General features: G+C 42.9%; 52 protein-coding genes and 1 tRNA gene (1 of these 53 running past the window's edge). 16 read left to right on the plus strand and 37 right to left on the minus strand.

Going from position 1 to position 57,671, the window contains the following annotated elements; genetic code table 11:
* The coding region (locus tag KAH81_04815; protein MCK5832977.1) for an integrase core domain-containing protein at window positions 1-371 on the plus strand (371 nt) is incomplete at its 5' end.
* A gap of 44 nt (window positions 372-415) precedes the next feature.
* Here the strand turns inward: KAH81_04815 and rlmN are convergent.
* The 9 genes from rlmN to KAH81_04860 form a co-directional block, all read right to left on the minus strand.
* Window positions 416-1,483, minus strand: a complete 1,068-nt coding sequence (gene rlmN, locus KAH81_04820; GenBank protein MCK5832978.1) for a 23S rRNA (adenine(2503)-C(2))-methyltransferase RlmN — start codon at window positions 1,481-1,483, stop codon at window positions 416-418.
* A complete protein-coding gene (locus tag KAH81_04825; protein MCK5832979.1) occupies window positions 1,446-3,506 on the minus strand; it encodes a CPBP family intramembrane metalloprotease in 2,061 nt (686 codons plus the stop codon). Before KAH81_04825 ends, rlmN begins: the two co-directional genes overlap by 38 nt.
* Window positions 3,503-4,261, minus strand: coding sequence for an ATP-binding cassette domain-containing protein (locus tag KAH81_04830; GenBank protein MCK5832980.1), 759 nt, complete (start codon window positions 4,259-4,261; stop codon window positions 3,503-3,505). The genes KAH81_04825 and KAH81_04830 overlap by 4 nt, the downstream gene beginning before the upstream one ends.
* A gap of 42 nt (window positions 4,262-4,303) precedes the next feature.
* On the minus strand, window positions 4,304-4,600 hold the full coding sequence (locus KAH81_04835; protein ID MCK5832981.1) for a hypothetical protein: 297 nt from the start codon (window positions 4,598-4,600) through the stop codon (window positions 4,304-4,306).
* 236 nt (window positions 4,601-4,836) lie between these two features.
* On the minus strand, window positions 4,837-7,200 hold the full coding sequence (gene bamA, locus KAH81_04840; GenBank protein ID MCK5832982.1) for an outer membrane protein assembly factor BamA: 2,364 nt from the start codon (window positions 7,198-7,200) through the stop codon (window positions 4,837-4,839).
* A 4-nt stretch (window positions 7,201-7,204) separates the two neighbouring features.
* Window positions 7,205-7,522, minus strand: a complete 318-nt coding sequence (gene rplU / locus KAH81_04845) for a 50S ribosomal protein L21 (protein MCK5832983.1) — start codon at window positions 7,520-7,522, stop codon at window positions 7,205-7,207.
* 240 nt (window positions 7,523-7,762) lie between these two features.
* Window positions 7,763-8,197, minus strand: coding sequence for a hypothetical protein (locus KAH81_04850; GenBank protein MCK5832984.1), 435 nt, complete (start codon window positions 8,195-8,197; stop codon window positions 7,763-7,765).
* Between the two features lie 6 nt (window positions 8,198-8,203).
* Complete coding sequence (locus KAH81_04855) at window positions 8,204-8,845, minus strand: DUF3047 domain-containing protein (protein MCK5832985.1); 642 nt, start codon at window positions 8,843-8,845, stop codon at window positions 8,204-8,206.
* A gap of 120 nt (window positions 8,846-8,965) precedes the next feature.
* Window positions 8,966-9,715 (minus strand): 5'-methylthioadenosine/adenosylhomocysteine nucleosidase, encoded by a 750-nt coding sequence (locus KAH81_04860; protein ID MCK5832986.1) that lies wholly within the window; start codon window positions 9,713-9,715, stop codon window positions 8,966-8,968.
* A 398-nt stretch (window positions 9,716-10,113) separates the two neighbouring features.
* Here KAH81_04860 and KAH81_04865 point away from each other — a divergent pair, with 398 nt between their 5' ends.
* The 7 genes from KAH81_04865 to KAH81_04895 all read left to right on the plus strand — a co-directional run bounded on the left by KAH81_04865 (window position 10,114) and on the right by KAH81_04895 (window position 15,413).
* Window positions 10,114-11,010: a flippase-like domain-containing protein gene (locus KAH81_04865; protein MCK5832987.1), complete on the plus strand. Its 897-nt coding sequence runs from the start codon at window positions 10,114-10,116 to the stop codon at window positions 11,008-11,010.
* A 198-nt stretch (window positions 11,011-11,208) separates the two neighbouring features.
* Window positions 11,209-12,156: a hypothetical protein gene (locus KAH81_04870; protein MCK5832988.1), complete on the plus strand. Its 948-nt coding sequence runs from the start codon at window positions 11,209-11,211 to the stop codon at window positions 12,154-12,156.
* A 109-nt stretch (window positions 12,157-12,265) separates the two neighbouring features.
* Window positions 12,266-12,625: a dihydroneopterin aldolase gene (gene folB / locus KAH81_04875; protein MCK5832989.1), complete on the plus strand. Its 360-nt coding sequence runs from the start codon at window positions 12,266-12,268 to the stop codon at window positions 12,623-12,625.
* The gene (folK, locus tag KAH81_04880) at window positions 12,622-13,131 is read left to right on the plus strand and encodes a 2-amino-4-hydroxy-6-hydroxymethyldihydropteridine diphosphokinase (protein MCK5832990.1); all 510 of its coding nucleotides are present in this window, start codon (window positions 12,622-12,624) and stop codon (window positions 13,129-13,131) included. Before folB ends, folK begins: the two co-directional genes overlap by 4 nt.
* Window positions 13,110-13,754 carry a deoxynucleoside kinase gene (locus KAH81_04885; protein MCK5832991.1) on the plus strand — a complete coding sequence of 215 codons (645 nt, stop codon included), beginning with the start codon at window positions 13,110-13,112 and terminating at the stop codon, window positions 13,752-13,754. The genes folK and KAH81_04885 overlap by 22 nt, the downstream gene beginning before the upstream one ends.
* Window positions 13,755-13,758: 4 nt before the next feature.
* On the plus strand, window positions 13,759-14,556 hold the full coding sequence (gene panB, locus KAH81_04890) for a 3-methyl-2-oxobutanoate hydroxymethyltransferase (protein MCK5832992.1): 798 nt from the start codon (window positions 13,759-13,761) through the stop codon (window positions 14,554-14,556).
* Between the two features lie 5 nt (window positions 14,557-14,561).
* Window positions 14,562-15,413 (plus strand): pantoate--beta-alanine ligase, encoded by an 852-nt coding sequence (locus KAH81_04895; protein ID MCK5832993.1) that lies wholly within the window; start codon window positions 14,562-14,564, stop codon window positions 15,411-15,413.
* 2 nt (window positions 15,414-15,415) lie between these two features.
* Here the strand turns inward: KAH81_04895 and KAH81_04900 are convergent, their stop codons facing one another.
* The 5 genes from KAH81_04900 to KAH81_04920 all read right to left on the minus strand — a co-directional run bounded on the left by KAH81_04900 (window position 15,416) and on the right by KAH81_04920 (window position 18,304).
* Complete coding sequence (locus KAH81_04900; protein MCK5832994.1) at window positions 15,416-16,228, minus strand: DUF2520 domain-containing protein; 813 nt, start codon at window positions 16,226-16,228, stop codon at window positions 15,416-15,418.
* Between the two features lie 5 nt (window positions 16,229-16,233).
* Complete coding sequence (locus tag KAH81_04905) at window positions 16,234-16,908, minus strand: YggS family pyridoxal phosphate-dependent enzyme (GenBank protein MCK5832995.1); 675 nt, start codon at window positions 16,906-16,908, stop codon at window positions 16,234-16,236.
* A 2-nt stretch (window positions 16,909-16,910) separates the two neighbouring features.
* Window positions 16,911-17,330 carry an archease gene (locus tag KAH81_04910; GenBank protein ID MCK5832996.1) on the minus strand — a complete coding sequence of 140 codons (420 nt, stop codon included), beginning with the start codon at window positions 17,328-17,330 and terminating at the stop codon, window positions 16,911-16,913.
* Complete coding sequence (gene mazG / locus KAH81_04915) at window positions 17,331-18,119, minus strand: nucleoside triphosphate pyrophosphohydrolase (protein ID MCK5832997.1); 789 nt, start codon at window positions 18,117-18,119, stop codon at window positions 17,331-17,333.
* Window positions 18,120-18,230: 111 nt separating this feature from the next.
* Window positions 18,231-18,304 (minus strand) — tRNA-Met (locus KAH81_04920).
* 505 nt (window positions 18,305-18,809) lie between these two features.
* Here KAH81_04920 and KAH81_04925 point away from each other — a divergent pair.
* Window positions 18,810-20,267, plus strand: a complete 1,458-nt coding sequence (locus KAH81_04925; GenBank protein MCK5832998.1) for a glutamate--tRNA ligase — start codon at window positions 18,810-18,812, stop codon at window positions 20,265-20,267.
* Window positions 20,268-20,430: 163 nt separating this feature from the next.
* On the opposite strand, the gene KAH81_04930 is transcribed toward KAH81_04925, so the two are convergent.
* Window positions 20,431-21,663 carry a glycosyltransferase family 4 protein gene (locus tag KAH81_04930; protein MCK5832999.1) on the minus strand — a complete coding sequence of 411 codons (1,233 nt, stop codon included), beginning with the start codon at window positions 21,661-21,663 and terminating at the stop codon, window positions 20,431-20,433.
* A 606-nt stretch (window positions 21,664-22,269) separates the two neighbouring features.
* Here KAH81_04930 and KAH81_04935 point away from each other — a divergent pair.
* The 4 genes from KAH81_04935 to KAH81_04950 all read left to right on the plus strand — a co-directional run bounded on the left by KAH81_04935 (window position 22,270) and on the right by KAH81_04950 (window position 27,065).
* Complete coding sequence (locus tag KAH81_04935; GenBank protein MCK5833000.1) at window positions 22,270-23,973, plus strand: glutamine--tRNA ligase/YqeY domain fusion protein; 1,704 nt, start codon at window positions 22,270-22,272, stop codon at window positions 23,971-23,973.
* A 53-nt stretch (window positions 23,974-24,026) separates the two neighbouring features.
* Entirely contained in the window at window positions 24,027-24,437 is a 411-nt protein-coding gene (locus KAH81_04940; GenBank protein ID MCK5833001.1) for an energy transducer TonB, read from the plus strand.
* Between the two features lie 183 nt (window positions 24,438-24,620).
* The gene (locus KAH81_04945; protein ID MCK5833002.1) at window positions 24,621-25,832 is read left to right on the plus strand and encodes an acetate kinase; all 1,212 of its coding nucleotides are present in this window, start codon (window positions 24,621-24,623) and stop codon (window positions 25,830-25,832) included.
* Window positions 25,833-25,862: 30 nt separating this feature from the next.
* On the plus strand, window positions 25,863-27,065 hold the full coding sequence (locus KAH81_04950; protein ID MCK5833003.1) for a hypothetical protein: 1,203 nt from the start codon (window positions 25,863-25,865) through the stop codon (window positions 27,063-27,065).
* A gap of 269 nt (window positions 27,066-27,334) precedes the next feature.
* On the opposite strand, the gene KAH81_04955 is transcribed toward KAH81_04950, so the two are convergent.
* From KAH81_04955 to rseP, 5 genes are all read right to left on the minus strand, one after another.
* Window positions 27,335-29,269, minus strand: a complete 1,935-nt coding sequence (locus KAH81_04955) for a hypothetical protein (GenBank protein MCK5833004.1) — start codon at window positions 29,267-29,269, stop codon at window positions 27,335-27,337.
* A gap of 10 nt (window positions 29,270-29,279) precedes the next feature.
* Entirely contained in the window at window positions 29,280-32,243 is a 2,964-nt protein-coding gene (locus tag KAH81_04960) for a tetratricopeptide repeat protein (protein ID MCK5833005.1), read from the minus strand.
* Between the two features lie 26 nt (window positions 32,244-32,269).
* Window positions 32,270-32,656: a hypothetical protein gene (locus KAH81_04965; GenBank protein ID MCK5833006.1), complete on the minus strand. Its 387-nt coding sequence runs from the start codon at window positions 32,654-32,656 to the stop codon at window positions 32,270-32,272.
* A gap of 70 nt (window positions 32,657-32,726) precedes the next feature.
* Window positions 32,727-34,127: a sigma-54-dependent Fis family transcriptional regulator gene (locus KAH81_04970; GenBank protein MCK5833007.1), complete on the minus strand. Its 1,401-nt coding sequence runs from the start codon at window positions 34,125-34,127 to the stop codon at window positions 32,727-32,729.
* Window positions 34,127-35,185, minus strand: a complete 1,059-nt coding sequence (gene rseP / locus KAH81_04975; protein ID MCK5833008.1) for an RIP metalloprotease RseP — start codon at window positions 35,183-35,185, stop codon at window positions 34,127-34,129. Before rseP ends, KAH81_04970 begins: the two co-directional genes overlap by 1 nt.
* Before the next feature lie 82 nt (window positions 35,186-35,267).
* Here rseP and KAH81_04980 point away from each other — a divergent pair, with 82 nt between their 5' ends.
* Window positions 35,268-36,038, plus strand: a complete 771-nt coding sequence (locus KAH81_04980) for a hypothetical protein (GenBank protein MCK5833009.1) — start codon at window positions 35,268-35,270, stop codon at window positions 36,036-36,038.
* A gap of 189 nt (window positions 36,039-36,227) precedes the next feature.
* Here KAH81_04980 and KAH81_04985 read toward each other — a convergent pair whose 3' ends face one another.
* The 8 genes from KAH81_04985 to KAH81_05020 form a co-directional block, all read right to left on the minus strand.
* Window positions 36,228-39,320, minus strand: a complete 3,093-nt coding sequence (locus KAH81_04985) for a S8 family serine peptidase (GenBank protein ID MCK5833010.1) — start codon at window positions 39,318-39,320, stop codon at window positions 36,228-36,230.
* Between the two features lie 229 nt (window positions 39,321-39,549).
* Window positions 39,550-40,908: a GWxTD domain-containing protein gene (locus tag KAH81_04990; GenBank protein MCK5833011.1), complete on the minus strand. Its 1,359-nt coding sequence runs from the start codon at window positions 40,906-40,908 to the stop codon at window positions 39,550-39,552.
* On the minus strand, window positions 40,905-41,396 hold the full coding sequence (locus tag KAH81_04995) for a GWxTD domain-containing protein (protein ID MCK5833012.1): 492 nt from the start codon (window positions 41,394-41,396) through the stop codon (window positions 40,905-40,907). The genes KAH81_04990 and KAH81_04995 overlap by 4 nt, the downstream gene beginning before the upstream one ends.
* A gap of 721 nt (window positions 41,397-42,117) precedes the next feature.
* Entirely contained in the window at window positions 42,118-43,026 is a 909-nt protein-coding gene (xerD, locus tag KAH81_05000; GenBank protein MCK5833013.1) for a site-specific tyrosine recombinase XerD, read from the minus strand.
* Entirely contained in the window at window positions 43,027-43,953 is a 927-nt protein-coding gene (locus KAH81_05005) for a sugar kinase (protein MCK5833014.1), read from the minus strand.
* A gap of 35 nt (window positions 43,954-43,988) precedes the next feature.
* Window positions 43,989-46,355 carry a phenylalanine--tRNA ligase subunit beta gene (locus KAH81_05010; protein MCK5833015.1) on the minus strand — a complete coding sequence of 789 codons (2,367 nt, stop codon included), beginning with the start codon at window positions 46,353-46,355 and terminating at the stop codon, window positions 43,989-43,991.
* 207 nt (window positions 46,356-46,562) lie between these two features.
* A complete protein-coding gene (locus KAH81_05015; protein MCK5833016.1) occupies window positions 46,563-47,015 on the minus strand; it encodes a hypothetical protein in 453 nt (150 codons plus the stop codon).
* Window positions 47,005-47,445: a cytidine/deoxycytidylate deaminase family protein gene (locus tag KAH81_05020; GenBank protein ID MCK5833017.1), complete on the minus strand. Its 441-nt coding sequence runs from the start codon at window positions 47,443-47,445 to the stop codon at window positions 47,005-47,007. Before KAH81_05020 ends, KAH81_05015 begins: the two co-directional genes overlap by 11 nt.
* A 111-nt stretch (window positions 47,446-47,556) precedes the next feature.
* Between KAH81_05020 and KAH81_05025 the strand changes: the two genes are divergently transcribed.
* Window positions 47,557-47,730 carry a hypothetical protein gene (locus tag KAH81_05025; protein ID MCK5833018.1) on the plus strand — a complete coding sequence of 58 codons (174 nt, stop codon included), beginning with the start codon at window positions 47,557-47,559 and terminating at the stop codon, window positions 47,728-47,730.
* Here KAH81_05025 and KAH81_05030 read toward each other — a convergent pair.
* The 5 genes from KAH81_05030 to KAH81_05050 all read right to left on the minus strand — a co-directional run bounded on the left by KAH81_05030 (window position 47,727) and on the right by KAH81_05050 (window position 52,061).
* A complete protein-coding gene (locus KAH81_05030; protein ID MCK5833019.1) occupies window positions 47,727-48,722 on the minus strand; it encodes an aspartate-semialdehyde dehydrogenase in 996 nt (331 codons plus the stop codon). The genes KAH81_05025 and KAH81_05030 overlap by 4 nt on opposite strands.
* A complete protein-coding gene (locus KAH81_05035; protein MCK5833020.1) occupies window positions 48,719-49,909 on the minus strand; it encodes an aspartate kinase in 1,191 nt (396 codons plus the stop codon). Before KAH81_05035 ends, KAH81_05030 begins: the two co-directional genes overlap by 4 nt.
* A gap of 2 nt (window positions 49,910-49,911) precedes the next feature.
* Window positions 49,912-50,217, minus strand: a complete 306-nt coding sequence (locus KAH81_05040; protein MCK5833021.1) for a hypothetical protein — start codon at window positions 50,215-50,217, stop codon at window positions 49,912-49,914.
* A 174-nt stretch (window positions 50,218-50,391) separates the two neighbouring features.
* The gene (locus KAH81_05045; protein ID MCK5833022.1) at window positions 50,392-51,468 is read right to left on the minus strand and encodes an aminopeptidase P family protein; all 1,077 of its coding nucleotides are present in this window, start codon (window positions 51,466-51,468) and stop codon (window positions 50,392-50,394) included.
* Between the two features lie 2 nt (window positions 51,469-51,470).
* Window positions 51,471-52,061, minus strand: a complete 591-nt coding sequence (locus KAH81_05050; GenBank protein MCK5833023.1) for a flavodoxin family protein — start codon at window positions 52,059-52,061, stop codon at window positions 51,471-51,473.
* A gap of 20 nt (window positions 52,062-52,081) precedes the next feature.
* Here KAH81_05050 and murJ point away from each other — a divergent pair, with 20 nt between their 5' ends.
* A complete protein-coding gene (gene murJ / locus KAH81_05055) occupies window positions 52,082-53,683 on the plus strand; it encodes a murein biosynthesis integral membrane protein MurJ (protein MCK5833024.1) in 1,602 nt (533 codons plus the stop codon).
* 8 nt (window positions 53,684-53,691) lie between these two features.
* Here murJ and nfi read toward each other — a convergent pair whose 3' ends face one another.
* The 4 genes in view from nfi to KAH81_05075 are tightly spaced (each overlapping or abutting the next) and all read right to left on the minus strand, a layout consistent with a single transcriptional unit that may run on beyond the window.
* Window positions 53,692-54,381 (minus strand): deoxyribonuclease V, encoded by a 690-nt coding sequence (nfi, locus tag KAH81_05060; protein ID MCK5833025.1) that lies wholly within the window; start codon window positions 54,379-54,381, stop codon window positions 53,692-53,694.
* Window positions 54,359-54,859, minus strand: a complete 501-nt coding sequence (locus KAH81_05065; GenBank protein ID MCK5833026.1) for a Mut7-C RNAse domain-containing protein — start codon at window positions 54,857-54,859, stop codon at window positions 54,359-54,361. Before KAH81_05065 ends, nfi begins: the two co-directional genes overlap by 23 nt.
* Entirely contained in the window at window positions 54,859-56,730 is a 1,872-nt protein-coding gene (locus tag KAH81_05070) for a BamA/TamA family outer membrane protein (protein ID MCK5833027.1), read from the minus strand. The genes KAH81_05065 and KAH81_05070 overlap by 1 nt, the downstream gene beginning before the upstream one ends.
* Window positions 56,718-57,671, minus strand: partial view of a translocation/assembly module TamB gene (locus KAH81_05075; protein MCK5833028.1) — the final stretch only. Its footprint extends 2,559 nt past the window's final position; 954 of the gene's 3,513 nt are visible here — the last part of the coding sequence; the start codon falls outside the window, past its right edge — the gene reads right to left on this strand; its stop codon occupies window positions 56,718-56,720. Before KAH81_05075 ends, KAH81_05070 begins: the two co-directional genes overlap by 13 nt.

Raw genomic sequence — 57,671 nt, forward strand, 5'->3', positions numbered from 1 at the left:
CGGCAAAAAAGTTTCTCGAACAGGTCGTGGACGAGTGTGCTTATACCGCAGAACTGTATTACACCGACAATGGCAGAGAATACAAAGGAAACCCAAATCATCACGAGTTTATGTTGACATGCAAAGAACATAAGATAGAACAAGGGTTTACGCGGGTAAGAACGCCCAGGACAAACGGAAAAGCCGAAAGAGTTATACGAACAATTATGGAGCAATGGCATTATAAAATCAGATTCAACTCATCCGCACACAGAATCAATGAACTCAAGCGTTATCTCAACTATTATAACTCGGTCAAACCACATAAAGGTATCGGGGGGTTTACTCCAATGGAAAAACTAATCGAGTATTTTTATCCCGATAAACTGTAAATAACGCTGGTGATTCTAACATATTAAGGGTAAATATGCTTGTTTTATATATTCGATTTTGTTGCCGCAAGTTGACCGCATGCCGCCGAAATCTTCTGGCCTTTACTCTGTCGTAAAGTCGCAGTGAGACCAGCGGAACAGAGATAAGAAAGAAATTTTTCCACAGAGGTATTGGTTGGAGTAGAAAAACCGAGACCCGGAACTTCGTTGTAACGAATCAAGTTGATTTTGCAGGGCAGGTCAAAAAGTAATTCGGCTAATCTATCCGCGTGGCTAAGGCTGTCATTAACGTCTTTTAAAAGGACATACTCGACTGTGAACCAACGCGCGGTCATGTTGGCATATTGCGACGCAGCAAGAAGAATATCCCTTATCGGTGAAATTTTAGAGGCCTTGGGCATCAAGTGTGAGCGTAGTTTATCGTCGGGGGCATTCAGAGAAATGGCGAGTTTGGGTTTCATCCCGGATTGCAGTAATTCATCGATCTTATCAGGAATACCCACTGTGGAAAGAGTCACTCTACGGTGCCCAAGAGCAATTGCATTGTCGTCGGAAAAAATATCTAAAGCTTTAATAACCTCATCGAGGTTTTGAAGCGGTTCGCCCATGCCCATAAGGACAACATTAGATAGTTTAATACCAAGTTCTTCTTCCAAGCTCAAAAACTGCCCGACAATTTCTCCTGATGTAAGGTTGCGTTTAAAACCAAGCTTGCCGGTGGCACAAAAACGACAAGTCATTTTACACCCGACTTGTGTGGAAAGACAGGCTGTATTACGCTCCTCGGCAGGGATATGGACTGCCTCAATTAAGGTGTTATCATTCAATGTGAAAAGGAGTTTCGTGGCACCATCGCTGGAAGTTATCTTCTCGGCAATTTTCAGCCTTCCAATAGAAAAGTTCTCGGCAAGCCTTGCTCTCAAAGGGATTGGCATATCTGTCATAGGCTCGAAATCGCGAAAACGGTGCCGATATATCCATTTAAGCAATTGCTTGGCGCGGAAAGGCTTTTCGCCTAGAGAGGCGAAAAGGTCCTCAAGTTGTGGGCGGGCCAAACCAAGGAGGTCAATTCTTTCAGGAATAGTTATGTTGATTGGATATACTTTCTCCATGTGGATGAAGTCCTTTGTCCTTTTTAATAATAAGCGCAAAACACAGCGTAAAAATGGCTATAGCAATAATAATCAACCAGATAGGAGCGAGTTGTTCGCCGGAGAAATATCTTTCGCAAATAGATTCACCATAGATACTAGCTAAAAAAGCGCACGAATTATTGATTACATGAGCTCCCATGCCATAGAAGATCGAACCGCGACGGAAGACCATTATACCATAAACAATACCGAGAAGAGAAGCAGGTATCAGCCTGAATGGATCGAGATGGAATGCTCCAAATAGCACGCCAGCAATGACTATACCCAAAATCGGTCCCCATTTTCTTGTGAGACCATCGAGAATGTAACCCCTAAAAAGGATTTCCTCGCATATCGCAGGAATAACGGCCAAAACCGCTAATCCACCCACAATGCCAAGGGAGGCTATGTCGTTGAGCATGCCCTCGAATTGTTGGAGATAATCCGGAGAGATGGGCGAGATCATATTTGATAACACTTGAAATTGTGTTATCAATACGAAACCGGCGATACCGAGTGGTATAGTAAGAAATATCCTCGGTAAATTGGGGTTTTTAATGCGGAATGTTTCTTTAATGTTAAGATTGAGCCTTCTTGCAAGAAGATAAGCCGGTGCACTCACCAATAAGACTTCAGTTATTAAAAGTCCTGCGACAATATCCCTCATTTGAACTGGTGTGCCGACCCACCATAGCAAAGCCACTGCAACAGCAAATAGGAAAAAGGCGTCGCTTGCTCCAGCATGGTTTTTTTTTGTTTTAAGAGATTTATTACTGGCAAAAGCCCTCGATAATGGTGAACCACCGGATTCAGAAAGCAAGGCCTCCTCATTTGAGATTATCGACGATGCCCATTTTAGGGCTAGAATTGCAAAGATCGCAGTCGAAATCCAAACTATGGCGAAGTTGATTATGCCAACTGAACCGACCATAAGCTGTTTAATTAGAAGCGAAACGTTTAACACTGGGACAAAGGCCAGCCCGGTATTGAGTTCGAGACCGGGAAGAAGCGCAGCCATCGCAGGAAGTTCTGCAGCGATCAGCAACGGAGTGAGGTAGCCTTGAGCCTCTTTGTAGCTTTTAGCTGAAGACGATATAGCTAGGAAAGCGGCGGAAAAAAGCGCTGCAAGAGGAATTAGTTGTATTAAAATAAGCGCAAGCGTTCCTGGAGCAAGCGAAAGGGAGAGAAAATTTGAGAGTTCGCCACCCATAGCATCAATGCCAACGCTCATAGTCAGACCCATGGAAACGAGATTAAGAAGGGCATTGACAAAGGCCATTATAAGCACGGTTAAATATTTCCCGATGACGATTTCCATTCTTCCTGCCGGTGAAACCAGAAGGGTTTCAAGGGTGCCACGCTCTTTTTCTCCGGCCACCATATCGATACTTGAATAATATGCCCCGGATATAACCATGAGAACCAGTATCATGGCGAGCACGCGCCCGAAGACCATTCCTCCCATTTTTTCTTTTGTAGCAATATTTTCACGGATGGTTACGATAGGATCGGTAACGAAGCTATCGAGTCCCGCTGAAGTAACCCTCTTTGTAACGATATGTTTTTCATAGCTGTCGAGTATTTCCAAAATATGAGAAAGGGCGAATTCACTTCGCTCCTCGGCACCATTGAAAAAGATTTGGAGTGTATCCCTTTCGCCTGAGTTTATTTTTCCACTAAAGCCATCCGAGATGGTGACTTTAGCGAGTATATCGCCGTTGGCAAGTTGCGAATCGGGATTATCGGATGTAACAATTGTGAGCTGCGTATCTTCTTCGAATAAAGCCATAAGTTCCGGAGAGGATTCCCTGTTTTCAATAATTACAGGAAAAAGCTCTTTCTCCATTTTGCCCACTAAGAAGATGGACATTTGCGCGAAGCCCACTATCATGATTGGGTAAAGAAGTAATGGCAGTATGAAAATAACGAAGATAGCCCTTCGGTCGCGAAGAATCTCGACAAGCTGTTTCTTGAATATTATGCCGATAACCTTTGCTCTCAAAATATTAACTCCTCGGTGCCTGTTAGCTCGAAAAAGGCATCTTCGAGGTTGGAAGTGTTGGTTTGATCGAGGAGTTCCTCCAAGGTTCCGACCGAAAGTAAGCTTCCTTGATGGATTATGCCAATCCGATCACAAAGGCGCTCAGCCTCTCGCATAATATGTGTGCTGAAAATAACCGTCTTGCGGTTTTTTTTAAGGCTGAGGATAAAATCCGTAAGTGATCGAGCAACCATAACATCGAGGCCGACCGTAGGTTCATCGAAAACTAGAATCGGTGGATCATGAACCATGGTTCGGGCGATATTCACTTTTTGTTTCGTGCCCGAGGAAAGAGAATCGCACATAGTCTCGGCATACTGTTTCATGTCAAGGATGCCGAAAAGTTCATCTACTCGGTTTTTAAGAAAAACCTCATTCATACCGTAAAGACGCCCAAAGAACTCGACCATTTCGCAGGCCTTGAGGCGTTTGTATAAGCCCGTGTTGCCGGAAAGGAAACCTAGTTTTCTACGAACTTTGTCGGATTCGGTAACTGTATCGTGGCCATCAATCAATATCTTGCCGCGAGTGGGCTGAAGCAAGGTCGAAATCATTCGCAGGGTTGTAGTTTTTCCCGCGCCATTCGGACCGAGAAGCCCAAAAATCTCGCCTTCAGGAATAGTTAGGTCCAAACCGTTGACAGCAACAACGGGTTCACCCTTTGGGGGATCGAAAATTTTCGTGACCCCGATAAGATGTATAGATTTATCTCCCATCGAAAAGAGAAGCGAATCCTATGAATTTGGGAGAATAACGACTCAGGATTTTTTTTCCTTAGGAATCCACTTGGTGAGAGCATCGATAAGCTTATTGGCCTGTGAAGCACTCGAAATATTGAATTTTGACTGTTGCATGTATTGGTCTTTAACTTTGCGATAACGTCTTATGCTGTATCGATCATCGCTATATTCGCTTTTCGTCCTGTTCCATTGCCGATATCTGAAAACAATAGTGCACCATGCAGCGCGAGAGAGGATTACTTTATCTAGCTCGTCAACTATCACAACATCGTCTTCCTCATAACGGATCGTTAAATCATCTATTTTTTCGGCCATTGCACACCTTTCTTAAGTTCACAAAAAAAACATATTAGCATTATAAGAAAATATTTTTGAAATGAAATAGTTTGTCCAAAAAATTCAAAAATTATTTATATTTTTCAAAAAAAGGCGGGCCATCCAAAATTAATTAAGCTGTATAAAAGGAGGGCGTCGGCCATCTTGGCAAAAAAACCGACGCCCCCCGAAAAGGTTGCTATTAGCAAAATATAAAATCTAGTAAAAAATATATTCTATTCAGGACCGATCTGGAAATGCCATTGCCAACCAGAAATTTCGTTTCTCAAATCGTCTTTATCGAAGCCGTAACCGACATCGATGCCCATGACTCCAAGCATGGGAATGACCAATCTTACGCCCGCGCCGGCACCTCTCTTCAATTGTGAGAAATCAACATCATCTAGGCCGCGCCATGAATTGCCCATGTCGCCAAATAACGCAATATAGAATTGGTCGCGCGAAATGGGAACTCTAAGCTCCATAGTGAGTTGGGTTATAACTCTTCCGCCCAATCGGAAAGTTTGTTCCGGTGAGGTGAGTGGCAGTCTCCCTGATATGTCTGGTGTAGCTGAGGAGTCGTATTCGGCTTCAGAGGTGTCAATAGGAGATATGCCCCTGTCGGTATAACCGCGTATTTGACCCTCATACCCATAACTTCCGAAAAAATATCTCTCGGAATAAGGAACATCATTAGGATCGTCATTAAAGACATTGGAGAGGTATCCAATTTTGGCCTTTCCTACAACTGTTAAATACTTGTGAAGCGGAAAATACCAGCCAGTGGAGAAATCCTGTTTTAGAAAGGAGACATTGCCGCCAAGGAAGCCTCCGGCAACCTCTACAGTATAGCTATTTCTGCTTCCTCTTGCAGCAAACATTTTGGAATCGCGCGAGTCCCGTTGAATAACCATTCTCGAAGCGGATTCCACTTGCGGCCATTCGACCTCTCTGAGATCATATTGGGAAGTAGGACTATAACTCGAGGAGAATTCGTAGTATTTAAATTGCTCTAGTTTGTATCTCCAATAAAGGGTGAAATAATCATCTGGCCAACTTAGTCTGCGACCTAGGCGTAACGCGCCGCCGGTGCGAAGCTCTGTGTAATAATTTGACCAAACCAGCTCGGTGTTATAGATATCAAAACCAACCGTAGTCGGAACGCCCATAAACCAGGGTTCAGTAAAACTTAAAGAGATGTTTTTACGATTGGCGCCGAATTCCCATGTAAATTCGGTCTCCCAGCCTCTTCCTAACATGTTTGGCCAACCGATGGATATATTACCAACGATTTTGTCTCGAGAGTTATATGTTCCACCAATCTGGAATCGTCCGATGGGCTTTTCCTCGACTTGCATAATGAGGTCGACATCGCCGTTGGGAAGAATCTCAAAATCGGGGAGGACATCGTTAAAGTAGTTAAGATAATAGATATTGCGCACCGAGCGCATCATTTTGCTTCTTTGGAAAACCTCGTCGGGATATATTGACATCTCCCTTCGAATAACTCTATCGAAAGTGCGTGTATTTCCGGCGATCTCTATTTTGCGGACATGCGCCTCGATACCTTCATTTAAGGCAATGCTCAGCTCGACTGTGTCAGCTGTGAGTTTTCTAGTGTCTTGAACATCGGCGTAAATGTGGCCTTTTTCTTGGTAAAGAAAATAAACTTCCGCCAGGGATTCATCGAGTTTTTCACCGCTGAAGACATCGCCCTTTTCGAATCTTAACACAGCATCGATATCGTCTTCGTTGTAAATAGTATTGCCGGAGATTGCTATATCACCAAAATAATAACAACGGCCCTCTTCGAGCCAGATATCCAGATTTAAGCGCGAATCGGTGGTGTCCGTAGTAACAGAATCTGCGAGAATATTCGCGGTTATGTAACCGTTGTTGTGATAGATATCCTCGATTTTTTCAAGGTCCTCTTGATATTTGGTCTCAGAGAATTTCCCACCTCGAAAAAAGGATTTTTGTTTTGTTTCAATCTTACGGCGAAGTTTCGAGTCGGAGAAAACCTCGTTTCCATGAAAAGCGATGTTTCCTATACGAACCTCATGGCCTTCATCGATAATGAAGGTTATATTAACTCGGCCTTTTGCTGTTTCGATTGCAGATGTTTCGATCTCGACATTGGGATAACCTTCTTCGATATAGGCTTCCTTGAGGTTTTTTACAGCATGGAAGGTTTTTTTAGGAGAGAGGAAATCATTAAGAGTAAGGTCTGCCTTTTTCAGGAGGTCTTTTTCTTTAATTGCTTTATTGTCCTCGAAAAGGATTTTAGATACTATTGGAAACTCAACTACCTCGATCTCCAGATCGACAATATTCCCGCTTTGCGAACCACGAATAGAGACATCATCGAAGAAGCCGAGTCTATATATTTTGCGGACAGCATCCTCGAAAACGGAAGAACCGAAGGTTCCGCCCTCCATGAGTCCCGAGGTTGTTTTAATGAGGGCTTCCGAGGTGTTATTAGTTCCGACGACATTTACCTCACCGATAACCTCAGCACAAAGTGCTTCGGTGCCTATCGCTAAAAGGATAATTACCGCTAAGAAGGTAATGAAAAAAGATTTGCTTGTTTTATAGAGCAATATCTCAGGCCGTAGCTATCTCTTCGATCATCAAACGGGTGTAATCTTGTCTGTGTCCCTGTTTTTTATGGTAACCGGTGCGGCGTTTCTTCTTGAAAACGATGATTTTGTCATCGCGGAAGTGCTCGATTACTTTGGCTTTGATAGTTGCGCCCTCGATGTTGGGTTGTCCTATGACTGGTTCATCATCGCCGGAGAGCAGAATAACATGGTCGAGGACAATTTCGTCACCGGAAGTTCTATCGGCCATAAGCGGAACTATAACGGATTTGCCGGCTTCCACCTTGACCTGTTCGCCTTTAATGTTAACTATTGCATACATATGTTCCTCCAATGGGTTATTTCCGTAAAACTCGAAAAATATATCTTTTTATTACATTAAGTCAATTGAATTCTTAAATAGGTTGTTTAATTAACATCAAAGAAAAAGAACTTTGCTAAGTCTTGATTCTCGAATTTTTAGCAAACAATCTAGATTATAATTTTTTTTTACTGGCAAAGGCAAATGAATCAGCACCTTTTAATATTATCCAATTCTCGATGAATAACTATATCGAGTCGATCAGATTATTTTTTCGGCTTTGATAAGTATTATTCTTTGTTCAATTTCGATCTTGTTAAGCCTCACATTCATGGCCTCTAGTTGTGCGATGTAGGCCTCACGGAGTCTTTTTTCATCGATGTTTTCATACTCAGCTAATATGCCTTCAATCTCGTTTTCAATTTTTTGAATAATATTTTTATTTTCTTTGGCAATAGCTGTCTTGAGTTTCAATCTAAGCGATACAATCCTTTGATATGGATGCTCATTTTCGATCTGGAGTCTTTTTTGTTTAATTTTGTCTTTTTCGTTTTCAAGTGCGATATAATCTGGGCTTTCGTTTCTGATTCTTTTTGCGGCCTGGCGTTTTTTCCGTTTGAAATATCTCCATCCACTATTGACAACAACAAAAACGACGAAAAGGGCGATAAGTATGTAGAGAAGCTGTTTGAGCATCTAGTTTTATTTAGTAATAACGAAGTCGTCATAATCACCGGTGACGTGTGTGGCGGTGTTGTCAGAATCAGTAAGAACAGCTATGCCTTTGGCGGTAGGTTTTGCACCGGATTCGCCAAAAAGGCTTCGGTAATCTTCGAGGACATTGCGGGATTCGCCATGCCACTCATTGAGTCCATCTTCGCCGGTTTTTATGACTATCATCTTGGTTTTAGCAGAATAAGGAGATTCGAGAATAGTGCCAATCGGAAGAGTCTCACTCCATATATACTTGATGGTTTTGGGAATTGGAAACCCTCCAAATAACACATAAACACCGAGAACATCATCATTGCCGGATTTGATTTTTTCGTTTGTTCCAATAGGCATCTCGATAGGGCGCCAACGCCATTTGAGTTTGGGGTAATCGGAAAGATGCCATTCCTTGTCGAAGCCGATTGTGACACTTATTTTATCGGCTGTAGCATGAAGGAACTTGTTGTTGTCCTCCTTATTAATCTTATAAACCTTTACCATATTAGTTTTATCTTTAGACGTCCAACCTTCGGGGAATGTATTAACAGCATCGTTTTCGAAGTCGATGCTGTGTGAAATGTCAGATGGAAATGCAGCAATAGCGCAAAAGAAAAACAGAATTAATTTTTTCATTATAAACCTCCAAATATGCTAATTTGTGAGCAATGGACATGCCAGAGGTGGAAGCTCGAAGTAAGATAATTTTGAATATCCTCGAGACCCAAAAAACAGACGACAAGATTTTCCTATTGGTTAAGGATTAGGTTCCTCCCACTCTAAAAGCATTCTACGAATCATGCCGCGCGAGTAAAAACAGGCGATCTTTGAGACGAAACATGGAAAGTCGATAATTGCCGAACGATTGGCCTTGTCCGATATCGCTCGAGTAACTACAAAAGGAATATCGTGTTCGAAACAGACTTGTGCTACTGCAGCTCCTTCCATCTCGACACATAAAAGGTCGTTAAGTTCTTGTTTTAGCTGTGAGATTATCTTATGATCGGCTACAAAATGGTCTCCGCTGGCAATCAATCCTACCTTCACTCGAGGTTTTTTTATATCGAATTGTTCGAGTATTTCGGGTTCGATTTCATTGAAGATTTCGCTTTCGACATATTTTTTGGCCGATATCTGCATTCGCTCGATAAAGACATTATTAGCGGCAAATCGAGATATTCCTAGAAGTGGAATTTCAAATTTGTTGAATGTGGGTAACGGGCTCACGTCCATATCATGCTGAATCAGTGCTGAGGAGATGACAATGTCGCCAATCTCAAGTTCGAGATCAGCTGCACCTGCAACCCCGGTGAAAACAATACCTTCGACACCGAATCTATCGATTAAAGTCGTTGCAGTCGAGGCAGAAGCGACTTTGCCCCATCTGGAGAAGACAAGAACCACATTTTTCCCATAGAGTTTACCCGACCAATAATGGCGTTTACCTATAACGAGGTCATTATCTTGGTCGAGATCGGCTTTCAATAGGTTAATTTCTTCATGCATCGAACAAATAATGCCAAATTTCATTTAGCTTTTTCCAATAATATTTTTGATTGCTCATTAATGTAAAATCCTTATTAACTTAATGTCGATTTTCAATTATACAAGCTCATTCCCAGCTTAAGGGATTCTTTCTGGTCCGTTTGCTTACTCGAAAAGATTATCAAGTTACTGAGAGAATTTGAGTTAAATAAATGCTGATTTGAAGTATAATAACAAAACATGAATATTGTGAAGTAAGTGAGGTGTTGCCGATAGTTTAATATTTAGTTCACCTTTTTTCAGAACAATACATTCGAGTGGTCAGAGAACTCAGAGCATTGTAGCTTGATTTTCCATTTTTTTTCTCTATAAAAAGTTGCATATTGAAGTGTTATTGACATGTGAAAGGATTAGATTTTTTGAACAAACAAAAATGGTATAGCTGGGCATTGGCACTTCTAGTAGTAGTGGCTGTGGGATATATGATAGCTAGGAATTTCGGAGAGCTCAGGAAATACGATTTTGATTTTCGTTGGGGTTTTATAATCCTTGCTTTATTGAGTGAAGTTTCTGCTTATTTATCAAAGTTAGTAATTTGGCAACATCTTTCGCGTTCTTATGGTCTAAAAGTGCCTTTGATAAAAGCGGGCAAAGGCTTTTTTCTCTCTCAACTTGGGAGATATATTCCGGGAAAAGTTGGTCTTTTGCTAATTCGGATGGAAACCTATCGAGAGTATTCGCGTAAGAATACAGCTATAGCGACCGGTGTAGAGATGATTTCGACAATCGGCGGGGCATGTATCTTGGTGTTAATTGGTATTATAGCGGCGGGTGAATATCTTCCTTCTTATTCGATTTGGGTTGCTTTGATTGGATTTGCTGCGGTTTTGATTTTTTTATGGCCGGGCATTTTCAAACCCCTTGCCAATTTTGGGTTTAGATTAATAAAGCGTTCTCCGATGGAGGAGGTTCCTCCTTACAGCGTAACGCTCAAGTATGTAGCTGTGTATCTTTTTCCTGGGTTGCTTCATGGTCTTGGGTTATTTATGGTTTTGTGTTCGCTTTCCCCTATAAGTTTTGCATTTTATTTGCCAATAACTTCAATCTACTTTGCTGCGGGTATAGTAGGGTTGCTTGCTGTTTTCGTTCCGGCGGGACTCGGTGTTCGAGAGGGCGTAATGATGCTCGTTTTACCGCTCATTGTGGACAAACCTATAGTAATAGTGGGAGTCATACTCTCTCGAATGGTTTTAACATTATCGGAGATATCTTTAGCCGGCATTTTCACAGTTTTAGATAAGTTTAATTCAAAATAGCAATTAATTGATAACTCATAGTTTACCGAATTGATAGTTGAAAGAAGAATCTTATTTACAAATATTCCTAGTAGAAAGTTTTTTCAGGAAATTCCAGAGGGGGTTTTCATTTTTTAAAATTTCTTTTTAGAAAATAATGCTTGCATGAGTTTTAAAAATCGGTTTATTATACTGATAATAAAGTTAATTGGAGGATAAATGTTGAAAAACAAAGTTTCTTTTGCTTCAATTCTAGCATTATTAATTTTGGGATGTAGTTCGCTTTTTAGTTCTGGTATCTATATAGAGCCGGGAGCATCCCTGACTTATGTTCGCAAGTTTGATAGCCAAACCCCCGGCAAGCCTTTGCGCATAATAAATATTAATTCTTCACCGATGGTTTACAACATCAGTGTTGTGGCAGACGAATATAGGCTTAAAGGCTATATTCCGATGCCGGATACGAATTGGGTTAAACCAATGAAGAATGATGTAAAAGTTGAGCCTTACGACACGGTGGATATTCCGATTATGATTTCTATCCCGGAGAGCGATGAAAACTATAATCGTGCGTGGGTATGCGAGCTTTCGGTTATGCAAAGCGCGTGGAAGGATCCTTCTATTGGAGGCAAAGCTGGAACGGTTCTCCAGTTGGGTGCCAGAGCCACGTGGTTAATCGAAACGCCATTTAAGAAGGCTTTAGCTGCTATAAACAGCGATAAGTTATCAGTTGCGCCTGCAATACAGCCGATCCAATATGGCGATAGCACGATTAACAAAGGTGAGATTTTTATCACTATTCGCAATGATGATGAAATTGAGCACGTGTATTCACTTGAGAGTTATATCCCGAATTTCGGTGATTCTATTATCGGGAGGGTACTTGATATTTTTCCGCTGACGACTGAAGAAACCGGTTGGATACTCGACCCCAATTGGATTTGTCCTAAGAAGAAAAAGCTTTTTGGAATATTCTCAAAGAGCCCAACGATCAAATTGGGTTCTGGGGAAGTTGGTAAATACCCAATTACAATCGATATGCCGCCTTCGGAAGAATTAAACCAAAGGCAATTCGAAGGTATTATTCTTATTCGGCCCGATGGTCAAAGAGAAGATAGTCGTTTTGTTCGTTATATCATATCGCCCGGATTGGAATACAAAGAGTAGATAGAGTAGTATTTGCTTAGAACTATTGAAAGCCCTTCTTTGAAGGGCTTTTTTTATAGCTGATTTTATTTGACTTTTTTGCTTTTAGTGGCTATTTTTAATAAATATTATGGGAGTAATAAAAATACATAACATGTCTTTTTATGGCTATCACGGTGTGACGGCGGCAGAGAAGGAGATTGGGAAGCGTTTTACTGTCGATGTCGAGATGGTAGTGGACACATATCATGCGGCGAAAACCGATAATCTTATGGATACAGTTAATTATGAAGAGGTTTATAGGGTTGTTGGGGATTTTATCACTGAGAATATTTTCCATCTCACCGAGACTCTAGCCGAGGGCATAGCCGATTTGTTGGAAAATTCTTTCACACAGAGCGGTGTAAGGGTTTGTGTTAGAAAGAGCAATCCGCCATTTCCTGGAAATCTGGATTATATTGAGGTTGAGGTTATACGTGGGGAGATATGATAGCAGCTTTGGTTCTTGGATCGAATGTTGGTGACAGGGTAGGTTTTTTAATTAAAGCTGTGGGGAAAATTGGTGAATTTGGGGCAATAAAGGGGATTAGCGGCCTTTTTATTAGCAAGGCATACGGTGTTGAAGACCAGGATGATTTTATAAACGCCGCTCTTCTTCTTTCGACGAACATTGATCCTCGAGGATTATTATATGAGCTTAAAAAGATCGAGAAGGAGCTTGGCCGGGAGGAGATTTTTCGTTGGGGGCCGCGCAAAATCGACATAGATATAGCGCTATTTGATGGTCTTATTATAGATTTGGTTGATTTGACAATTCCTCATAAGGGTCTTATTGAACGCGATTTTTTTCTGGATCCGCTTATCGAGTTGATACCGGAAGTGGCCGATCCCATTTCGGGGAAGACGTTATCGAAGTTGAGAGAGGAATTACCTAAAGCTGAAAATAAAGTAGTCTCTAAGTATATTGATAAAAGATGGCAAGTCCTCATTACATAGCAATCGAAGGTGTTATCGGAGTTGGCAAGACTACCCTTGCCAAGAAACTCGCCGATAGATTTAACGGTCGATTGGTTTTAGAGCGGTTTGATGAGAATCCGTTCCTTCCTGATTTTTACAAAAATCCGGTTTACAATGCTTTTACCACTCAGATATTTTTCCTTTTATCAAGGTATAGGCAGTTGAATCAGCTTCATAATTATGATCTTTTTCACGAGGCCATCATCGCTGATTATATGTTTGAGAAGGATGCAATATTTGCCAATATCAATCTTTCGGATTTGGAGATACGGCTCTACAATGAGGTTGCGCGTCATCTTGCCAGCGAGATACCTAAGCCCAATCTTGTAATTTATCTTCAGGCCAGCTCATTAGCATTAATGAAGCGCATACGCAAGCGTGGCAGGAATTATGAGAAGAAGATTCCGGAAAGATATATAGAAAACCTAGTCGAGGCTTATGAGCATTATTTCTTTAATTATCGTGAATCGGCATTATTGGTAATAAACACCGAAAGACTCGATCTTGAGGTTGATTTAGTGATCGATGAGTTATTTCATAGGTTGGAAAAGCCTATTAGAGGGACAGAATTCTACAATCCTGATGTTACGCTTTGGGAGTGAGATAATGGCTGATAAATTAACAATACTAGACATATTGGCGAGCAAAAAGAGGGGCGAGCAAATCGCCGCTTTAACAGCATACGATTATTTTATGGCCAAGTTTTTGGATAGAGCCGGTATAGATGTAATCCTTGTGGGTGATTCTATGAACATGGTTGTTTATGGCGCGAAAAATACTCTTACGCTTGAACTCGATGTTATGTTACCGCATATTCAGTCGGTTAGTTCTGCCGCGAAGCGCGCCCTCGTTGTTGGAGATTTGCCTTTTATGAGCTATCAACCTTCGGTTCGGGATGCTGTGATTTCTTCGGGGCGTATGGTAAAGGCTGGTGCGCAGTCGGTTAAGCTGGAGGGTGGGAGCGCATTTATCGAGCATATAAAGGCTATCCTTGATGCTGGTATCCCGGTTATGGGGCACCTTGGCATGACCCCACAGTCTATACATACAATTGGTGGGTATCGGCTTATTGGGAAGAGCGAGCTCGAGGCAGATCGTGTTTTCGATGAAGCCTTGGCGCTCGAAGAAGCGGGCATATTTTCACTCGTTTTGGAGAAGGTCCCGAGTGAGTTAGCGACTAGGATAACAGAATCATTATCTATTCCAGTGATCGGTATTGGTGCGGGTTGTGGTTGTGATGGACAGATATTGGTTGTAAATGATATATTGGGATTGTTTGACGAATTTACCCCGAAGTTTGTCAGAAAATATGCTGCATTGTCCGAGGTTATTACTGAATCTGTCAAAAGCTATGTTTCAGATGTCAAGAATGGAGCCTTTCCAAATTCTAAAGAAAGCTATTAAGCCCAATGGAGATAATCGACAATATATCGGTAATTAGTGGAAGAATTCGTGAGTATAAGGTTTCCGGTTTAAAAGTTGGGTTTGTTCCTACGATGGGTTTTCTCCACGATGGTCACCTTTCGCTTGTGCATAGTGCAAAAAAACTTGCCGACAGGGTGGTTGTTTCGATTTTTGTTAATCCAACACAGTTCAGTCCAGATGAGGATTTGGACTCCTACCCTCGGGATTTCCAACGAGATGAGACGCTTTGTTCAAACGAGGGCGTCGATATTATTTTCTATCCGACTTCCAAGGTAATGTATCCGGATAATTTTTCCACCGAAATTAAGGTTCGCGGTTTTAGTCAGCTTCTTTGCGGACGCACCCGCCCGAACCATTTCGATGGAGTTACAACTGTTGTGGGTAAATTGTTTAATATAGTTCAGCCCGATCTTGCTATTTTTGGGAAGAAAGACTATCAGCAATTAACCATCATTAAGAGGATGGCTGCAGATCTTAATTTTCCCATCGAGATTATTGGGGGTGAGACTGTCCGAGAACACGATGGTCTTGCTATGTCGAGCAGAAACAAATATCTTACGCCTATCGAGAGAGAGGTTGCACCTGTTTTATATCGGACGCTTCTTTTTACCAAAGACAGGATTGAAAACGGCAATGCTCAGGATTCGGGTGCATTGATTAGGGTGATGCGAGACCGTATTGAGGGCAGCGGTCCGTTCGATATTGATTATATTGAGATCGTGGATACTTCAAGCTTAAAGCCCATCGATAATCCCTTTTCGAGGGAATGTGTGATTGTTTTAGCGGCGAGACTTGGCAAGGCACGTCTTATAGATAATATAGAAGTTGGTATTTAGCCTTAATTTCCTTTTCGCAAGAGCTCTCTTATTTTTTCCAATCCAGCGATGTAGATATCGAGGTTGCCTGTTTGGTTAGCGGCAATAAGGTGTTGTGCGATAGTGAGTTCGTCATTACGGACAACCGGGCCTGTAGCTCCATTTGCAAACCCGAATTTACGGAAATTCTCTATAGCTTTCTCGACTATCGATATTGTCATGTCGATAGCGTTTTTTTTCTGAATTCCCGAATCTTCGAGGAGTTTCGAGCAAATCTCCAGAAGGGCAAAGCTGTGGTTTGCGGCAAGGCTTGCGCCAAAATGGTATCGACCTTTCGTATTACAATCGATATGGATAAACTTGCCTTCGAGGGATGTAACGAGATTTTCAGCGATATCTGAGGCTGCAAGATCGCCTTCACATCCGAAAAAGAGGGATTTGAATGGATTCTCGGTTTTCGAGATTGATGATACGCCTCCGAATGGATGTATGCAATATACTGCTTTGTCTAAGCCTGCCAGGCGAAGTATTTTCGAAGGGAGTATTCCGCTTGTGTGAAATAGAAACTTTGCGCTGAAATCGCGTAATTCGCCAAGGTGCTCACAAACCGATATTATTGCGTCGTCGGGAACAGTTATGAATAAGATTTCGCATCGATCAACGAGTTTTTCCATCGAATCGAATACACCACATGGAGTTATACGTGCAGCCTCGGCGGAGGACTTTTCGAGTATATCATAAAAACCAACGATTCGCCATCCGTTTCTGGCAAGCCAGAAAGCCATCGCCGATCCTATTCGTCCAGCGCCTATAATGCCGATTCCCAGCGATTTCAAGAGGATTATCCTTTGAATATAGCCGAACCGATTCGGAGATGTGTTGCACCTTCCTCGATTGCAATATTCCAATCATTGGTCATACCCATCGAGAGAATAGGTAGTTCGTTCCCCATTTTGGAGGAAATATTATCTCTAAGCTGTTTAAGTTTTTGAAAAGCGTTTCGGATTGAGTGTTCGTCGTCTGTGAATGGAGCCATAGTCATAAAGCCCTGTAAACTTATGTTTTCGAGTTGAAGAATGCGAGAGATATTACTAGATGCCTTTATTGCATCGAATCCGAATTTGCTTTCTTCCGCGCTGACATTAACTTCGATGAGTATTTTCTGGAGAATGTTTCTTTCGGATGCCACTCTATCGATGCGTTCCGCTAATTCGAGTGAATCTATGGAGTGTATGAGGTCGAAAGCTCCCACGGTTTTAGTAACTTTATTGCTCTGTAGGTGCCCAAACATGTGCCAGATAATGTCTTTTGGAAGGGCTTCAATTTTAATGAGTGCATCCTTGACCTTGTTTTCCCCAAAATGTCTAAGCCCTGCCGAATAAGCCTCTTCGACTCCACCGGCATCGACATACTTGCTTGCGGCGATGAGCGTTATTTCTTCAGGATTGCGTCCACAGTTTGCACATTGAGCGGCAATCTTTTTTCCCAGTTTCTCTATATTGCTTTTGATAGTCATAATTATAAATCGAAAATAATCCTCGTGGAATATGTTTCTTTTTCGTCCTTTTTAATTTCGAGTTGGTGACATGTTACCGCTTTAATTTCGTGTAAGACTGAATATTCCGGCAGGTTTTTCTGACCGCTAACCTCCGCAACGATAAAATCGTCGGTAAATTCTCCAATATTGATACCCCGCGCGGCAAAGCCGTCTAATAAAACGAGATCAAGTATCTCGTTTAGAAAACCGACAAGAAGCAGGTCGATTTTTTTTGAGGCTTTCGATACAATTCGAATAGTTCTGCTTTCAATTTTTGAACTATCCAATAAAATTTCAAGCATTCCTTCCGTCGCACCTCTAAAGAGTTCTTCCGGGGAGTCTGCTAAGACGGTTATTCCTATATTTGCGTCGTGGTCGATTCTATCCACAGAAAACGGCATTTAATTTTGTCTTTCCATTTTTTTGGCCTCTTCCCAAAAGACATCCATAACTTCGAGGGGTGGGCGCTCGAGCCCCTTTTCTTTAACCCTTTTTTCGACGTGCGAGAATCGCGAGGCGAATTTTCGGATTGTTTTTCGAAGGGCCATCTCGCTCGATACTTCAAGGAAACGCGCTAGATTAGTAATCGAAAAAAGTAAATCTCCAAGTTCGGACTCGATTTCTTCTATATCCTGTGATACAATCGCCTTTTCTAATTCGGAGAACTCCTCACGAATTTTTTCCCATACAGGTTCGATTGTAGGCCAATCGAAACCAATGCGTGAGGCTTTTTCTTGTATTCTCTGCGCAACGAGCAGCGCCGACATAGACATGGGTAAACCATCTAGAAGGGAGGATTTACCTCGCTTTGCCTTTTTTTCTTTCAGTTTTATTTGTTCCCATTCCTGTAAAACTTGTTCTGCAGTTTCTAGCGAAGATTCACCAAAGACATGTGGATGTCTGTTTATCAATTTCTCCACAATGCCTTTCGTTATGTCATCGATATCGAAGGCTCCACGCTCGGAAGCCATTTTGGCGTGAAATACAATTTGCAAAAGGACATCGCCTAATTCTTCGCATAGAGCGCTGTCGTCGTGGGCTTCGAGAGCCTCGATTACTTCGTAGGTTTCCTCGATTAGATACGGCTTAGCTGAATCGTGGGTTTGTATCTTGTCCCAAGGGCATCCATTTTCACCTCGAAGTTTGTCCACAACCTCAACTAATTCAATAAAATCAGGGTGCTTGCTCATTGTTCTCCAAATCTAAGATGTTGTTTCAAAATACAACATCAAAAATAAAAATCAAGTCTCGATATATCGGCTAAAGATAAAAAAAGCCCGAATTACTTCGGGCGGAATTTCTAGCGGCGGGGGGACTCGAACCCTCGACACGCGGATTATGATTCCGCTGCTCTGACCAACTGAGCTACGCCGCCATTTCAAAGCCATATTATAATTCGTTCGCTATTTTTGTCAAGGATAAAAAATTTATTAAGGCTTCAAAGTAAATCGCGCTAGTCGCTAGAATTCGTCGTTTGAGTTTTATAGCTAGTCAATGCCCCAAAAATATAGTGTTTCCGGGGGGCGTCGGATTTTGCAAACGCGGAAAACATGCTTTCCGCGTTTGCAAAATTAGCGGACGGTCAAAATAAAAAAGTGGCGAATTATGCAAGATTGTCCGTTGACCGGACGCAAGCGGTAAGCCGAAGGCGCAACGCACGACGCCCCCCCGGTGGTGCTTAACAAAACCAAAGATTCTCAAAATGGAATTATGGGATGTCTCGGTTATCTTTTTTCACGAGAAAAGGAGATAAATTTTATTGAAAAAATAATTAGCAGGAATGAAATATAACACGCAAATCATTTCGTGAAGTCGGGTTAAGCAGTTGACATGGGTTTGGACGAAACTTATATTGAATCTCAATTTTTATAGGAGGTTTTATGTCGATTAGAGTAAGATTTGCACCTTCGCCAACAGGCCAACCGCATGTGGGCGTTATTCGCACGGCCATTTTCGATTGGCTTTTGGCAAGGCATTACAATGGGGAATTTATCCTAAGAATAGAAGATACTGACCGCTCACGCTATGTAGAGGGGGCGGTGGAGGAGATTATTGGTGCGCTTAATTGGCTGGGGATGGACATCGATGAAGGTCCCGAACCTATAAATGGTGAACACGGGCCTTATTTTCAAAGCGAAAGGCTAAAGCTATATTATCGATATGCCAATTATCTCTTGGAAACGGGAAAGGCATATTGGTGTGAATGCTCCATTGAAAGGCTTGGCGAGCTTCGCGCATCTCAGGAGACCGCAAAAAAAGATATTCGTTATGATAATCGCTGTCGTGATCTCGAACTTAATGGCCTACCGGGCGATGACAAGCATGTCCTTCGTTTTAAAATACCCGAGGGAGGAACAACGACTTTCCACGACGAACTTCGCGGCGATATTACGGTCTTAAATTCCACACTGGATGATTTTGTTATAATAAAGCGCGATGGTTTCCCAACATACCATTTTGCAAGTTGTATCGATGACCATCACATGGCGATTAGCCATGTCTTTCGTGGTGAAGAATGGATTTCATCGGCGCCCAAGCATAAACTTATTTATGATGCCATAGGTATCGAGCCGCCGAAATTTGTTCATGTGCCTGTGATACTCGGCACAGATAAGAAGAAGTTATCTAAACGCCACGGTGCCACAAATACGCTCGATTACAAAAATATGGGATACCTTCCAGAGGCTTTATTCAATTTCCTCGCGCTAATAGGATGGAATCCGGGCGGTGTCGAGGAGATTCTTCCCAAGGAAAAGCTTATTGAGGCCTTTTCAATCGATAGAATTAACACATCCGCCGGGGTATTCGATATAGAAAAGCTCAACTGGATGAACGGTGCTTATATTCGTGCAATGAAGATCGAAGAACTTACAGAGAGATTGAAACCCTTCATGGCTGAATGGGGTTGGATAGGCGCGAACTGGGAACCGATGGGTGAAGCCTATGTCAAATCGGTAGTCAGTTTAATGCAAGAGCGCTTAGCCCGCCTTGTCGAGCTTAAAGAAAGGGCATTTTATTTCTTTGAAGAGATCGAAGGTTACGAACCAAAAGGTGTGAAGAAGAGCTTCAAAGGCGAGGATATAATAGATCGCTTAAGAGCTGCTCACATAGCGCTTTCAGATTGTGATTTCACTCACGATGGCCTCGAAGCTGCAATTCGTGGCGTGGCCGAAGTGTTTGAAGTTGGTGCTGGGAAGATTATTCATCCTATAAGATTGGCGGTAAGTGGTATAACAGCAGGCCCCAGCCTTTTTGAGATGCTCGAACTTTTAGGCCAAGAAAGAGTATTAGAGCGTGTAGAATGCGCGATACAGTGGTTGCAAGAAAACAAGCGGTAGAACTGATATTTGTAGTCTTAATAGGATATTGAAAAGCGAGGTTTCTGCAGAATAAAAGATACTTGAGATGCTTTTGAATTAAACGATAGTAATTGTTTAATTGTCTTCAGATGTTCTTATTGGTCCGGTTTCAAGGGTATCAAGCTAATGTGTTAGTGAAGTTTTACTTTGGTGATCTGTTTTCTGTAAGCTTATTATAAAGCTCGAGAGCGCGCTTTTTTAGAGCCTCGAATGAAAATTCTATCGACCTTTCTTTAGCGGCCTCACCAAGCCGGATTCTTAAGTCTTCGTTTGTTATTAAAAGTGAGATAGCTAGAGCAAGGTCCTCGACGAAAGTGGCGTAATCTGTTAACTTGATTTTTATTCCACATTCTTCGGTCACTGAGATCGATGGTCCTCCGTAATCCGCAACTATCAGAGGAAGCCCCAGAGCCATACCTTCGAGGACGGCTGTCCCACCGGGTTCGCGTATTGCAGGATTACATAAAATATCCGAATTTGCGACGATTTCCAGAGTTTCTTTTCGTGGTATTTTCCCTAGAAAACTAACGCGATTCGATAACCCATATTTAGCGGAGTGGCGTTCACACTTGGAGCGAAGAGGGCCATCACCGAGAATTTTTACATCGATTGCGTTCCATACTTGTGGACGCTCTTTTTTTATTTTTCCTAGCGCATCGATTAGCATGGTAATACCTTTAATTGCAATCAATCTTCCGCAAAAAACCAATTTCACTTTTTCTGAATGGACTTTTGGGACAGGTTTCAATTCTTCCTCGATCGATGTATCAAATATATAACGGACTTTATTATGCACCTCCACAGGAATAATAGGCATAATAAATTTTGTGCCGGCGATAATTGCCGAGGAGCATTTAAGGTAGTTTTTGAAAGTCTTTTTGTATTTCAAAGAAATGTGAAATAGAGATCTTAATTTTGAACTAAGCAAAGCGTTCAGATTAAAAGCCTTGCTAAATCCTGGTGGTGTTTTGAGCCCTCCACCAATGGGTCCGATCAAATAAGGAATATCGATTTTCTTATAAATATTATTGTATGTGTGTATTCCTGCCGGGGTAACAAAGTGTATAAGGGATATTTTTTTTTTGTGGCACAGTTCAAGAAGTATGGGAGTTAGTTGTTTTATGAAGGTTCTGTTCAACGTTCCGAAGAGTTTTAATTTGAAAAGAAATTGCCGTAACAAAGGGTTTATTTCAATATAGTGAAATTTAACATTGGGACCGTAATCGAAATCCTCGATTGCATCTTTGTTGATAGATAGAGTGAAGACTTCGACATAAAAATCCGAGGATATTGCCCTAAGCCACATATGCCCAACATGGGCCTCGGAACCCCATAGAGGATTTAGGTCAAAAGCTATGAAAGCTATTTTCTTCATAACCCTCAATCTAATCGACTCACCATATTAAGTCAAGCGATGAAGCAAAAGACTGTATAGCTTTGCTTTATTACTAGGTTAGTGGATATTCAATTAGAATAAGCTTATTTTCAGCCAAATGGCCTTTTTCCTTTAATAAATGATTACACTGAAAGGAAAAATGCGGTTTTTGTGTATCGAGGTTCCATGAACGGGCTTGAGAAAACATATGCCAATATTCACGGGATCTGACTACCCAATAATATTTCCTTGCAATGAAGGCTGTATAACTCTCAGCTCATGGAATAATCGAGCTGGATTTGAAAAAACATTATAGGGGGCGTCGGGGCTATGATTTTCGGGAAGCACGCTTCCCGAAAATCATAGCTACCTGCAGGTCGGAGCAAGCTTGCTGGATTAGGGTTAATTTTTGGCCGACCTGCAGGTGATTTCTTTGCCAAAAGGAAAGTGAACTTTCCTTTTGGCAAAGAAATTCCGACGCCCCCGGGGCTGGAAGCAATATTATCTGCTCAGAAGCAGCTTTTCGCAAATTGTTATACATTATTCTCATATTGAGTATATATTATCGAGGTAATTCAACAGATTGGATAGAATTCGAGGGAAATTATGGAAAACGAAAAGAGAGAAATTAGCGAAAAAAGTAAGAAATATAAAGACTTCATTCGTCAGGCAATAGACGAAGACTTGGCCTCCGGAAGGTCCGACCATGTCCACACGCGTTTTCCGCCCGAGCCAAATGGCTATCTTCATATCGGACATGCAAAAGCGATCTGTATTAATTTCGGTATTGCCGAGGATTACGGTGGTAAATGCAATCTCCGTTTCGACGATACGAATCCATCAAAAGAGGAAAGAGAATTTGTCGATTCAATTATTGATGATGTTCATTGGCTTGGTTTTGACTGGAAGGACAGACTGTTTTTTGCCTCGGATTATTTTAAGGGGCTGTTTGAACTTGCGGTGCAACTTATCGAGAAAGGCTCGGCTTTTGTCTGTGATTTAACCTCCGATGAGATCCGCGAATATCGCGGAACGTTGAGAGAACCGGGAAAGAATAGTCCCTATCGCGACAGAACCATCGAAGAAAACCTCGATCTTTTCAGAAGAATGAGAGCCAGCGAGTTTCCAAACGGCGCGCGAACACTTCGTGCTAAGATCGATATGTCCTCATCGAACATCAACATGCGCGATCCTGTAATGTATCGGATACTCCATAGTGCACACCATCGCCAAGGGGATAAATGGTGTATATACCCCAGTTATGACTGGGCGCACGGTCTCGAGGATTCTTTGGAGGGCATAACCCACTCACTTTGTTCGCTCGAGTTTGAGGATCATCGGCCATTATACGACTGGTTTATCGATGAACTGGGTGTTTATCACCCACGCCAAATAGAATTTGCGCGCCTGAATATTACAAATACTGTGCTTAGCAAACGCTCTTTGCGCGGTCTTGTCGAGGGTGGTTATGTTGACGGCTGGGATGACCCCAGAATGCCCACTCTGTCCGGTCTTCGGCGACGCGGGTACACCCCCTTGTCTATTCGAGAGTTCTGTAGTCGGATAGGCATCGCGAAGGCTGACAGTTTAGTAGATATTGCCCTTTTAGAACACTGTATTCGGAAAGAGCTTAACATTACAGCGAAAAGGTTTATGGCTGTCCTAAGGCCATTGAAGGTAATAATTGATAACTATCCAGAGGGCAAAACCGAGTGGTTCGACGCCATAGACAATCCAGAGGATGAGAATTCTACTATACACAAGATACCCTTCTCGCGCGAGATATTCATTGAGCGTAAAGATTTCATGGAGGATCCTCCAAAAAAGTATTTCCGCCTTTCACCGGGGAAAGAGGTTCGACTTAAATACGCTTATTATATTACATGCACGGGGGTGGTCAAAGATGAGTCTGGTGAGGTAACAGAAGTCCATTGTGAATATGATCCTGAATCTCGTGGAGGGGGAACTCCCGATGGCAGACGCATAAAAGGCACTCTCCATTTTGTCGATGCGGGTTATGCTAAGCCTTGTAGAGTAAGGCTTTACGACCGCCTATTCACAGAGGAAAATATGGGTGATATCGAAGAAGGCAAAACCGCTATCGATTATATCAATCCCGATTCCTGCTTTGTCCTCGATAAATGTGTGGCCGAACCGGAAATAGCCTCGCTTGAGGTCGGGGAAAGAATACAACTTTTAAGGCATGGATATTTTGTTGTGGATAAAGATTCAAAAGATGATCTTAAGGTTCTCAATATGACAGTTTCGCTCAAGGACTCATGGGCTAAGATTCAGCGAAGGAAAAGTTAAGTCTGCAAATTAATGTGGTTTATCGGGATTTTATTCTTATAATTTATAGTGATATGGGAAGATTTAATTTACTTCTACTAGCCGTTCTAATATCGATTACCTCGATATACTCTCAAAATACATCCTCAGATGGGGTTTATGATTACCTTCAAATCGGGCATGTTCCCGTTATGGTTGATTCCGGAAAGCCTTGTTACCCGGATTCCGCGTTTAAAAAGCGTGTCGATGGTGTCGTTCTTGTCGATATAATTATCGATGAAGCGGGCAAGGTTATATCTGCGGAAGTTTCGGAATCATTACCAGAGGATATTTTCGATGCTGTCGCACTTGATGCTGCTTTTGAATGCACTTTCGAGCCTATGGCTTTCGATGGACACCCCATAAAAGTTAAATATCGTATTCCATTTCTATTTGGTCGCGGCCAGTATAATCTCAAGCGATGTAGCAAAGTTAAAAAAGATTAGTTGTGTGTCATTTTTCTCCTTATATCCCGATCTTTGATCGGGATATTTTTATATTATTATTGTGTATAAAAAAACATATTTAAAAAAGAGATTGCTTTTATTTGTATTAAAATTATTTTGACAATATTAATTTTATTATCAATATTCAATTTTTAATAACTAGACCCAAAAAATGGGAGAAAAATGAAAATTCTCGTTCTTAATTCTGGAAGCTCTTCAGTAAAATACCAGCTTTGGAATACGACCGGAGATGGTGTTATTGCTAAGGGCCTTGTCCAGAGGATCGGAATCGAAAATCCACAGCTCGATCATCAGCGCACCGGAGAAGATAAGATAAGGATCGAACCGGAGGGTATTATAGATCACACCGAGGCCATCGAGCTAGTTCTCAAGGCTATAACTGATCCTGATTATGGTGTTTTGCAGGATATTTCCGAGATCAATGCAGTTGGACACAGGGTTGTGCATGGTGCTGAGGAGTTTGCTGATAGCACAATCATCACGGATGAAGCTATTGCGGCTATAAGGCGCTGCGTTCCGCTAGCACCGCTTCATAATCCTCCTAACCTTAAAGGTATCGAGGCCTGCATGGTCGATCTTCCCGGTGTTCCTCAGGTTGGGGTGTTCGACACGGCTTTCCATCACACAATACCGGAACACGCATATCTCTATGGTTTGCCAATTGAATTGTATCATAAGCATAAGATTCGCCGTTATGGTTTCCATGGCACAAGCCATTATTATGTTGCCCATAAGGCGGCTGAGTTTCTCGGGAAACCAATCGAGGAGCTGAAGATAATCACCGCTCACCTCGGAAATGGTGCTTCTATAACCGCTATCGATCACGGAGAGTCAATCGATACCTCGATGGGTCTCACTCCTCTCGAGGGTCTCATTATGGGAACCCGTAGTGGTGATATGGATCCGTATATACCTCTTCTTATTCAGAAAAGCGAAGATTTAACGCCCGACGAGACCAGCAATCTTCTCAATAAAAAGAGTGGTTTACTCGGTATCACGGGGAAATACGCCGATATGCGCGATATTCTAGAAGCTAATAAAACCGGCGATAAATCATGTGCTCTAGCGATTAAGATGTATTGTTATCGGATTAAAAAATATATTGGTGCTTATGCTGCGGCCATGGGTGGACTCGATGTTTTAGTTTTTACTGCCGGTGTTGGCGAGAACTCCGACGAGATTCGCGGGAGAGTTGTCGATGGTCTTCAGTTTTTTGGTGTTGAGATCGACGCAAAACTCAATTTCGATGCGTGGCATGTTCTCATGGATATTTCCACTCAGGATGCCAAAGTTCGCACAGTCGTAGTTCCAACGGACGAAGAGTATGTTATAGCTCACGAGACCGAGAGATTGGTTTCTGCTTCTAAGAAATAAAAAACAACAATTTTATAAAAAGGGGAAACAATGAGAAAATTGTTAATTCTATCGGCTTTAATTGCTTTTGTATTCGTAGCATATGCCGAATACATTCCGGTTGGGATGGACGCTCGCGCCTATTCGATGGGCAATGCTGTTGCGACAGGTTCTGTTGGACCAGCCTCCATACTTCGCAATCCCTCCGGTATCGGTTGGATGGAAACAGGTGCAATCTCACTTACCGGTAAGTTGGTTGTTCTTGGTAGCATGGGTTTTGAAGACGATGTGTATGAAGACCAAGGACTCGAAGACCATACGATGGCCGAACAAATGAACGCCAAGATTCCCGGTGTTGCATTTGCGACTCCGTTACCGATTGATGCGCCATTCGATCTGGTCGGCGGAATTGCTTGGGGTCAGTTCTTCGATTTTTCTGGGAAAGTCAAAGAGACTTACACAGTCAGTTCAACGAACACTGAATACGAGAATATCAATACCAACAAGGGCGGCTTCAATCTTCTCACTCCGGCGATTGCTGCGCGTTTTGCAGGCAATTATGTCGTCGGTCTTAGCTATGGTTTTGCTTTCCTTTCTAATGCGAACTCTTCTGGCACAGGGGAAACCTCGAATCCTAGCAGCGAAAGCGAATACGAAATGACTCGCAAAGTCACGGGTTCCATGCTTCAGCTTTCTGCACAGGGAAAATTTCTCGATAAGCTTACAGTTGGTTTCAGCTTTGCACCCGCTTTTAAAATGGAATACGAAGATATAGAATATGATGATGGAACCAACAGTTATGATATAGATGATGTCAAGTATGAATTCCCGGCCTACATGGCTTTCGGCGCTTCTTTTGATGTTACTCAAGATGTGACAATTTTAGGAGAATATCAGAATCGCCCCTATGATGATACCGAGGTTGAAAATGTTGACTCCGGTATTGAGAATGGGTCTTCCATTCGTTTAGGTGTGGAATATCGTGGCCCGGTTGCTCTCCGTGCCGGGTTCTTCACCGACAAGATAATGACTCCCGCCGAGCCGGGAGAAGATGAGCCTGCCGGTGCCATGGGAATCACCGCCGGTCTCGGCGTTGCGGTTGGTCCGGTGGGACTCGATCTCGGTGCTTTTTATCAGAGTGCCAAATGGGAAAGCAATACGGGTATGGGAACCGGAAACGATGAAGATTTCTCAACTAATCTTGTAGGTATTGCCGTTACTGCGACCTATGAGCTCGATGTATTCGGGAAATAACTAAAAGCCACCATGTTCCGGTTATTTTTACCGGAATTCAGAGGCCGCCTTTCGGGGCGGCCTTTTTTTATTTGGGTCTTTATCGCAATATGAGGGCTCCGGGCAGATAATATTATTTGGAAGTTGCGTTTATTTAAACAGGCCGCAAGGTTTCTCGATGGTCGGCTATTTCAATACAATATCGATTGCCACACTACAGCATTAGCTAGCAATGCCGACAGATGATTTGCTTGAAGGCTTAGCTTAATCGCTACTTATAACCAAGATTCTCATTTCAGATATATTATCTTCGTGCAGATGGCTGAAGCTGTCTGTTCAGAGAATGTCGCCCGGATGAGATAGACTCCGGAGGTGATAGTTGGGCTGGGTGTCCAGATGAACTCGTTTTTCCCGTCATTTCGGCCCGAAGGGAAAAAATCTCCATCGTGTTTTATAGGATTTCTCGCTACACTCGAAATGATATCGACACGTCGCCCGTCGAGGTCGAAGATTTCCACCAATGCAATGCAGGGCAAAGGACTCCCGTTAATGGAAACCTTTACAGTAGAATTGAAGGGATTTGGATAGGTGGAAATAGTGTATTCTCTAGGAAGGTTTCTATCTTGAATGCCAATTGAGTATGTTGAAAAATACCAACTTTGATTGAGCACATTTGGCCCGCAGGAATCGGGTTTATCCTGAATCGAAACCTCGACCCAGACAGTATCACCGGCTTCTATTTCTATTCCAGCTGTTGGAAGATGAACTAAAAATGTGTCGGAGTCCAAGATGACCGCAGGTGATGCGAGGGTTAGGGTTTCAGAATTGAATATCGCATAGAATGAAGATGTGTCGAGCCCTGAACCTTCGTCTTGGAAATAGAGTTTTGCAGTTATTTCTTCGTCATCGATTACCTCTGCTGAATCGGGATATCTATAATTCAATCGAGGTGAAGAGCGATCGACAAAAGCGAGCCATGAAAGCGGTAGCGTTTCGCAAGGATTACCAAGAAGGTCATCGACGGAAGTCAATTCGAAGAGTAAAGTATCACCATCAGAAAAAGAAGTCGAGAAGATCAGGCCGCTATCGGAAAGGCATAGTTCGTCGTCGTAGCAATCGTAAGCAACACCTCCTACGCTGAAGGAAATCGAAGTGCTATCTATTCCATCGGCATCACGCAGGCGCACGAACACATCGAAATCGGTGCAGGCTATCCATGTGCTGTCGGCGGGCCAGAATTCGCTCACAATCGGGCCTTCCGTGAAAGGAATTGCCTGTATTCTCTTTATGCCTAAGCGATCTGTTCCGATATACCAATAATCTCCAAGTGAAGGATGGGGTCCGACGGCGAAATCTAAAACTTGACATGTAATCGAATCTCCCAGAGGTGACCACGTTGTGCCCCGGTCGGAGGATATTTTTACGCCGTAACCACCACCAATTATAAGATAATCGGAGGAGATGTCTGATGCCCAGATACAGTTTGAGGGCGGTTCTGCAAGAGAATGATTTTCCCAATCGAGACCGCAATTTCGGCTAATTGCCAGGCCTCCCCAACACGCTGCGAAGAGCATCGAGGAGTCTTCGTGTGATACTACAATATCGTTTGGACTCATCGACTCTGTAAAGACGAAAATTGAGCGCCATGATTCACCGTAATCTACCGAGCCGAAGAATTCGCCTGCATTATCCCATGCATAGACTCTGTGATTATAGACGGGATCGACTACAACACCACCAAAGGTTCCTCCTGCCGGTGTTGAAAGGACAGATTCCCATGTGGCTCCACCATCGGTTGATCGGATAACCTCAGCACCCCAAGCATATACAAGGGAATAATCTAAAGGGTCGAAGACTGCACCATCGGCATGGAATAGCCATGATGGTGGGGGAAAATCGAATGTAGTGCCGTAATCGTTGCTTCGCCATATGCCATCTGAGAATGAACCACTGCCCAGCGCGGCGAATATAGTTTCAGCTGTAGCCGGATGTAGTGCTCCTCCCTGATAGTGGCCCAGTGTATCCCAGCTATGACCGGCATCTGGTGTTCGAAAAAGCTCGAGCCTGATGTCGGATGGAGCACCTAAAACAGTATAAATCGAGTCGGGATTAACCGGGTCTGGCATTACCACGAGGCTAGAGCGTCCCACCGGGCCAATGTCCTCCCATGTTTGAGCGAAAGTAAGAATAGAGATAGATATTAATATAACTAAAAAATATTTCATCTGTCCACTCCTATGGTTTTGTTATTTTTCCCAATCTTTCCAATGCCGATGGGTTGTTTTCGGCAATAACCTGTTTGAGGTTTTTTTTAAGAATATGGTATGCACTCTTATCGCCGGTTTTAGAGTAAAGATCGAGTAGAGCTATTCCTGTATCGATTTGACCTTCCCAGTCACCGGAGGAAGCTGCAATTTTATAGGCTTTTTTTACACCTTTGATAGCGGCATCGAATTTGCCATCGATGGCATCTTCCATAGCAAGGCCTAATTCTGCATCGACGATTCGTTGAGAATCGTCGATTTCGCGGGCGATCAGAAGGGCTTTTCGATGGAATTTTCTTGCTTGGACGATGTTGCCCATTTCACGCGAAGTATCTCCTAGATTTGAAAAACAGAGGGCTACGCCGCGCCTATCGCCGATCTGTTCAAAAATTTTAAGGGCGGTCGTATATTGTTCCGCTTCGTTTTTTTTATCACCTCTAAGTCGATATATTTGAGCCAGATTTACTGAATTGATAGCACTTCCTCGAAGATTGCCGAGTTTATTATCGATTTTGCCGGAGCGTTCGAGATATTCCTCAGCTAAATTCAGTTCTCCAATCTGTGCTTCGAGCCAACCGAGGTTTCCCATAAGATTTGCTACTCCAGGAGAATCTGCTGTTTTAGGAGTATTGGCCAGACCCGACAAATAGAGTTTTTTTGCTTTGTCAAGATCTCCGAGGTCGGAGAGGAGAGTGCCGTAGTTTGTGAGTGCTTGAAGAAGGCGTTCGTTTTCCTTCGGCATAGATTTAAGCATCACGAGGAGCTTTTCATAAAGTTTCATGGCAGAATCGAATTTACCCAGTTCGTGATTAGCTAGGGCAATACGATTAAGGGAATCGCTTTCGATTGTTTTTCGATTTTGAGAAACAGCCAGTGCAAGTGAGCGTTTGTTTAAAGCGATGACTCTATCGAGGTTTCCAGCATACCAGTAGAGTTTTCCGGCTAATTCAATTGCTGTGAATATTTCATCGGTAAGTTTCCAATTTATCGCGTTTTTGTCTGGTGTTGCAAGAGCTTTTTCATAGTAATATAATGCCTCGCGGTTTGCGAACTTATTTTCCTGTTTTTTACCTGCTTTTATACTATAGATAAGAGCCTTGTCATCAATATCACCGAGACTGTAATGTTGGGCGAGGACTTCATAAAAATCCTGAACACTATCGGCGTAAAGTAGTTCGATTTCCTTGGCGGCATCTATGTGGATTTTTTTTCTCGAGGATAAAAACAGAGATTCATATGCAGCCAGCATCGTTGGAAGAGATATAAATTTTAGATTATTTCCAATTCGAGAAAGGAAATCTGCAGAAATCAGATCGTCGAGCCCGTGTTCAATTAAAGATTCCCCGGCAAGATTAGTTAATAATCTTTCTGGGAATTCTATTCCGAAAACGGAGGCAAGGCGAACTAGCTCGCGTGCATCTGGTGGAAGATTATCTATTCTGGCTGCCATTATGTTTTCGATTCCCCCGGGGAGGATTCGGTTTAAATTACCATCGAGAGTAGCAACGCCCCTAGAGAATTTAATTTTATTTTGTTCTTTAAGCAGTTTAGCCAATTCGACTATATAGCCCGGGTGTCCTTTTGTTGTTTTGTAAACGATGTCGGCTAACTCACTAGAAATTCTATTCGTTCCTAGGGAATATTTAAGTAGGCTTTTTGAAGACTTGGCGTTGAGAGATCTAAATTTCACCACATTTTGTGAGATTTTGGTTATCCATTCATCGATTTGTCGCGCGGAAATTATCTGGGTAAACCTGGGCAAGCCGGTAATTGAGTCTAAAATACGAATTGTTGAGGGGTCCAGGTTTTCAGCCCCATCAACAAAGAAGAATATTTTCTTGTTTTTGTTAATAGTTGAAAAAAGTTCGATTATCATTTTATCGAGTATGTCTCGCTTTTCCGTAGGTTTAAGAAAGCGAGTCTTATCAGTATCCGGGATATGTATATTCAGTATTCCGGAGAAAAGCGGGAAGGTATCGTTCAGTTCAGGTAGTAGTTGTTTTATTTTTTTCTGGGGATTTGAGCCGAGTATTTGACCTATCAGCCTTTGTAATGGGGCATATGGTATATTTTCGCTCCATCTAGCGCCTTCGATAAAGATCGATGAATATCCCGAGGTTGCGATTTTTCTTCGAAGGTGATTAAGCATCAGAGTTTTACCGTAACCAGCTTCTCCAAGAATAATTGTATTTGTATCTTCCGATAATAAGCGCGTAAGATATTTTAATTCATTCTCCCTACCTATAAGCTGGGGTATCTTGTTGACTGCGTCCCTGTTTTTAATACAAATAGCCCTTCTGGCTTGTATAGGTTTGTTTTTGCCTTTTAATAGGAGGGCGCGAGGTTTTGAGTAAATAAACAGGTCTTTGGTTTTTTTGTATGTTTCCGGGCCAACCAGGATTTCGCCGCTTGAAGCCGAGCTTTCCAGGCGAGAGGCTATATTCACGGCATCGCCGATGGTAGTGTATTCTCTATGTTGATTATTGCCAACAACACCGGCAACGACCTGTCCGGTGTTAATCCCGATAGAAACCTCGAGGCCTTCGATTTCAGCCACGCGATCGATTATCTCCAGAGATGCTGCTATAGCGCGCTTGGGATCATCCTCGTGGAAGACCGGAGCGCCAAAGAGAATCATTGCGGCATCGCCCATGAATTTATCGACGGTGCCGTCATATTTACTGACTGGTTCCAGTATCTTGGAAAAAAGATCGTTCAGAAGGAAAATGACTTCCTCGGCATCGCGTCCTTCGCAAAGGGGAGTGAAGCCAGCAATATCAACAAAAATAATAGAGACTTCCCTTCGTTCGCCGACTCTATCTAGATTATCGGGATTTCGCGATACCCTCTCGAAAACCTGTTTTGGTATGAATGAAGCGATCGCACTTAAGACGCGTGGATCTTTAAGTAATAGATATTCGCTTTCAATGGCCATTTAAAGTCCGATATAAGCTAACAAACCTATTTGATAGCATCGTCAACCAGATTTTTTGGTTGACCGTCATTCAATATTATCCATACATCGATAGTTTTATCATTATCGATATTTCCTTCGGCCCTTAATGAGAAATATGTGGTTTTAATATCTGTTACCTTCATTTTATAATATGTTCCTTTTGAAGGTATGTCTAGGCTGTCCAGATACCAAGTATATTTGCTATTTCGAGCTTGATATGATTTTTGTTTAATCTGGGCTTTTCTTAGCATCTGTTGTGCTTCTCTTTGTCTAAGTCTAATACTATCGACCGAAACATTCTCGAATTTTGGTCCATTAATAAGCGGCATGCCATATTCGAAGAAGAGATAAAAAGCTCCTGCGATCAGTAAAATAATGAAGACTACTTTCATTAACGACCTCCTTTATATTGTTATTATAAATGCTTAAACATACAAAACCAAGGCTAAAGTAATTTTGAAACTACTTTATTCCATATTTATTCAATTTTCTGTATAGTGTTCTCAAGCTGATATTTAATGCTTTTGCCGTTAAAGGTTTATCAAAATTGTTTTCCTCGAGAGTTCCAATAATGAGGTGTTTTTTTTGTTCATCGATATCTAATTCTACGCTTCGAATGGTGGAATTTTCAAGTATATCCAGCCGTGATTGTATTTCTGACAATTTGGAGAATATGAGCATTAGAGCTTTTTCGATGTTTGCATAACTATTAACATTGATGTCATTTTTTTCCAGCAGGACTGGTAGAGGCCTTCCAAAAAGCTCATGTTCTTTGAAATATGAATCGAAATCCGATGGAGAAACTGTTTTTTCGCCTGAAAGGAGTATTGCATTTTCAACGAGGTTTTTTAATTCACGCACATTTCCCGGCCAATGATAATCCATCATATGCGTGATTGTTGCCGAGTTGAATCCTCTGTTGTCGATTTTTCTTTGTTCGGCAATTTCCGATGAGAATTTATAGATGAGTATTGGTATATCTTCCGGTCGTTCCCTTAAAGGGGGAATCTTAATTTTAACTGCCGCAAGGCGGTAGTATAGGTCTTGTCGGAATTTTCGAGCCAGTGTTTCGTTTATCAAGTCTTTATTGGTGGCACATAGGAGTCTAATATTAATTTGTATCGGTTCTTTTCCTCCAACGCGAATAATGTCTCGGGTTTCAAGAACTCGAAGTAGTTTAGCTTGAACCGGCAATGGGAGTTCACCAATTTCGTCGAGGAAAAGGGTTCCTCCCTCGGCCTGTTCGAAGAAGCCTTGGTGTTTATTCACTGCACCCGTGAAAGATCCTTTTTCATGGCCAAAAAGCTCGCTTTCGAGAGTGCCGGGAGCGATAGCTGCAGCGTTGATCGGCAGGAATGGCCTCGATGCTCGTTTACTGAGCTTATGTATTGCTTTTGCGACCAATTCCTTTCCTGTGCCGGATTCGCCCACAATAAGGATGGATAGGTCGGTCGAGGCGACGCGATAAATAAGTTCGCTTATGGCCTTTATCTCAGGCGATTTTCCAACAAGGTTACATTCTGTCAGAAGACGCTTAGTTTGAATGAGGCGTTGGATATTTTGAGCTAAATTTTCTTTATCTGTGAGTTTTCGAATAGCCAAATCGACCAGTGAAAGCGCGACCTTATCAGAGAGAATTGTATCTCCGATAAGAACAACGCTCATAAGCGGGTTCTTTTTTGATATTTTTCGAATTATCGATTCAATAGAAAGAGAATAATTGCCGGGGCATATGACAATAACCTCGAATTTTCTTTGGTTGAGGATTTTAAACGCATCTGCTACGCCGATTGAAATCTCATCATCTTTTTTGAGATCTATTGGGCATTTACCCCTTTGTGTAAGAAAGAGTGTGCCTTTCATTATTTCCCAAAAAGTGTTGTAATATCGTTAAAAGTCACATAAATCATAAGCGCCAGGATTAATAGAAAACCGATTTGTTGTATAGCTATACGAATTTTGAAAGATAGTGGTTTGCGAGTGATTGCCTCGATAGCTACTAATAAGAGTTGGCCGCCATCGAGGGCTGGAAGTGGAAGCAGATTCAGAAGGCCGAGGTTGACCGACAATGCTGCGAGAAAGAATAAGAATGATGCCCAACCGGATTTGGCACTTGCACCGGCCATTTTGGCTATTAGAATCGGTCCACCGATGTCGCCTTTTGATACACCTGAAGTGAATATTTTCTTAAAGAATGATGCCATGGAAACAAAGACATCGCCCATTAAAGCAAAAGAAGCTGGAACGGCTCGAAGGGCACCCATGGGGGTGAAGTCAATGTTTGGTTGGATACCGATCAAACCTATTTTTATTGCACCAGAATCTGTTGAGAACTCTTGTTCGGCAGGAACGATTGGGAGTGTTATTATCTCATCGGCGCGGGAAAGCGAAAATACGATTCGTTCATTTGGTTTGTTATGGACATATTCTGCGAGTTGATCCCAGCTTGCGATTGCAATGCCATCGATAGAGACAATACTATCTGAAGCGATAACACCGGCGGAGTCAGCCGGTGTTCCCTCTATAACACCACCGATAACAGCGTTACTTGAAACATCACCCATTCCGTGAAAGGCAATGACTGCCCAAAATAGGAATATAGCTAGAACAAAGTTCATGAATGGTCCCGCAATCATGATGGATGCCCGTATCCATTTTGGGCGAGCAGAGAGTTCATGTGGTAGGGGAGGTTTGTCAGCGCGTTCGGCATTCTCGCCGGCCAACTTGACATAACCACCAAAAGGTATTGCGCCAATAGCATAGACTGTTTCGCCGATTGTCTTTTTAAGAAGTGTTGGAGGAAAGCCAATAGAGAACTTTTCTACACGCACACCGCCGAGTTTTGACATAGCAAAATGTCCGAATTCGTGGACAAATACTATAACGCTGATAACTATAATTGTCGAAAGTAAAGTGATCATTAAATCTCGATTTGCTAATAAATATTGAATAACCTATTTTTTAATATATCATTAATAGATATTATTTCAATTCACAAAAAAAATGTCTATAAAAATATTCAAGTCTAAACCTGAGAATTTCCCCGAAAAGGTAGCACTTTGCGGCGGTAATGTATTAGAAAAAAAATTATTGATGGGTGCTTATCGAAAAAGAACAGAATGGGTTTATGATAATCTTCGAATTGGAATAAAAATAAATACTGCAATGGATTGCGGTGAGGCTGTCGGGCAGATTACAGCTTTGCCTATTTACAACAGTCCTATTGAGCTTAAGGGCGATGGCTTGTGGTATATTCCTTGTATCTGGATGAATCCTCGAGCGGCCTCGCCGATGTTAGGGGAGCAGTTAATAGCAAGTCTTGTGGAGGATTTACAAAAAAGCGCAAAGGGGATTATCACTCTTTCCAGCGAATTATGGATGAATCATCGAAGCTTTCTAGAGCGTTTTGGGTTTGTCGAGGTCATTAAATTTAAGCGTATAGATTCTATAGTCGATGTTATGGGTTTGTCTCTGGATGGCTCGCCAATGGATGTCAGTCTTATATCTCCCAGGTCTCCAGAGGGGATTGCGCCTCGCCTGGATATGTTTTATAGCTCCCATTGCCCAGTGCATACAGCGACCGCATATCGATTATCAAAAGAGCATAAGAAACTCGAGAGGCAAGTCCAGCTTGTTATTCATAACACGAACGACCGTTCGATAATCGAGCGCTATGGTTATAGTTTTGCCCTTCTTTTTAATTCACAGTATGATCTTTTAAGGCCTTATCTTTCCGGCTCTTCATTAGAGGAAGTGTTGGAGGAATATCTCTAAAGCTTTGCAATGAAAATCACGGTCGAGGCAGGCAAACCCCACGGGGATTATGATATTGAGCGTGATGACGTTGTCATTGCAACCTCGAAGGATGTGGCAATCTTCAGGGCTTCGATATTATTTTGACATAAGAGGGAAATTCCCTTTTAATATACCAAAGAACCCTTCGCGATTTGCTCCTCTCGGGGCTTATTTCAAATACACCAATCTTTTCAGAGCTGTTTGATTATTCCCGATTCGTGCACGAACGAAGTAAACGCCGGACGTAATATCCCCAGATGGCGTCCATATGAATTCAGTTCTCATCTGTTCTTCGGACTCCTTTTCTTGGAGGGCGAAGGAATGCGTTTTCTTTTTCTCCGAGGAGATTTTCGGGGGTGAAGGTAGCTGTGCAATATACCGGCCCGAGAGGTCGAAGACCTCGACCTTTAGGGGCGCTATTTCCGCGTTTTCATTATATGGGTTGGGGGATTCGGCCTCTCGGGGTGTATCAAAGGATATTTTTACCGAGCTGTTAAATGGGTTTGGATAGGCGGTGATGCCGATTTTATAGGGTTTATAGCTTTCAGCGACAGACATTGTCGAATAGAGCCCCCGTGCGGAGGCTGCATTTGTTTGGAAATCGCTGTAATCGGTTCCGGCAATAACTGCAATGGCCCAAACAAAATTGCCCCATGCTGGAATAGTTAAAGGCCCTTCGGAAAGGATGATCGACCAATCGTCTGCGGGTGAGCCGTTGCCGATGGAGAAGTCTCCAGACATGAAGTTATATTTCACGGTGTCGTCCCAGCCCATACCCTCGGGATAGATATAGGAGCTATTATCGATCACGCTACCGTGTGCAATTCCTGAAAGACCTACAATACCGACATAACCGGTGAAACGGGGTGTGGATGCTTCGTCCCACATGTTAACCCATTGGTCTGATGAAGAGTATTGGGCGCGGTCGAACCATGTGGTAGTGGTGCCATCGGAGGTAACATGTATATCGAAATCGAGATAGAAGCCGATATATAGATTGTGGAAAGATAAGTCTGAATAGTTTTTCACTGTGAAGCGCATGATAATGAAGTCTTCATTTGGCGAAGTATTGCACGTTGTGCTTTTTTGGTCGATAATCAGTCCGTTGACGGGTGTTGCATAAGAGGTGTAAAAGCTGGTATCGGTGGATGAGGCCTCTAATACCAATGATCGGAGTGGAAGAAATTCGCTTGTATTACCATTCTCACCGGTGAATACTGAATCATAAGCCGTCGAAATAAAAAAACCACCGCCATACAGCGTGTTGGTATCTCCGAACTCGAAACCTTGTCCCATAATCGATGAGCTCGAGGCTGTGGGGTCATAGTAGCCAAATTCACCAAAGTTAGTAACAGTTGTGGCTAATGTTGGAGTGTTGTGGTTGGCGTAATTCCGTGGATAAACCCCAGTGCTTATCTGGATTGTATCTACAAAGGAATATGCTCCACTTGTCATCGTGATTTGAACATAAACCAAATGAGCTGCCGGTGTTCCGAGAGCTGCTGAGAGTGTAATCGGGTCGGAAGTGTCAGATGCGGTTGCGCCTGTTGCGATAGTGCCAAGGTCCGAGGTGGCATCGACGATAGAGATGTAAGGATCGCCGGCAATTATTGCTGTAACTGTTACAGCACTTGCCGAAGCGCCGCGATTATATACTTCGATAATGAGTTTCACCGTTTCGTCGGCATCAAATACACCCGAACCGTTACCTACTGGGGCCGAATCGTCGATACTGTGGTCCTCGATGGATAGAATAGGGAAAGTCGGCAGGGGCGTATCGTCGATAAGTTCGTCGCAGTTCAAAAGCCCGGCGCCGAAAAGCGTGTCGTGTCCGGAGACACCCATGTCTGTTGCTGAAAATCGAAGAAGCGAATCGATTTCTTCGGGAGAAAGCGAGGGATTTTTCGACAGCACGAGCGCCATCGCGCCGGCGACGATGGGGCAAGCAGCGCTGGTGCCGTTAAACCAAAAATTATATCTATTATCCTCTTCATACGATGTTGCTGTGACATATTGTCCCGGCGCTGATATCTCCGGTTTTATGAGGCCAGCAGGATATGGAAAGTCGGTATAGTCGTCGGTGTTCCATTCGGTTGGGCCATAAGACGAAAAATTCGCTATACCTGTTCCTGCGTAATCGACCGCGCCGACTGCGACTATCGCGGTGTTGGAGCTTGCACCCGATTGCCACGGCGATGGGCCATCGGCAGGCGCGCTTATATCGTTTGGCACTGCATAATGTCCTCCGGAAGACCGCCCGTTGCCAGCAGAAACTGCTGCGATCACACCGGTTGCGAGAACATCCTCAAAAACGCTTCGATAATATTCCCTTATAGCCTCGGTTGGGTCCTCCCACCCAAGCGAAATTGAAAGAACATTCGCGCCCATATCGACAGCATATTGGACGGCATCGTTAACATCGCTTGGAATTCCACTTCCGGTGGAATCAATAACCTTCAAGGCCATGATTAACGCATCCGGTGCAGTGCCGGTCTGATTTCCTGCGGTTCCATCGCCCGAAGCAAGGCCAGCACAGCTTGTGCCATGACCATAATCGTCCCAGGGATCGCCATCGGAGTTGACAAAATCATAGCCGTAATAATCGTCGGTGTAACCGTTCATGTCGTCATCGGAGCCGTTGCTTGCGATCTCGTCGTCGTTAATCCACATATGACTTTCTAGGTCATCATGTGTATATCTAACACCAGAATCGAGAATGGCAATCAATACCCTCTCGCCGGTAATACCCAACGCCCAAGCGTCATCGGCATTCACCTGTGTCATGGCAGTGCTAACGGCCATGGCCTCGGCAGGCTCCTCCGGTCGAGCAAGCCAAAGGTTATTCTCAACGCGATTAATAAGGCAACTCGGTGTATTGTCAATAACAAGGTCGATACCCTCGGTTTTTACAAAGTCCATAAGAAAAGAGCTTTTTATCTCAAATGAGATAGAACCTCCAAGCCACATAGGATATATGTTCTTGACTGAACCTGTAAGTTCGAGCTCTCGGAGTTCAATCAAAATAGGGGCTTCAAATTCCTGCGCAAGGCGCTTTAACTCCGCTATCGCAAAGTTTCTGCGTTCAGACATAGGCAAACGCTTTGCATAAGCAATTATCTCAGCTCTTCCTGGCCGTTCGACCGAAAGCAAGATAGGAATGTAACTATCCTCGTTCGATTTCTCTAATTTGGCTAAAATGCTAGAGTCTATAGTCATCGAAAAACAAGCACTACTGAAAATCGCTATAGATAAAAAAAACAAAAAGCGCAATGTGACTCCTTAATAAACTCCGTTTTAAAAGAGTATATCGTAAATTTGAAGTTTTTCAAATAATTATTGGTTATAGGCCGGTCGGCACCGAATTACTAAATATGCTTTTAAACCGGTGTGACGTAGTCGCCGGAAGCTCGATAACTCGGCGAAAAACAGGGAAGCCGAAAACAAAATCATGCGGCATAGTGTGTGCCGACCGGCCTTTGCTTGAATAAGTTTATTTTATCTCAATTTCCCGAGAGGTGTCGTGTGGATTTTTCAATTCATTAAGCCAGGATGTGTTGAAGATCTCGCCATTGGCGGTTGAGTGCGCGAGTCTATATCTTCCTATGCCGAGCTCATCGGTGAAGATAAAATATACACCCCCCTGGAGAGCAAAATAATCCCATTGTTCCCATGGATTGCTTTCCATAACAAATTCGCTTTTTTCGATATTATCCGGTGATCCATAGAGAATATATATTCTTCCTCTATCGGTTAGCCATCCAGCACCATCTCCGCCTTCTTTAAAAGTAGAATTGGCAAAAATCCATCTATTTATTACTGTTTGACGGAATTCGTTCTCAGGCGTTCGCAGATCAGGATCACGGTTTTCCCACCAACGAAGCAGGAATTCGGCTTTGCCTTCTATACTTAATTTCTTATAGAATTTTTTTTCGCTAGTGGATATTAAATAACTAATATATTTATATTCGGTTTCGATATCTGTTGTGTCGGGTCGATATACTATGTTCGGTGGTTCTAGCTTGGTTTTTATCACCGAAAAAGATTTACTCGATATTGAAGTTAGTTTTTTCTTTCTGTTTATTGCCTTAACATCCAGTTTATATGCACCTTCTGGAAAACCAATAACGTTCAAACCGTTCAGTATCGGTAGCGATTTGTCCTTCGATACCTTGGGATCGATATTGAATTCTTTTACCAGATTTCCAGAGGTATCAAAAACCGAATAGGACACATCGATTGTATCGTTTTTTGATAAACCATATATTTCGAGGTAAAAATACATTGTGGGAAACGATGTTCCAAAAGCCTTTGCGGGATTAGGGAGCATTTTCAAACCATTTGTGGTGAATGGCCCTTCGAGGCTGTCCCTCGATACGTTGGTAAGTAATGATATATCGGACATAGAAAGTTCTGTTTTAAGTGCTTTTACTTCAAATTCGGTCGTCAACGAATTTGTGTCTCCATCTCCCAAATCTGTTGCGACGAAAACCACTTTATATTCACTTGGTTCAAGAGCTACGGAATATTTGTCGAATAGCAGGTAATCACGGCTGACCATTTCACCGCGTGGTATTTGAATAATCCTCTTCAAATATATTGAATCGATAAGCTTATTTTTTGAGAAAATCTCTATATCGAATAATACCGTATCGGCCCAGACCGAATCAAGCCTCTCGAAAGCGAGATTACCACGATTAATCGACCATACAATTTCTGTAATAGAATTTTTCTCTGCACCACCGAAAGAAATAACATCGAGGGAGAAACCATCGATTATCGCCCAAATATTGCTAGAAATTATAAGCAATACAATTAACAGCACGAGTGCGTGTCCATTTTTTTTCATCATTCTTGCCTCACAAGTTCATAAGTGCCATCGCCCCATCTATCCTCAAAATAGAAGGTTCTTTTCGGGCTATAATAATACCATATCTCATATGCTCTATTGTCCAAATCGAAAGGATGGCTTTCGGTATCATTGGGTTCGCCATAAATTATGTATATTCTACCTCTATCCGATTTCCAACCGGTTCTCGAACTCCTGAAACGAATATTTGCAATAGCTATTCTACGATAAAATTCTTCGCGAAACTCGTTAAGTTTGGTGTTTGGGGTTGGATCCTTTACCGCCCAAAAAAGCTCGATAAGACTATCCACTATTTCTGGTGTATCTTCGAGAGCTTTTCTGATGGACTTCAATTCAGACCCTCGTTCGATAAGGCTCAGTTGAGCAACGAGTTCTTCGTTATCTTTGGCGTAGTTTTTATACCTCAGTGTGGCTACGAGAATATCCTTTTTCCGTTCGCTTCTAATTAAAAAATCTTCGATAAGGCGCATTCGCAATGTGAATCGCGAAAGTCCATCAGGAATTGGTAGTGAACTATCTATTTTTATCGAACCAGCTACATCAAGGATTGTATCCGCGAAATAAACAGAGTCATCGCTTACTATATCATTGATAAGAGAATAATTGTCTGTTTTAGATGTGTAAAAGGACACTCTAAAATAGATAGAATCTCCCGGAGGATAATACTCGCCGGGGATAAAAATCCCTTCTTTGTTGACCAGAATTATTGAACCGAATAGCGGTATAGAATCCGCAGAAAAAGCTGGAACCTCTATTTCAGCCTCTTTGATAAATTTTTCATCAGATTCTAAATCTGTCACCGAAATAAATAGCCGATATTCGTCTGATATTATATTCTTAATACAAAAAGGAACCGGATTAGCGCTTTCTCGCGAATCGGTGGCGTTGTATTCGGCAACTTCGCTCGAGTCGCGCCGTCGGTCTTTTGCGATAAGCCTATCCTCTTTGTAGAGTGCGATGAGGATATCGAAATAAGAGCGATAGACATCGTCGCGTTTTATAAATTGAAGCCCTGAATTCGGTATAGTGATATAAACCTCGACATCGGCGAAGGGGAGGCTCTCCGATGGCGAAAAATAGATATTGTTGTGGAAAATGGGCTTACCCAGGTTTTCCGTGGGCATTCCTTGTGCCCAAATCGAAGACACTGCAATAAATAGTGTTATTATATATAGCTTCCACTTCATCATCTTAACCTCTCGGGTGGAATTTGTGATACACTGCGTGGAGATAATCTTTTCCAATATTTGTATATATCTGTGTTGTGCTTATATCTTCGTGACCCAACATTTCTTGAACCGACCTAAGGTCAGCGCCGCCTTCTATAAGATGAGTTGCGAAAGAGTGCCGGAACATATGTGGATGAACCCCTTCTATTCCAGCGGCTTCAGCCCATTTTCGGACTATCTTATATAGGCCCATTCTGCTTAGTTTTCCCCCACGGCAATTTAAAAATAAAATTGGCGTTCGATTGGTTTTCTTTAATTTAGGGCGCGAATCGCGCCTATATCTATCTATCCAATAAAGAGCGGAATCGTTTATTGGCACAAGGCGCTCTTTCTTGCCCTTACCAAAAAGCCTAACAAAGGCTATATCCTCATAAACATCCGCAGTCTCCATGCCGATAATTTCTGACTCGCGCGCGCCCGTGCCGTAAAGGGTTTCCAGTATTGCCCTATCCCTGATGCCCAGTCCTTTTGGATGTTCGAGTTTTACTTTATCGAGGATTTTCTCTATGTCTTGAAAGCTCAGTATCTCAGGAAGCAAAGATGGCATCTTGGGAAGCCTTAGACCTTCGGTGGGGTCTTTTTTAAGGATGCCTTCTGAGATGCAATATTTAAAAAGCCCTCGAATACTACTCATCTTGCGTGCGAGGGACCTCGATGACATCCCTATATCCGATAGCGCACGGACATGATTGGCTATGATAATTGGTGTTACTTGGGCGAGATCGCCTATCCCATTTGCATCGAGCCATTCGGCGAAATCGCGAAGGTCTCTTGAGTATGCTTCGTTTGTGTTGTCCGATAGACCTTTGTCGATTTGTGTCCATTGGAGGAAACCGTCGATAGACCTTCCTATGTCAAGCTTTTTCTGTATCTAATCACCTAATATTTCAGGAACTGTAAAGTCAGTTATCTTGCGAAAGTGTTGCATTCTATTTTCAATATCTTGCATAGTAACACTGGTGAGTTTTTCGAGACTAAAGCCTTCTACATTAAAGCTTGCAACAACTGTGCCTGCAACAAGGGCGCCTTTTAGCTCTTCGATATTGACTCGACCACGCGAAGCAAGAAAACCCATGAATCCACCCGCGAAGCTGTCCCCTGCGCCGGTGGGGTCTTTGACGACCTCTATAGGATAGGCGGGTAGGATAAACAGTTCATCCTGAGTTATTAGCATAGAACCGAATTCACCGCGTTTAATAACGAGTATCTTAGGTCCCATGGAAAGCACTTTCCGTGCGCCGGCGAGTATGTTGCGTTCGTCTGAGAGCAGCCTAACTTCCATAGCATTGATGACCAGCAGATCTACGCGAGCGATGAGTTTTTTCAATTCCTCCAGTTTTCCCTCTATCCAGAAATTCATTGTATCTGCGGCTATTAACGAAGGTGAATGAATCTGGTCAACAACCTTGCCCTGAAGTGTTGGGTCTATATTGCCGAGAAAAACGAATTTGCTTCCGCAATAGTGTTTTGGAAGCACGGGTGAAAAGAACTCGAAAACATTAAGTTGGGTATCCAAGGTTTCGGGATCACCGAAGTTCTCGTCGTATTCGCCGGCCCAACGGAAGGTTTTTCCCTTTGTAATTTGAAGTCCATCGATGTTAACACCTTTACCGAGAAGCATTTCGACATGCTTCTTAGGAAAATCCTCACCGACCACAGCGACAATATTAACCGGTGGCCCAAAAAGCCTCGCGGCGATGGAGAAATAGGTAGCGCTACCGCCCAATGCATCGTCGATTTTACCATCTGGAGTGGAAACAGTATCTAAAGCTACGGAACCAACAATAAGTAATGACATATTATCCTTTCAATTTCATCGAGTTTGAGAAAAAACTAATTTCTAATTGTCGCACAAAACCGCTCGACAAGGCCATTTACTAGCGCTTGATGAAGCTCGTTAGCCACAGTGTCGGTTATAGTCTCGTCGAGGTCGCGGAATATAGTCGCGACGCCGACGGATTTTTTTTCCTTGCCTATACTTGTGTCTTCATAGATATCGAAAATGAAGGCTTTCTCTAGTTTAGTAGGGAAGTTATCTCTCGCGAATTTAAGTATCTCCCCTGCCGGCACAGATTTATCCACGATAAGCGCGACATCGCGCCGGGTCGAGGGGAAGCGGGGAATCCCGCGATACTGCTTTATCCTATCTCTCGCGAAGATGAAGGCCGCAAGCGGTAATTCCGCTGCGAAGATCGGCATCTCGATGTCCCATTTCGAAGCGATCTTCGGTGCTACCATGCCCGCGAAACCGGCCTTGCCACCCTCGAACGAAACTACGAAGGACTTACCTTCATCTAAACCGGAAACCGGTTTCTCGCCTATCGAATAATCCACATCGAAGTATTCGAGGAGTTGTTCGACCACGCCTTTAAGATCGAAGAAATCCACATTTCGCGAGATGCCACTCCAATCCTCGGGTGCAACCACTCCTCCTATAAGAAAAGCGATTTTATTTTGTTCGGCGAATTCATTTTTATTTTTATAATAGACCTTGTCTATCTCATAGATGTGGATCGAGTCGGATTCTCTGTTGATGTTATAGCCTGCAATTCGCAGTAAGCCCGGGATAAGCATGGGTCTCATTACCGCGAAATCATTGGAGATGGGATTTCGCAGTTTTACAATTTCACTCGTTAAAAAGGATTTATAATCGCTTTCACGCCCCATGCTATCGGACATGATTTCGTCGAAACCCATACCTCTGAGCATTGCGCCGATCTTATTGGATGTTATATTTTCTGGGCTTTTATGTGCGGGTATTGGCCCCGCGCCGGCGAGGGTTGCCTCCAGAGTATCATAACCATACAGTCGGCCTACTTCCTCCACAAGGTCGATCTCTCTGGTCACATCGGGTCGGTATGTTGGAATTATCCAGCCCTTTGCGATTTTTTCGAAACCGAGGGCATTAAGCTGTGGGGTATAGCTTTTCTCTGGAATATCTACACCGATTACAGATTTAACTTTTTTAGGTGAAAGCTTGATTTGAAGCGGTTCGATCGGTTCCGGGTATTCATCCACTATGCCTCTTCGGACAGAGCCACCAGCAGTTTCGCTGATAATTGCAGCGCATTCGTCGGCAGCGCGAGCTATGCCGTTGGGATCGACTCCACGCTCGAAGCGTGTAGAGCTTTCGGATACCAGAGCCAGCTTTCGTGAAGAAATTCTTATCCTCCTAGGATTAAAATATGCCGATTCGATGAGAATACGCTTGGTATTTGGTGTAACCTCGCTATCGAATCCACCCATAACTCCTGCAATAGCGACAGCTCTATCCTGTGTGGCTATCATCAGGTTATTTTTATTAAGCGTTCGCTTTCCACCATCAAGTGTAGTAAACACCTCGCCATCGCGCGCAGACCTGACAATTATGGTGTCAGATTCCAGGCGGTCAAGATCGAAGGCATGAAGCGGTTGAGACAGAAACATCATGACATAATTTGTGGCATCGACGACATTATTTATAGGTCGAATACCGCAACTGAACAGTCTCCCCATCATTGATAGCGGTGAAGGCCCTATTTTGATATTTTCGACAATTCGCGCGCCGTATCGAGGACAACCGAAACTATCCTCGAGGATTATTTTGATGAAATTCGAGGCCTCTTCACCTGTTTGAGGAGGAAGATTTCTTTTATCGATAATAGGCTGACCAGTAAGAGCAGAGAGCTCGCGTGCGAGAGAAAGAAGTCCATAACAATCTGGGCGGTTTGGGGTTATCTCCAATTCGAAAATATGGTCGTCCCATCCGAGAAGCGCTAGGATATCGCCGCCTATAGGGGAGGATTCGTGTAGTTCGAGAAGGTTGTCTTTTGGATTGCCAAGACCGATCTCGACACCCGAGCAGAGCATCCCCTCGGATTTCACGCCTTCGAATTCGACAATACCAATAGTTTTACCATCGAAAAGTCGTGCTCCCAGGGGTGCAAATGGATATTTTGCACCGATACGAATTCCTGGTGCTCTGGATAAGACAACCGCCGGGATTTCCGAGCCATAATCCACAGAGCATTTGGACATACCGGGAAGAGGCGTATTTTCCTCGATGTTTTTGATTTGGCCGACCAAAACATCAGAGATGCGAGAAGAGAAGTTTTGAATATCCTCAACCTCGGAGCCGCTGAAGGTAAGAAGGTCAGCGATCTTATCGGGTGTGGCATCATATGGACAAAGTTCGAGTAGCCATTTCAATGGAAATTTCATCTATATCCTCGCTTCGAATTATTGCGCTTTATGTGCACTATTCATGTTATTTCTGCGTTAGCGATTTATTATTCCAAATATTTTACTTCCCTTAATTTCCGGGAATGAGAATCGAATAGAAGCGCCGTAGTAGCCGATTCTTTTGATAGCTTGATTACAAATTTCTATAGAATAGCTTTATAACGGCTTAAACGCAACCAAAAAACCTTATCTCTTCCAGAAAGAGGCTGGTGCGCGGAAGGTTCCATTGCTGACCCTGTGTGTCCCAGCACCTACACCAACCGAACCGGATATCTTACCAGAAACGAATGTGCCGTCGACGTCGGTTATTTCGACAATAATCCCGAGGTCAGGTTCTTCGAAACTGACATTATTATTGCTGTAAACAGCTCGGAATTTTTTGGCACGGATTTTCATTCCACGCCAACGCTCGATGTCTTTAAATCGTGTTTCCCAAACGATTTTTATTTCCGGTCTTTTTGTAGCGAGGAGAACATAAAAACTCTCTGAGCCTATTTGAGAAATAGCTATTTGAGCATTTTCAGCGGATATCTCGTCTCCATCGACGGTCATACGTATGTTTCTCGTATCGCCGAAATTGCAAGCCATAGATAATAGTATGAATGCGAATATAGGGAATATTAGTTCTTTAATCTTCATTCGTTCTACAATCCTTCAATGGAAGATAATCGACTATTATGCCGGCTTCTTTCGTGAAGCTATCCGCGAGGTTGTCGTTATATAATTCTGATACGACAAAGCGCTTTATTCCAGCGTTAATTAGCATTTTTGTGCAAATGATACATGGTTTGGTTGTGCAATAGAGCACCGAGCCTCGGGTGCTCACCCCGAAAAGAGCAGCCTGAATTATTGTATTCTGTTCGGCATGGATGCCCCTACAAAGCTCGTGTCTCTCGCCGCTTGGCACTCCCAGTTTTTCGCGAAGACATCCTACCTCCGAGCAATGACGAAGGCCTTGCGGTGCTCCATTGTAACCGGTGGCTAGAATGTGTTTGTCTCGCACCAATATCGCCCCGACTTTTCGCCTAAGGCAGGTCGAGCGTGTGGCAACTAATTCGGCCATAAGCATGAAATATGAGTCCCAATCGGGCCTTTTAAAATCAGTATGATTATTATTCTTCAAAATATCTCCTTGACTTTTAGATCATCTCACTTATTTTTTCTCGAACTGGAGGTAATTATGTTTGAATGGTTAGTTTGGTTATTATTTTCTTTGTTACCGGCTATTTTTACCATAATCGGTGATTTGGAACTTCAAGTGATGGTGGTACTTTATTTTATCGCTGTAGCGGGCGCTGTTATTTTTTGGCGTGTTCGCGATAGAATGCGGGCGAAAAGACCGGACACGATTTAAAGTTTTCTGGCCATAACCTCCATTAAATCGACCGCATTACTTGCGGCGCCTCTTCTTAAATTATCAAAAGAAATAAACATGCTCAGAATATTGAGATTTGAGGGTGTGTTTCTGATTCTACCCACGAGAACGTCGTCGATATCTGCGGCCTCGAGTGGTGTTGGGTAATCTGGAATTTGGATTAATTTTAGGCCGGGGGCTGTCGTGAGATTTTTTATTGCTTCGGCTGCTGGGGTGGGAGAGTCGAAAACCAGAGTAACCGCCTCAGAGTGGGAGAGCATAATTGGGATGCGCACGGCTGTAGCGGTGATGTTTAGCTCCGGCGCACCGAGAATTTTGCGTGTTTCCGCAACGAGTTTGGTTTCTTCGATATTAAAACCAAACTCGTCTATTTCGCCTATAATTGGGATGACATTATCGAAAATGCTTTTTTCAAAGATGCCGGTGCAAGTGTCGCCTTTGCGTTGTTTTTGGAGAGCGTAATTGCCGCGTTTGCCTGCACCGGAAACAGATTGATAAGTTGCCACAAAAATATATTGAGGTATTCCAAATCTAGCTAGGATCGGTTTGAGTGCAATAACGAGTCCCGAAGTGCTGCAATTAGGGCTTGCCACGATTTTTTTTGGAATATCATCTAAAGCCTCGGGATTCACCTGGGGCACGACTAATGGGCATTTTGGGTCGGTTCGCCAGGCACTGGATTTATCTATCACAATGCTGCCATTTTCTGCGAAACGGGGTGCCCATTTTATTGAGACCTTTGATCCTGCGGCAAAGATAGCAATATCGAACCTTTTTTTTATGGCTTCATCGAGTGTGATGACTCGCGACTCTTTGCCATTGTAAATAATAGTCTTTCCAGACGATCTTTCCGAAGCTACGAATTCGATTTTTGCGGGGGAAATTTCGCGTTCGGTCATTATTTCCAAAACCTTGTTCCCTACAAGGCCTGTAGCGCCTACGATGACGAGTTTGATTTCGTCGATTCTCAAAAGGCTTCCCCCCTGATGAATCTATCGTGAATAGCTTTTTCTATCTCGGTGCCACAGGAGTTTTGCATTATCATGGCTATACTAACCTGAGAGGATTCGATCAAGAAAGGCCTTACTCCAATTTTTTCGAGGAAAACCAGAAGTTCTGCAATAACTCCCGGTCGTTGAGCGATTTCCTCTCCGACCAGCCCCATAAGGCAGACATTCGAGTCAATCTCGATGCCAAATTTTGTTTTGAGTATTTTTAGGCGTTCTAGGTCTTTTTCCTCGGCCCAAAAATTAACACTCCAGGCGTTCTGAATTTTCCGGATTCGCGGAAAACCAATTCTCATACGCCCTTTTTCAATTGATTCCATCAATTCGCTAACCAATTTATAATCATCCAATTCGACATTGCAGAGACAAATATCGTCCCTACGAGAGAGACCTACAAATCTCGGGCGTTCCATCCCTTGGATTTTTTCCATGATAAGTGTCCCTTTCTTGTTTAGGAGACTCGATGCAATGATTAACGGCATTTTAGAAACTCTGGCCAATTCGACCGCTCTTGAATGGACTACATTTGCACCGAAATATGCCAGGTCAAGTGCTTCCTCGAAAGTAAGTTTGTCTATTTGTCGTGCGGATTCAATCTTTTTTGGGTCGGCGGAGAATACGCCTTTAACATCTGTATAAATTTCGCAAATTTCGGCACCGAGCGCGACACCAAGCGCAACTGCAGTTGTATCTGAGCCACCGCGCCCAAGTGTAGTAACTTCTTTTTTCCCTGAAACCCCTTGGAAACCGGCTACTATGGCTATTGCACCGGAGTTTATTGTTTCTATGATGCGTGTTGGGCGAACATCGATGATGCGCGCCCTCGTGTGGTCGTCATCGGTGATTATGCCGCTCTGGCTTCCGGTGAAACTCACGGCTCGCAAACCGAATTTTTGGATAGCAATAGATAATAACGCCATGCTTATTCTCTCGCCGGCTGTAAGCAACATATCGAATTCGCGTTCTGGCGGATTTTTATCCAAATCCAATGCAAGTTTTATAAGATTGTCGGTTGTATTGGCCATTGCGGAAACCACAACAGCCATGTCGTCCCCTTTTTTCTTTCGTTCGGCAACGCGCCTTGCGACATTAATAATGTGATCTTTATCTGCAACGCTAGAGCCACCATATTTCTGGACAATCATTGCCAAAATTACATCCTGTTAAGAAGAATATATTTGTAAATAATCATTGAGATGGCAACGATGGCCGGAACAAACGAAACGTATACTTCGATATAACCTAGCAGGTCGAGCCCATAGGGGTCATGGCCGAGCATCTGTTCGGTGTTTGGAAAAATTCTTCCGTTGAGAATAAGCGCGATTATTCCTGTGATAAAGGCTAGTGCCCATAGAGCAAGTGATATCCAGAATGCTGATGGTGCGATTAAAAAGACAAATAGGCCCAAAATAACGATAGCGAGATCAATATGTGCATATATGCGCGGTTTATTTTTCATCTTTTAGAAAGTAAACTAATAGTATAATTGGCTTTATTTGACATTCCCGACTCCGATCAGGTTTCTATTTGTTGTGTTATCTGGGTTTTAGCTCTCAGTTTAATAGCACTTTTTAGATATGAATTAATAAACAGTTATATTTTTCAATTTAGCATAATAATACCTGAAACAAATCTATTCAATTATTATTTCTTCAATGCGTTTGGGCAGGCTTGTTAAGACTTCACAACCATCTTCCAAGATGAGGACATCGTCTTCGATACGGACACCTCCAAATTCGGGAATGTATATTCCCGGTTCGATAGTAATTATCGAGTTTACTGGCAAAATGTTTTCTGCTCGCGAGCTTACACGCGGGCTATCGTGCACGAGAAGTCCCAGTCCGTGTCCCAGTCCATGTCCGAAGAACTCGGCATATCCGGCGCTATCGATGATGTCGCGTGCTATCTTGTCGAGTTTCATTCCGCTGATGCCTGCTCGTGCGGCTTTTATTGCGCTGGCTTGAGCGCTATATACTAATTCGTATATCTCTCTTTGTTTGGCTGTTGGTTCGCCCATTATGAATGTTCTTGTGATGTCGCTAGCCCAGCCATCGACAAAGGCGCCGTAATCTATAGTAACGAAATCACCGGCTTCGATGACCTTATCGGCGGCTATACCGTGAACAATTGCGCTTCGTAGGCCGCTGACTACTATTGTATCGAAGGAATTTTTTTCGGCGCCAGCTTTTCTCATGTTGTATTCGAGTTCCGCAGCGAAATCCCTTTCGACAATTCCCGGTTTTAAATGGGGAAGTGTTGCTTTCAGGCCGGTTTCGGCAGCTCTGACAGCTTCACGGATTTTGTCTATCTCTTGCGGATTTTTAACGGCTCGCATTTTGGAAAGGAAATCCTCCATGGGGCGCCACTCGATTTTTGCTGGCAATATGTTTTTAAGGATTTCGAGCGCAAAATATGGAAGTGATTTTTCAAAACCGATATTCGATAAAGTCTTAATCTCAGGTCTTTCGGCGAGTTCCTCATAAAGAGATATTCCCATTTTTGGAAAGATTATCTCAGCGCCTTTAACTTCTTGTGGGGCTTGAGTCTTGTATCTGAAATCAGTAAAAAAAATGGTTTTATTGGGTGTTATAAGAAGAAGGCCGTTCGAGCCTGAATAGCCACATAGAAAACGGATATTAGTTCTATCGGTTATAAGTGCGGCATCGAGGTGCTTGGTTTTAATCATTTTGCGGACTTTATCTATTCTCATGGTTACTCCTTTGTAATAAATCTAGATAAGAATGCTTCTCCGTAGACCGAGGCGGAATTCAGGGCCTCGGTGCTTAAATCCTCTTGAATACAATCTATATGCCTGAGCGCAAGCGGTTTAGGCATATAGATAGAGATACTATCGAGGAAATACTTTATTGTCAAGTTAATTCCGTCGAATACTCGATTTCCGCCCGAGGCGGCTATTTCGATTATGGCGCACGGTCTCGTTGGCAACCTTTCTGCAAGAAGATACTTTCGTGCCCAAAAAACTTGACATCTGTCAATAAGGGCTTTGGCGCATGCAGGGACATTGTAGAAATAGACCGGTGTTGAAATAAAAAGGCCATTAGCGGTGGCGAGATGTTCGTAGATCGGTGTCATGTCGTCTCGAATAGGGCAGGGCGAGCCATCGTAGCAGATTTCGCAGGCATTACACGGATCGATTCGAAACTCAGAAAGGTTATAACGAATAATTTCGATATTTTCATTCTCAGCTTTTTGCAGCGCAATATCGAGCAGCCTAGAGCTGTTAGACTTTTTTCGAGGGCTGAAACATATGGCCAATAATTTTTTTCGTGCATTTTGTTTCATAGTGTTTTATCCTTAAGTTTATGGATGAACGAAGGAAAATCGCAGTATCCGCATTCTGGGTAAGTCTCGGGACGCTCGTTTCACGGATATTTGGTCTGCTTCGCGAGGTCGCGATGGCGGCGGTATTCGGTACTGGTGTTGCTGCCGATGCCTTTTCAGTGGCTTTTCGGTTTCCCAATCTCCTTAGAAATTTAGTTGGTGAAGGTGCTCTTTCTGCCGCTTTTCTTCCGAAACTCACCGAGGTCGAGCAAAAGGAGGGTCCCGAAGTCGCATATAAATTGGCCTCGGCAGTGTTAAGCACGCTGATAGCTTGTCTTATCATTATATGTTCTCTAGGTATAATCTTTGCTCCTCAATTGATAAGCATCATTGTTGTCGGTTGGCAAGATGATCCACAAAGGAGGTTTCTTGCGGTCAAACTCGTGCGTATCCTTTTTGGTTATGCCGGTTTTATGGGACTTGCGGCGTACTGCCAAGCAATACTCAACGCGAGAAGGCGTTTTTTTATAAGCTCGGTTGCACCGGCTTTTATGAATCTGCTATGGCTAATAGGCGTCGTAATAGCGGGTTATGTTTTTTCTCCTGAATCCGCTCGAATACAGGTGGTTGCGGTTTTCGTTGTCCTAGGAAGTTTCTTCCAGTTCCTCTGGCAATTCATCTGGATAAATAAACTCGGATGGAAATTTTCGTGGTCGATAAAATCTCAGATGCGTGACCTAATCGAGGTAGGAGTGCTTCTTCTTCCAAGCCTCCTGGCGCTTGCATCGTATCAGATAAATTACTTTGCCGATGTTTTTCTTGCATCGCTTCTTCCCGGTGGAAGTGTAAGCTCTTTAACCTATGCAAACCGTTTACTATTCCTTCCTTTGGGATTGATTGGATATGCGATTGCTACCGCTACTCTGCCGAGTTTATCCGTCTCTGCTGCCTTAAAAGAGCGCGATGAGCTTGCGAGGCTTTTATCCTACACAGTAAGGACGATATTTGCGCTTTTAGTTCCTATTGCGCTAGCAGCAATTACTCTTCGGACGGAGGTCGTCTCACTGCTTTTCGAGCGTGGGAGCTTCGATGCTGCACGTTCTACGCCTATGGTCTCGTTAGCCCTTGCTTGTTACATGGTTGGGCTTCCATTTTTCGGTTTAACGCGAGGCCTTACCCAGGGATTTTACGCTCTAAAAAACACCCTTATTCCGGTTCTGATAACTGCGACCGGAGTAATAGTGAATATCGAACTCAGCATGATATTCATGTATTATTTCGACCATGGGGGGCTTGCATTGGGAACGAGTATCACAGGGATATTCAATACTTTTTTGTTTTTATATTACCTCAAGAAGCAACTTCCCGAATTCAAGGTGCGGCCGATATTGTCTAACATGATACGCGTTCTTATTGCGGGAATACTCAGCGCTTTGACAGCTTGGCTTTTTATAGTGGATTTCTCATCACAAATCAATACCGCTATCCCCATACTGACCAAGTTGTTGCGATTGGTTATACCAAGCGCGGTTTACTTTACGGTTTTTCTTTTATTTTCAAAGATACTATCTATTAGCGAGGTAAGTGAGATTTGGACTCGCCTCGTCGAGAGGGTTCTTTCCCGCAAAAAGCGGAATCATTAATTTGCTAGTCAATCGCACAACACCTCATTTTTATATTTTGCAACCATTTTGTCGGCCTGCCTTGTAGGCTCGGGTATTCGATACTTTGTTGTGGCAGATAGGGCAATTCTGCTTGCATTTTCGATTGAAATAAGATGTCCCGGCGAGACGAATATTGGTTTTACATTGTCGCGAGTTCTCAAGACCTTTCCGATCTCTTTCGATTTATAAATAAGTGGCGAGTTGTCACCTTTGTTAGGGCCGACTTCCTCCCAAGTGCCTACGAGTCTGCTTTTTGCGCAACCTATAGTCGGGATGTCTAGGAACAGGCCGAGGTGGCTGGCCAAGCCAATTCCTCTTGGATGGGCTATACCTTGTCCATCGGCTAAAACTACATCGGGAATTATTTCTAGCTTTTTAAAGAGCTTAAGAAGGACTTCCATCTCACGGAAAGTAAGAAATCCCGGAATATATGGGAATCTCAGCGAAGCCTCTCCGGAAATAGTCGAAAGGATTTCTAGGTCGGGATAGGACATGAGTACCAAGGAGCCATAGGCGATCTTGTTTTTTATATCGAAAGCCACATCGCATCCGGCGATAAAGTTGATATCCTTTATGGAAGGCCCACCTTTAGCTAGGACTTTAGGGGCAAGCTGTAATTGAATTGCCTTAGCTTCCTCGATTGTGACATCCCAGTTATGAATTGCCTTTAATTTCATTATTTCCCTCTTGAAAAGGCATAAATATTTCTTTCAATTGTTCGATGGCCAATTCTCTGTGACTGCCTGACCAATATATATTTTCGCAAGCCTGGCATTTTTTGAACACCTCGTGAGTTGCGTATGTATATTCAGGAACCTCGCCCTCGACTGTTTCCTTTGGCACTTGCGCGATTCTTCCTCCGCAGAGCGGGCAGATATCGCCGAACAGTTTCAATTCGAGGTTGAATTTTTTTATTACTGTAGCCAGTTGCTCGCGAAAGTCATCCGATTCCAGTAGAAAGCCTGATTGACTAGCCCTGTCCGCGAGCTGGTGATCGCGAGTCAGCAGGATACTTTTTCCCGAGATAGCACGCGCCAATAATGCTGAATCTTCACCGAATCTATCGTAATAAACACTGTATCCTAAAAGCCTTAGCCAGCGCGCAAGTCGCCCAAGCATAACATCTACAACGAAGCTGATATCTAATTTGTTCATTAGAATAGATACATGAGCGCAAGATGCCAATTGCTATTTGGTGGTTTTTCCTCTTTATTGAAAACCTGATAACCGTAATCGAATCTCACCGGCCCCACCGGAGTGATGATAGCTATTCCCCAGCCAATGCTTGTTTTGAAATCGGTAATAGTAAAAGCCTCTGCGTGGCTCCATACATTACCCGCATCCAAAAAAACATGTCCCCATAAATGCCAAACCAGAGGCATTCTACATTCGATATTGCCTAGCATCGCTAGTTTACCTCCAAGGGGATCGCCATTTTGGGAAATTGGTCCAATGGATCGTTCTTTCCAACCCCGCACTGAGTTTGCCCCGCCCATGAAAAACCTGTCGTGTATAAGAACATACTCATTGTTACGCCAGTTACCTAAAACCGAGCTTTTGGCTCGCATTGCGAGAATATATCTATCCCTGAAGCTCAGGTATTTTCTGAAATCGAGCACTAACTTGTTATAATGTTTATCGCCACCGAGGAAATAGCCGGCCATTTCGCTTTGGCCAATGAAGTATGAACCTTCTGTCGGGACCAGGAGATTATCGCGCTTATCGTTGACCAGATTATATCCGATGCTACGAGTGAAGTATTGTCCTTCATTTTGAAATATTATTTCTTGGGCTTCCGGATCGTTGATATCGTAGATGTCGGCTATCTCGAATATTGTATATACAGTATGTGATTTATTTTGGCTTGGTTTGTATTCCCCGCTTATGCTAACACCGATAAGTTGTATCGTATATTGTGGGATTTTAACGGAGTTTGCGGGTTCGTAATAGGGGTTCAATGTTACGGGAATTTTCCGGTTAAATATATATGGTTCAGTATATTTAAACTCTATTCTATTATTGAGATTAGACCAGTGTTTTATTATCTCGGAAAAATTTTCTTTTTCGGTATCAAGTTTCCAATCCGATATTAGCTCGATTGAAAACTCCCTCCCTGAGCCGAAGAGGTTTCTGTGTCCCCATACAGCGGCGAATTCTGTGATAAAATCATACTCCGCGTCGCTTCCAGTCCCTATTGAAAATGTTGTCCATCGGGGTGGTTTTTCAACGAGTGTAATATTATAGTCCAGGGTTTCCGGTTGCTCGTTAAAATTCTCAGGTTCTATAGCCACCGCAGAAAACAGTCCCGTTCCATATAGTGATTCTCTGGTTTTGGTTACATACTCGATGTTATATGGGCGTGAAAAGACTATCTTCAATTCCCGTTCGACCACATAGGGTTTGGTAAGGTTGATTCCTGTTATTTGTGTAGTTCCAAAATATGCATATTCTCCGAAGTCTACTTCATATATAACCTCGACACTGTCTTCCGAGGATTTGTTCATATCCAATTTGACAGTGACATAAGGGTATCCCATTTCCCTGATATGTTGCTTGATTCTAAATAGATCAGACTGAAGCATTTGGGGATCGACATGCTCGCCGATTTTAGAGTTGGCAATATCGAGCGTTTCATCATTTTGAATATATGACGGTATAATACCGGCTAACTCCAGTCTGCCGAGAAAATATTGTTTACCTTCATCGATAAAAATATTAATATAAATACAATCGTTATCTTCGCCAAAGTGAGCATTGGCATTGACAGCGACATCGAGATAACCTGCGGAACGATAATAGTTCTCGATTATCTTGAGGTCTTTTTCTAGTTGCCGTGATTTGAACAGTTCCTTTTTACCGATTATCTTATGATACCACGGAGATTCTCTAGTTCGTATCAGCTTTTTGATTTTCCATTCCGCGATATGGTCGTTATCGAAAACGGCTATAGCGCAAACCCTCGGCTGGGCAAATATAGCCCAGCAAATCGAAAAGAAAAGGATCAAGCTTTTTTTTAATATTCCCATTTGAATTTTAAATCGAGTCTATAGTTTTCTTTTGCCTCGGGACCTGTTTCTCTTTGAGCTTCAATGGATATTACATCGGTAATGCGATATTGGAGGTTTATTATATCCTCCGAGTTTTCATCGAAGGAAAGCGAACGAGTGTATTTTAAGTATATTTTATCGGTGAGATATTTTCCGATTGTTACATTAGCCTGCGAGAAATCGAAGACATTTTCGTCGGATGGCTCAAATTCGAAGGTTTCCACGCCGAGAGTGGTTCTGGCGACATTTTCAAATTCTCGGGAAATATAACTCTGGACGACTTGAGGAAGCCTTTCTTCGATGAGATCGGATACCTGAAAACCGGTCGAGTCAGTTGAGCCGCCCTCAGTCCGGAATGCCAGAATAGATATAATTTGCCGTTGATCGTAAGGCAAACGGCTGCCGTCTTGATCTTCGGCATAAAGCGAAATAGTAGGGGTTTCTAGCTCACCTGTAACATGAATGACGATTCTTGTCTGCCCTACTCGCGAGATAGCGATGATGTCCATCGTTGGATTTATCCCCTTGAAGGTTCTAAAACCTATCGAGCCTTCCTCTATTCTAAAGGTTTGCCCATAAAAGAAAACTTTACCTCGAATTACACTGAGGTCGCCGTAAAGGGCGAGTTGGTTATTTTCTGTGAGTATATTTACTTTGCCGCTGATTTCTGATTCGAGTAATGTAGTATTGATATTTATATTTCTTGGAAGGTTTAAGACGATATTTAGGTCTAACGGTATTTCGCCAGATCCTCCGTTTCCACCTCCGGTTTCGAGCTTAACTATGTTTGCATAATCGACATCGATTCGACCATCGATTCGCATCTTTTTATCCGAAATTAGATCGATATCCGCGTTTAGTCGGGCGAAAATTCCATCCTCCGGGAAGTTTAAAGGGAGTGCCTTTGCCTTGAAGTTAAT

The organism is bacterium, assembly GCA_023145965.1.
GTDB lineage: Bacteria > UBP14 > UBA6098 > UBA6098 > UBA6098 > UBA6098.

Coding starts and splice junctions, on each gene's coding strand:
- KAH81_04965 (MCK5833006.1), bottom strand. CDS start 32,656: ATGAAAGTAGTCTTCATTATTTTACTGATCGCAGGAGCTTTTTATCTC.
- nfi (MCK5833025.1), bottom strand. CDS start 54,381: ATGAAATTAAAGGCAATTCATAACTGGGATGTCACAATCGAGGAAGCT.
- KAH81_05005 (MCK5833014.1), bottom strand. CDS start 43,953: ATGTCATTACTTATTGTTGGTTCCGTAGCTTTAGATACTGTTTCCACT.
- KAH81_04940 (MCK5833001.1), top strand. CDS start 24,027: ATGGGAAGATTTAATTTACTTCTACTAGCCGTTCTAATATCGATTACC.
- panB (MCK5832992.1), top strand. CDS start 13,759: ATGGCTGATAAATTAACAATACTAGACATATTGGCGAGCAAAAAGAGG.
- KAH81_04950 (MCK5833003.1), top strand. CDS start 25,863: ATGAGAAAATTGTTAATTCTATCGGCTTTAATTGCTTTTGTATTCGTA.
- KAH81_04850 (MCK5832984.1), bottom strand. CDS start 8,197: ATGCTCAAACAGCTTCTCTACATACTTATCGCCCTTTTCGTCGTTTTT.
- KAH81_04895 (MCK5832993.1), top strand. CDS start 14,562: ATGGAGATAATCGACAATATATCGGTAATTAGTGGAAGAATTCGTGAG.
- KAH81_04960 (MCK5833005.1), bottom strand. CDS start 32,243: ATGGCCATTGAAAGCGAATATCTATTACTTAAAGATCCACGCGTCTTA.
- KAH81_05070 (MCK5833027.1), bottom strand. CDS start 56,730: ATGGGAATATTAAAAAAAAGCTTGATCCTTTTCTTTTCGATTTGCTGG.
- folB (MCK5832989.1), top strand. CDS start 12,266: ATGGGAGTAATAAAAATACATAACATGTCTTTTTATGGCTATCACGGT.
- folK (MCK5832990.1), top strand. CDS start 12,622: ATGATAGCAGCTTTGGTTCTTGGATCGAATGTTGGTGACAGGGTAGGT.
- KAH81_04935 (MCK5833000.1), top strand. CDS start 22,270: ATGGAAAACGAAAAGAGAGAAATTAGCGAAAAAAGTAAGAAATATAAA.
- KAH81_04925 (MCK5832998.1), top strand. CDS start 18,810: ATGTCGATTAGAGTAAGATTTGCACCTTCGCCAACAGGCCAACCGCAT.
- KAH81_05010 (MCK5833015.1), bottom strand. CDS start 46,355: ATGAAATTTCCATTGAAATGGCTACTCGAACTTTGTCCATATGATGCC.
- rplU (MCK5832983.1), bottom strand. CDS start 7,522: ATGTATGCAATAGTTAACATTAAAGGCGAACAGGTCAAGGTGGAAGCC.
- KAH81_05025 (MCK5833018.1), top strand. CDS start 47,557: ATGTTTGAATGGTTAGTTTGGTTATTATTTTCTTTGTTACCGGCTATT.
- KAH81_04870 (MCK5832988.1), top strand. CDS start 11,209: ATGTTGAAAAACAAAGTTTCTTTTGCTTCAATTCTAGCATTATTAATT.
- mazG (MCK5832997.1), bottom strand. CDS start 18,119: ATGAGCAAGCACCCTGATTTTATTGAATTAGTTGAGGTTGTGGACAAA.
- murJ (MCK5833024.1), top strand. CDS start 52,082: ATGGATGAACGAAGGAAAATCGCAGTATCCGCATTCTGGGTAAGTCTC.
- KAH81_05015 (MCK5833016.1), bottom strand. CDS start 47,015: ATGAAGATTAAAGAACTAATATTCCCTATATTCGCATTCATACTATTA.
- KAH81_04945 (MCK5833002.1), top strand. CDS start 24,621: ATGAAAATTCTCGTTCTTAATTCTGGAAGCTCTTCAGTAAAATACCAG.
- KAH81_04885 (MCK5832991.1), top strand. CDS start 13,110: ATGGCAAGTCCTCATTACATAGCAATCGAAGGTGTTATCGGAGTTGGC.
- KAH81_04955 (MCK5833004.1), bottom strand. CDS start 29,269: ATGAAATATTTTTTAGTTATATTAATATCTATCTCTATTCTTACTTTC.
- KAH81_04860 (MCK5832986.1), bottom strand. CDS start 9,715: ATGCATGAAGAAATTAACCTATTGAAAGCCGATCTCGACCAAGATAAT.
- KAH81_04995 (MCK5833012.1), bottom strand. CDS start 41,396: ATGCGCCTTATCGAAGATTTTTTAATTAGAAGCGAACGGAAAAAGGAT.
- rseP (MCK5833008.1), bottom strand. CDS start 35,185: ATGATCACTTTACTTTCGACAATTATAGTTATCAGCGTTATAGTATTT.
- KAH81_04905 (MCK5832995.1), bottom strand. CDS start 16,908: ATGACTATCAAAAGCAATATAGAGAAACTGGGAAAAAAGATTGCCGCT.
- KAH81_04970 (MCK5833007.1), bottom strand. CDS start 34,127: ATGAAAGGCACACTCTTTCTTACACAAAGGGGTAAATGCCCAATAGAT.
- KAH81_05045 (MCK5833022.1), bottom strand. CDS start 51,468: ATGAGAATAGATAAAGTCCGCAAAATGATTAAAACCAAGCACCTCGAT.
- KAH81_04930 (MCK5832999.1), bottom strand. CDS start 21,663: ATGAAGAAAATAGCTTTCATAGCTTTTGACCTAAATCCTCTATGGGGT.
- KAH81_04990 (MCK5833011.1), bottom strand. CDS start 40,908: ATGATGAAAAAAAATGGACACGCACTCGTGCTGTTAATTGTATTGCTT.
- KAH81_05040 (MCK5833021.1), bottom strand. CDS start 50,217: ATGAAAAATAAACCGCGCATATATGCACATATTGATCTCGCTATCGTT.
- rlmN (MCK5832978.1), bottom strand. CDS start 1,483: ATGGAGAAAGTATATCCAATCAACATAACTATTCCTGAAAGAATTGAC.
- KAH81_05020 (MCK5833017.1), bottom strand. CDS start 47,445: ATGCTTATGGCCGAATTAGTTGCCACACGCTCGACCTGCCTTAGGCGA.
- KAH81_04855 (MCK5832985.1), bottom strand. CDS start 8,845: ATGAAAAAATTAATTCTGTTTTTCTTTTGCGCTATTGCTGCATTTCCA.
- KAH81_04835 (MCK5832981.1), bottom strand. CDS start 4,600: ATGGCCGAAAAAATAGATGATTTAACGATCCGTTATGAGGAAGACGAT.
- KAH81_04910 (MCK5832996.1), bottom strand. CDS start 17,330: ATGCCGTTTTCTGTGGATAGAATCGACCACGACGCAAATATAGGAATA.
- KAH81_05050 (MCK5833023.1), bottom strand. CDS start 52,061: ATGAAACAAAATGCACGAAAAAAATTATTGGCCATATGTTTCAGCCCT.
- KAH81_04980 (MCK5833009.1), top strand. CDS start 35,268: ATGTCTATAAAAATATTCAAGTCTAAACCTGAGAATTTCCCCGAAAAG.
- KAH81_05065 (MCK5833026.1), bottom strand. CDS start 54,859: ATGAACAAATTAGATATCAGCTTCGTTGTAGATGTTATGCTTGGGCGA.
- KAH81_04830 (MCK5832980.1), bottom strand. CDS start 4,261: ATGGGAGATAAATCTATACATCTTATCGGGGTCACGAAAATTTTCGAT.